The organism is Reyranella soli (assembly GCF_007992495.1).
GTDB classification, from domain to species: domain Bacteria; phylum Pseudomonadota; class Alphaproteobacteria; order Reyranellales; family Reyranellaceae; genus Reyranella; species Reyranella soli.
Genome location: NZ_BKAJ01000004.1, coordinates 220492 through 275766, shown reverse-complemented (window position 1 = coordinate 275766; position 55275 = coordinate 220492). Strand labels below are relative to the sequence as shown.

General features: G+C 66.5%; 57 protein-coding genes (2 of these 57 cut by a window edge). 31 read left to right on the top strand and 26 right to left on the bottom strand.

Going from position 1 to position 55275, the window contains the following annotated elements; translation table 11 throughout:
* Together RSO01_RS02010 and RSO01_RS02005 are read left to right on the top strand one after the other, a co-directional pair.
* Positions 1–704: the 3' portion of a hypothetical protein gene (locus RSO01_RS02010; protein ID WP_147145622.1), read on the top strand. Its footprint begins 394 nt before the window's first position; 704 of the gene's 1098 nt are visible here — the last part of the coding sequence; its start codon lies off the left edge, out of view; it ends in the stop codon at positions 702–704.
* Between the two features lie 116 nt (positions 705–820).
* The gene (locus RSO01_RS02005) at positions 821–1915 is read left to right on the top strand and encodes an amidohydrolase family protein (protein ID WP_147145620.1); all 1095 of its coding nucleotides are present in this window, start codon (positions 821–823) and stop codon (positions 1913–1915) included.
* Here the strand turns inward: RSO01_RS02005 and RSO01_RS02000 are convergent.
* Positions 1905–2843, bottom strand: coding sequence for a lactate/malate family dehydrogenase (locus RSO01_RS02000; protein WP_147145618.1), 939 nt, complete (start codon positions 2841–2843; stop codon positions 1905–1907). The genes RSO01_RS02005 and RSO01_RS02000 overlap by 11 nt on opposite strands.
* A gap of 107 nt (positions 2844–2950) precedes the next feature.
* Here RSO01_RS02000 and RSO01_RS01995 point away from each other — a divergent pair, with 107 nt between their 5' ends.
* Entirely contained in the window at positions 2951–4411 is a 1461-nt protein-coding gene (locus tag RSO01_RS01995; protein ID WP_147145616.1) for a multicopper oxidase family protein, read from the top strand.
* A gap of 137 nt (positions 4412–4548) precedes the next feature.
* Here the strand turns inward: RSO01_RS01995 and RSO01_RS01990 are convergent, their stop codons facing one another.
* The gene (locus RSO01_RS01990; protein WP_147145614.1) at positions 4549–5058 is read right to left on the bottom strand and encodes a hypothetical protein; all 510 of its coding nucleotides are present in this window, start codon (positions 5056–5058) and stop codon (positions 4549–4551) included.
* 81 nt (positions 5059–5139) lie between these two features.
* On the opposite strand from RSO01_RS01990, the gene RSO01_RS01985 reads away from it, so the two are divergent.
* From RSO01_RS01985 to RSO01_RS01965, 5 genes are all read left to right on the top strand, one after another.
* A complete protein-coding gene (locus RSO01_RS01985) occupies positions 5140–6276 on the top strand; it encodes an L-dopachrome tautomerase-related protein (RefSeq protein WP_147145613.1) in 1137 nt (378 codons plus the stop codon).
* A gap of 52 nt (positions 6277–6328) precedes the next feature.
* Complete coding sequence (locus RSO01_RS01980) at positions 6329–6829, top strand: hypothetical protein (protein WP_147145611.1); 501 nt, start codon at positions 6329–6331, stop codon at positions 6827–6829.
* A 67-nt stretch (positions 6830–6896) separates the two neighbouring features.
* Entirely contained in the window at positions 6897–7295 is a 399-nt protein-coding gene (grrA, locus tag RSO01_RS01975; RefSeq protein WP_147145609.1) for a GrrA/OscA1 family cyclophane-containing rSAM-modified RiPP, read from the top strand.
* Between the two features lie 6 nt (positions 7296–7301).
* Entirely contained in the window at positions 7302–8558 is a 1257-nt protein-coding gene (grrM, locus tag RSO01_RS01970) for a cyclophane-forming radical SAM/SPASM peptide maturase GrrM/OscB (RefSeq protein WP_147145607.1), read from the top strand.
* Positions 8555–9298: a hypothetical protein gene (locus RSO01_RS01965; RefSeq protein WP_147145605.1), complete on the top strand. Its 744-nt coding sequence runs from the start codon at positions 8555–8557 to the stop codon at positions 9296–9298. The genes grrM and RSO01_RS01965 overlap by 4 nt, the downstream gene beginning before the upstream one ends.
* 28 nt (positions 9299–9326) lie before the next feature.
* Here the strand turns inward: RSO01_RS01965 and RSO01_RS01960 are convergent, their stop codons facing one another.
* The gene (locus RSO01_RS01960) at positions 9327–10079 is read right to left on the bottom strand and encodes a bestrophin-like domain (RefSeq protein WP_170302789.1); all 753 of its coding nucleotides are present in this window, start codon (positions 10077–10079) and stop codon (positions 9327–9329) included.
* Positions 10080–10128: 49 nt separating this feature from the next.
* On the opposite strand from RSO01_RS01960, the gene RSO01_RS01955 reads away from it, so the two are divergent.
* A complete protein-coding gene (locus RSO01_RS01955) occupies positions 10129–11607 on the top strand; it encodes an amino acid permease (RefSeq protein WP_147145601.1) in 1479 nt (492 codons plus the stop codon).
* Here the strand turns inward: RSO01_RS01955 and RSO01_RS01950 are convergent.
* The 3 genes from RSO01_RS01950 to RSO01_RS01940 form a co-directional block, all read right to left on the bottom strand.
* Positions 11561–12775: an NAD(P)/FAD-dependent oxidoreductase gene (locus RSO01_RS01950; RefSeq protein WP_147145599.1), complete on the bottom strand. Its 1215-nt coding sequence runs from the start codon at positions 12773–12775 to the stop codon at positions 11561–11563. The genes RSO01_RS01955 and RSO01_RS01950 overlap by 47 nt on opposite strands.
* Before the next feature lie 55 nt (positions 12776–12830).
* Positions 12831–14024 (bottom strand): M23 family metallopeptidase, encoded by a 1194-nt coding sequence (locus RSO01_RS01945; RefSeq protein WP_147145597.1) that lies wholly within the window; start codon positions 14022–14024, stop codon positions 12831–12833.
* Positions 14025–14105: 81 nt separating this feature from the next.
* The gene (locus tag RSO01_RS01940) at positions 14106–14609 is read right to left on the bottom strand and encodes a tetratricopeptide repeat protein (RefSeq protein ID WP_147145595.1); all 504 of its coding nucleotides are present in this window, start codon (positions 14607–14609) and stop codon (positions 14106–14108) included.
* 86 nt (positions 14610–14695) lie between these two features.
* Between RSO01_RS01940 and RSO01_RS01935 the strand changes: the two genes are divergently transcribed.
* Entirely contained in the window at positions 14696–14917 is a 222-nt protein-coding gene (locus RSO01_RS01935) for a hypothetical protein (protein ID WP_147145593.1), read from the top strand.
* Between the two features lie 3 nt (positions 14918–14920).
* On the opposite strand, the gene RSO01_RS01930 is transcribed toward RSO01_RS01935, so the two are convergent.
* The 5 genes from RSO01_RS01930 to RSO01_RS01910 all read right to left on the bottom strand — a co-directional run bounded on the left by RSO01_RS01930 (position 14921) and on the right by RSO01_RS01910 (position 19178).
* Complete coding sequence (locus RSO01_RS01930; protein ID WP_246157943.1) at positions 14921–16114, bottom strand: ABC transporter permease; 1194 nt, start codon at positions 16112–16114, stop codon at positions 14921–14923.
* Positions 16107–17033 (bottom strand): ABC transporter ATP-binding protein, encoded by a 927-nt coding sequence (locus RSO01_RS01925; protein WP_147145591.1) that lies wholly within the window; start codon positions 17031–17033, stop codon positions 16107–16109. The genes RSO01_RS01930 and RSO01_RS01925 overlap by 8 nt, the downstream gene beginning before the upstream one ends.
* Positions 17030–18052 (bottom strand): HlyD family secretion protein, encoded by a 1023-nt coding sequence (locus tag RSO01_RS49400; protein ID WP_147145589.1) that lies wholly within the window; start codon positions 18050–18052, stop codon positions 17030–17032. The genes RSO01_RS01925 and RSO01_RS49400 overlap by 4 nt, the downstream gene beginning before the upstream one ends.
* Positions 18049–18696, bottom strand: coding sequence for a TetR/AcrR family transcriptional regulator (locus RSO01_RS01915; protein ID WP_147145588.1), 648 nt, complete (start codon positions 18694–18696; stop codon positions 18049–18051). The genes RSO01_RS49400 and RSO01_RS01915 overlap by 4 nt, the downstream gene beginning before the upstream one ends.
* Positions 18697–18815: 119 nt before the next feature.
* Positions 18816–19178: a nuclear transport factor 2 family protein gene (locus RSO01_RS01910; RefSeq protein WP_147145586.1), complete on the bottom strand. Its 363-nt coding sequence runs from the start codon at positions 19176–19178 to the stop codon at positions 18816–18818.
* A 95-nt stretch (positions 19179–19273) separates the two neighbouring features.
* Here RSO01_RS01910 and RSO01_RS01905 point away from each other — a divergent pair, with 95 nt between their 5' ends.
* Together RSO01_RS01905 and RSO01_RS01900 are read left to right on the top strand one after the other, a co-directional pair.
* Positions 19274–20245 (top strand): ABC transporter substrate-binding protein, encoded by a 972-nt coding sequence (locus tag RSO01_RS01905; protein WP_147145584.1) that lies wholly within the window; start codon positions 19274–19276, stop codon positions 20243–20245.
* Positions 20246–20447: 202 nt separating this feature from the next.
* Positions 20448–20900, top strand: a complete 453-nt coding sequence (locus RSO01_RS01900; protein WP_147145582.1) for an SgcJ/EcaC family oxidoreductase — start codon at positions 20448–20450, stop codon at positions 20898–20900.
* A gap of 5 nt (positions 20901–20905) precedes the next feature.
* Here RSO01_RS01900 and RSO01_RS01895 read toward each other — a convergent pair whose 3' ends face one another.
* From RSO01_RS01895 to RSO01_RS01875, 5 genes are all read right to left on the bottom strand, one after another.
* Positions 20906–21397 carry a hypothetical protein gene (locus RSO01_RS01895; protein WP_147145580.1) on the bottom strand — a complete coding sequence of 164 codons (492 nt, stop codon included), beginning with the start codon at positions 21395–21397 and terminating at the stop codon, positions 20906–20908.
* 9 nt (positions 21398–21406) lie between these two features.
* Positions 21407–23041, bottom strand: a complete 1635-nt coding sequence (locus tag RSO01_RS01890; RefSeq protein WP_246157941.1) for an ABC transporter permease — start codon at positions 23039–23041, stop codon at positions 21407–21409.
* Positions 23042–23162: 121 nt separating this feature from the next.
* Positions 23163–24203, bottom strand: a complete 1041-nt coding sequence (locus RSO01_RS01885; protein ID WP_246157939.1) for an ABC transporter substrate-binding protein — start codon at positions 24201–24203, stop codon at positions 23163–23165.
* Between the two features lie 2 nt (positions 24204–24205).
* The gene (locus RSO01_RS01880) at positions 24206–25276 is read right to left on the bottom strand and encodes an extracellular solute-binding protein (RefSeq protein ID WP_246157938.1); all 1071 of its coding nucleotides are present in this window, start codon (positions 25274–25276) and stop codon (positions 24206–24208) included.
* A gap of 1 nt (position 25277) precedes the next feature.
* Positions 25278–26342: an ABC transporter ATP-binding protein gene (locus tag RSO01_RS01875; RefSeq protein WP_147145574.1), complete on the bottom strand. Its 1065-nt coding sequence runs from the start codon at positions 26340–26342 to the stop codon at positions 25278–25280.
* Positions 26343–26420: 78 nt separating this feature from the next.
* On the opposite strand from RSO01_RS01875, the gene RSO01_RS01870 reads away from it, so the two are divergent.
* From RSO01_RS01870 to RSO01_RS01860, 3 genes are all read left to right on the top strand, one after another.
* On the top strand, positions 26421–27209 hold the full coding sequence (locus RSO01_RS01870; protein WP_147145572.1) for an enoyl-CoA hydratase: 789 nt from the start codon (positions 26421–26423) through the stop codon (positions 27207–27209).
* Between the two features lie 76 nt (positions 27210–27285).
* A complete protein-coding gene (locus RSO01_RS01865; protein ID WP_147145570.1) occupies positions 27286–28467 on the top strand; it encodes a CaiB/BaiF CoA transferase family protein in 1182 nt (393 codons plus the stop codon).
* Complete coding sequence (locus RSO01_RS01860; protein WP_147145569.1) at positions 28467–29213, top strand: SDR family NAD(P)-dependent oxidoreductase; 747 nt, start codon at positions 28467–28469, stop codon at positions 29211–29213. Before RSO01_RS01865 ends, RSO01_RS01860 begins: the two co-directional genes overlap by 1 nt.
* A 12-nt stretch (positions 29214–29225) precedes the next feature.
* Here the strand turns inward: RSO01_RS01860 and RSO01_RS01855 are convergent, their stop codons facing one another.
* The 4 genes from RSO01_RS01855 to RSO01_RS01840 form a co-directional block, all read right to left on the bottom strand.
* Complete coding sequence (locus RSO01_RS01855) at positions 29226–30209, bottom strand: Bug family tripartite tricarboxylate transporter substrate binding protein (RefSeq protein WP_147145567.1); 984 nt, start codon at positions 30207–30209, stop codon at positions 29226–29228.
* Positions 30210–30212: 3 nt separating this feature from the next.
* Entirely contained in the window at positions 30213–31136 is a 924-nt protein-coding gene (locus RSO01_RS01850) for a Bug family tripartite tricarboxylate transporter substrate binding protein (RefSeq protein WP_170302788.1), read from the bottom strand.
* Positions 31137–31322: 186 nt separating this feature from the next.
* Entirely contained in the window at positions 31323–31889 is a 567-nt protein-coding gene (locus RSO01_RS01845) for a hypothetical protein (RefSeq protein ID WP_147145563.1), read from the bottom strand.
* A 14-nt stretch (positions 31890–31903) separates the two neighbouring features.
* On the bottom strand, positions 31904–33724 hold the full coding sequence (locus RSO01_RS01840; protein WP_147145561.1) for a CocE/NonD family hydrolase: 1821 nt from the start codon (positions 33722–33724) through the stop codon (positions 31904–31906).
* A gap of 74 nt (positions 33725–33798) precedes the next feature.
* Between RSO01_RS01840 and RSO01_RS01835 the strand changes: the two genes are divergently transcribed.
* Together RSO01_RS01835 and RSO01_RS01830 are read left to right on the top strand one after the other, a co-directional pair.
* Entirely contained in the window at positions 33799–34794 is a 996-nt protein-coding gene (locus tag RSO01_RS01835) for a Bug family tripartite tricarboxylate transporter substrate binding protein (protein ID WP_147145559.1), read from the top strand.
* A gap of 147 nt (positions 34795–34941) precedes the next feature.
* Complete coding sequence (locus RSO01_RS01830) at positions 34942–35472, top strand: hypothetical protein (RefSeq protein WP_147145557.1); 531 nt, start codon at positions 34942–34944, stop codon at positions 35470–35472.
* A gap of 97 nt (positions 35473–35569) precedes the next feature.
* On the opposite strand, the gene RSO01_RS01825 is transcribed toward RSO01_RS01830, so the two are convergent.
* Together RSO01_RS01825 and uraD are read right to left on the bottom strand one after the other, a co-directional pair.
* Complete coding sequence (locus tag RSO01_RS01825; protein ID WP_147145555.1) at positions 35570–37006, bottom strand: NAD-dependent succinate-semialdehyde dehydrogenase; 1437 nt, start codon at positions 37004–37006, stop codon at positions 35570–35572.
* Positions 37007–37016: 10 nt separating this feature from the next.
* On the bottom strand, positions 37017–37898 hold the full coding sequence (gene uraD, locus RSO01_RS01820) for a 2-oxo-4-hydroxy-4-carboxy-5-ureidoimidazoline decarboxylase (protein WP_147145552.1): 882 nt from the start codon (positions 37896–37898) through the stop codon (positions 37017–37019).
* A 63-nt stretch (positions 37899–37961) separates the two neighbouring features.
* On the opposite strand from uraD, the gene RSO01_RS01815 reads away from it, so the two are divergent.
* The 9 genes from RSO01_RS01815 (at position 37962) to acdA (ending at position 48320) form a co-directional block, all read left to right on the top strand.
* The gene (locus tag RSO01_RS01815) at positions 37962–39212 is read left to right on the top strand and encodes an ABC transporter substrate-binding protein (protein ID WP_147145550.1); all 1251 of its coding nucleotides are present in this window, start codon (positions 37962–37964) and stop codon (positions 39210–39212) included.
* 231 nt (positions 39213–39443) lie between these two features.
* A complete protein-coding gene (locus RSO01_RS01810; protein ID WP_147145548.1) occupies positions 39444–40325 on the top strand; it encodes a branched-chain amino acid ABC transporter permease in 882 nt (293 codons plus the stop codon).
* Positions 40322–41320: a branched-chain amino acid ABC transporter permease gene (locus RSO01_RS01805; protein ID WP_218037210.1), complete on the top strand. Its 999-nt coding sequence runs from the start codon at positions 40322–40324 to the stop codon at positions 41318–41320. Before RSO01_RS01810 ends, RSO01_RS01805 begins: the two co-directional genes overlap by 4 nt.
* Positions 41317–42048 carry an ABC transporter ATP-binding protein gene (locus RSO01_RS01800; protein WP_147145546.1) on the top strand — a complete coding sequence of 244 codons (732 nt, stop codon included), beginning with the start codon at positions 41317–41319 and terminating at the stop codon, positions 42046–42048. The genes RSO01_RS01805 and RSO01_RS01800 overlap by 4 nt, the downstream gene beginning before the upstream one ends.
* The gene (locus tag RSO01_RS01795) at positions 42045–42758 is read left to right on the top strand and encodes an ABC transporter ATP-binding protein (RefSeq protein ID WP_147145544.1); all 714 of its coding nucleotides are present in this window, start codon (positions 42045–42047) and stop codon (positions 42756–42758) included. The genes RSO01_RS01800 and RSO01_RS01795 overlap by 4 nt, the downstream gene beginning before the upstream one ends.
* Positions 42759–42964: 206 nt before the next feature.
* Positions 42965–44053 (top strand): transglutaminase-like domain-containing protein, encoded by a 1089-nt coding sequence (locus RSO01_RS01790; RefSeq protein WP_147145542.1) that lies wholly within the window; start codon positions 42965–42967, stop codon positions 44051–44053.
* A 79-nt stretch (positions 44054–44132) separates the two neighbouring features.
* Positions 44133–45620, top strand: coding sequence for an adenylate/guanylate cyclase domain-containing protein (locus RSO01_RS01785; RefSeq protein WP_147145541.1), 1488 nt, complete (start codon positions 44133–44135; stop codon positions 45618–45620).
* Positions 45617–47122, top strand: coding sequence for an adenylate/guanylate cyclase domain-containing protein (locus RSO01_RS01780; protein WP_147145539.1), 1506 nt, complete (start codon positions 45617–45619; stop codon positions 47120–47122). Before RSO01_RS01785 ends, RSO01_RS01780 begins: the two co-directional genes overlap by 4 nt.
* A 4-nt stretch (positions 47123–47126) precedes the next feature.
* Positions 47127–48320: a 3-sulfinopropanoyl-CoA desulfinase gene (gene acdA, locus RSO01_RS01775; RefSeq protein WP_147145536.1), complete on the top strand. Its 1194-nt coding sequence runs from the start codon at positions 47127–47129 to the stop codon at positions 48318–48320.
* Between the two features lie 150 nt (positions 48321–48470).
* Here acdA and RSO01_RS01770 read toward each other — a convergent pair whose 3' ends face one another.
* Genes RSO01_RS01770 through RSO01_RS01760 form a run of 3 tightly spaced genes read right to left on the bottom strand, consistent with a single transcriptional unit; the run spans position 48471 to position 49944 of the window.
* Positions 48471–49133, bottom strand: coding sequence for a hypothetical protein (locus RSO01_RS01770; RefSeq protein WP_147145534.1), 663 nt, complete (start codon positions 49131–49133; stop codon positions 48471–48473).
* Positions 49133–49528 (bottom strand): Rrf2 family transcriptional regulator, encoded by a 396-nt coding sequence (locus RSO01_RS01765; RefSeq protein ID WP_147145532.1) that lies wholly within the window; start codon positions 49526–49528, stop codon positions 49133–49135. The genes RSO01_RS01770 and RSO01_RS01765 overlap by 1 nt, the downstream gene beginning before the upstream one ends.
* The gene (locus RSO01_RS01760; protein WP_147145530.1) at positions 49525–49944 is read right to left on the bottom strand and encodes a GNAT family N-acetyltransferase; all 420 of its coding nucleotides are present in this window, start codon (positions 49942–49944) and stop codon (positions 49525–49527) included. The genes RSO01_RS01765 and RSO01_RS01760 overlap by 4 nt, the downstream gene beginning before the upstream one ends.
* A gap of 82 nt (positions 49945–50026) precedes the next feature.
* Between RSO01_RS01760 and boxC the strand changes: the two genes are divergently transcribed.
* From boxC to RSO01_RS01735, 5 genes are all read left to right on the top strand, one after another.
* Positions 50027–51700, top strand: coding sequence for a 2,3-epoxybenzoyl-CoA dihydrolase (boxC, locus tag RSO01_RS01755; protein WP_147145528.1), 1674 nt, complete (start codon positions 50027–50029; stop codon positions 51698–51700).
* 11 nt (positions 51701–51711) lie between these two features.
* Entirely contained in the window at positions 51712–53130 is a 1419-nt protein-coding gene (boxB, locus tag RSO01_RS01750) for a benzoyl-CoA 2,3-epoxidase subunit BoxB (RefSeq protein ID WP_147145527.1), read from the top strand.
* A 13-nt stretch (positions 53131–53143) separates the two neighbouring features.
* On the top strand, positions 53144–53479 hold the full coding sequence (locus tag RSO01_RS01745) for a hydroxyisourate hydrolase (RefSeq protein ID WP_147145525.1): 336 nt from the start codon (positions 53144–53146) through the stop codon (positions 53477–53479).
* A gap of 52 nt (positions 53480–53531) precedes the next feature.
* The gene (locus RSO01_RS01740; RefSeq protein WP_147145523.1) at positions 53532–54500 is read left to right on the top strand and encodes a Bug family tripartite tricarboxylate transporter substrate binding protein; all 969 of its coding nucleotides are present in this window, start codon (positions 53532–53534) and stop codon (positions 54498–54500) included.
* Between the two features lie 143 nt (positions 54501–54643).
* Positions 54644–55102, top strand: coding sequence for a hypothetical protein (locus RSO01_RS01735; RefSeq protein WP_147145522.1), 459 nt, complete (start codon positions 54644–54646; stop codon positions 55100–55102).
* A gap of 61 nt (positions 55103–55163) precedes the next feature.
* Here the strand turns inward: RSO01_RS01735 and RSO01_RS01730 are convergent, their stop codons facing one another.
* A protein-coding gene (locus tag RSO01_RS01730; RefSeq protein WP_170302787.1) for a cupin domain-containing protein crosses the window boundary here: on the bottom strand, positions 55164–55275 show its end. 272 nt of this gene lie beyond the right edge of the window; 112 of the gene's 384 nt are visible here — the last part of the coding sequence; its start codon lies beyond the right edge, outside the window; the stop codon is at positions 55164–55166.

Genomic DNA, 55275 nt, shown 5'->3' with positions numbered 1-55275 from the left:
CCATCACCTGCCTGGAACGGGCGCGCGACTGCCGGCCAGAGAACAACCCGCGCGGCGTCGCCTTCATGGGCGTGGGCTTCGACCGCACCGGCGCGCAGGGCACTGAGCCAGGCGTGCCGCGCAATCCCTTCGTCAGCCTGGTCTCGCTGGCCTCGGGCGCGCCGCTGTCATCGGTGCGGCCGGGCTACCTCGTGACGCGCGACGGCATCCATCTCGGCATGTCGGCCGAACGCACGCGCGGCTTCGCCTTCATCAAGCTCGCCGCCAATCCGGCGTCGCGGCCCGGCGTGCCCGAATGGAGCGCCGCACCCATGGCGGTCTCGGTCAACGGCGTCACAGGCAACGGCACGGTCCTGGTCGATACCGGCATCAACTACATGTTCCTGTCGCCGCCCGAAGGCACCGGGCTGGAGCGCGGCCGGCGCGCGCCGGAGGGCAGCCGCATCACCCTCTTCATGCCCGACCAGCGCAATCCGCAGCCGGCCTATTTCGGCTTCACCGTCGGCGCGCGCGGCAACCCCATGCATCCGGAACGGGTCGAGGTCGTGCACGACCGCGGTGTGTTCGTGAACACCGGCCGCATGTTCCTCGAAGGCTTCGACTACCTCTACGACGCCGCCGGCGGCTATGTCGGTTTCGGCTGGAACGGCCGGCTGAGCAGCGGCTATGGCGGTGCCACACCGGGCCTGTCGTACGCGCCCTGACAGATTTGCATATCACAAAGTGACCTCTGCGCCGCGCGTTCCATGGGTAGCGCGGCGGGACTAGAGTCGGCGGCGTACCGGCGAGAAACGCCGGCCAGTCCTTGGAGGGACGCCCCATGACCACACGCCGAAACTTCCTCAAGGGCGGCACGGCCGCCGCGACCGGAATCGTCTTCTGCAGCTGCGGCCTGCTCGAGAGCGCGCATGCGCAGGGCACGTCGCGCACCCTGCCCGTCGCCGTCAACGGACGGAAGGTCAAGACCATCGACGTGCACGCACATTGTCACTTCCGCGAAGCCGGCGCATTGCTGGGCGCCGACGCCGCCGCGGTGCAGCTGCCGCCGGTCAACGGCGCGGCCGAGGCCTTCATCGAAGTCGACAAGCGCCTGAAGGCGATGGACGCCCAGGCCGTCGACATGGAGGTGCTGTCGATCAATCCCTTCTGGTACGGCCGCGACCGCGAGCTCGCCGGCCAGATCGTGAAGCTGCAGAACGAGAAGCTGGCAGAGCTCTGCGCCTCCCAGCCTGATCGCTTCGCCGCCTTTGCCTCGCTCACGCTGCAGGCGCCCGACCTCGCCGTGCAGGAGCTCGAGACCGCGGTGAAGAAGCAAGGACTGAAGGGCGCGGCAATCGGCGGTGTCGTGGCGGGCACCGAATTCTCCGATCCCAAGTTCCATCCGGTGTGGGCCAAGGCCGAGGAGCTGGGCGTGCCGTTGTTCATCCATCCGCAGGGCGTGCCGGAGATCAGCAAGCGACTGGCCGGCAACGGCTGGCTCGGCAACACCATCGGCAATCCGCTGGAGACCACGATCGCCCTGTCGCACCTGATCTTCGAGGGCACGCTCGACAAGTTCCCCGGCCTCAAGGTCATCGCCGCCCACGGCGGCGGTTACCTGCCCTCCTACGCCGATCGCTCCGACCATGCCTGCATGGTGGGTCCGGCCGGCTGCAAGACCGATGTCGCCCTGAAGAAGAAGCCGACGGAGTACCTGAAGCAGCTCTACTTCGATTCGCTGATCTTCTCGCCCGAAGCCATCCGCCATCTCGCGGCCCAGGTCGGCGCCAGCCAGATCGTGCTGGGCAGCGACTATCCCTATCCCTGGCAGCTGAAGCCGGTCGACCACATTTTCGCCTGCGATTCGCTCAGCGACGACCAGAAGGTCGCGGTGCTGGGCGGCACGGCAGCGAAGCTTCTAAACATCAACGGCTGAGGTACTTGCCCACCGTCTCCCTGAGGCGAGCGGCGCCGCGTTCGAGGCCTTGCCGCTCGTCGTCCGACATCTCGGGCTCCAGAACCTCGATCACGCCCTGACGGCCGACGATGCTCGGCAGCGACACCGTCGTGCCGAAGCGCGGATTGTAGGAGCCGACCGGGAAGACTGCGCGCTCGTCGCCCAGGATCACCTCGGCGATGCGGGCGCAGACCATGCCGATGCCGTACTGGCTGGCGCCGATGCCTTCGATGATGGTGATGTTGGCGAAGCGCACGTCCTGCTCGACGTCCTTGCGGAAGGTGGCGAACTCGATCTTGCGGCGGCCCAGCAGCTCGCGCACCGGCATGCCGCCGATACGGGCGGACGACCACAGGAACACGCTCGACGTGCCGTGCTCACCCACAACATTGGCCTCGACACTGTCCGGCCCAACGCCCAGCCGCTCGGCGATGTGGAGGCGAAAGCGCAGGCTGTCGAGATAGGTGCCGGCATCGACGATGCGATCGTGGCCGGCAAGGTGGCGCGCCACGTCGGCCAGCGGCTCCGGCGGATCGGTAGCGACGACGATCACCGCCTGGGGTGCTGCCTTCACGAGCCTCGGCACGATGTCCCGGAACACAGCCACGTTGGCGTCGAGCAGGCGCAGGCGGCCGGCCGGATCGCTGCGGTCGGTGGCGCCACCCGCTTTTTCGTTGATGCCGGCGGTGATGACGGCGAGGCCGGCATCGGCCAGGTCGACATAGTCGCCGTCGCGGATGGTGACGAGCGGCGACAGCGCTTCGCCGTAGTGCATGTCGGTTGCCACCGCCTTGGCGCGGGCACGGTTGCGGTCGACCAGCACGACCTCGCGCACGCGCGCCCGGGACGCCGCTGCCATGGCGATCGCCGACCCGACGGAGCCGACGCCGATGATGCCCATTTTCATGGCCTTGCCCTCCATCGCCAGCATGTCTGCGGGCCTGCCGATGTGCAACAAAGCCGGCCCGGCCTGGGGTATATTAGGTGTCCGACGGGCGCTCCCGGAGACTTCTCATGCATCTGTCGCGTCGTACGCTGCTCGCTGCAACCGCGGGCCTCGCCGCCGGCCTGCCTTCGACGCAAGGTCTTGCCCAGGCGAGCGGCCGCAAGACTCTGCGGCTGATCAACCGGGTGATCGAGGTCAACGGCAAGCCTGCGACGCGCTACGGCGCCTTCCAGCCTTCCGGCGTGTGGGGCATCACCCTGAATGAAGGGGAGACCTTCGACGTGCGCCTGGAGAACGGGCTCGACGTGCTGTCGGGTCTGCACTGGCATGGGCTCAACCCGCCGTGGCGGCAGGACGGCGTGCCTTACATCTCCGGCCCGCCGATCGCGCCCGGCAAGTTCGCCGACTACAGCTTCCCGGCCCAGCCTGCGGGCACGCGCTGGATGCATTCGCACTTCGGGCTGCAGGAGCAGAACCTGCTGGCCGCACCACTGATCGTGCGCGAGCAGAGCGCCATCCGCAGCGGCCTGCAGGAAGTCGTGATGCTGCTCGAGGATTTCTCCTGGACCAAGCCCAGCCTGATCTTCGAGGAACTGCGCAAGCCCAAGCCGATGGCGGCCATGGGTATGACGGGGGGCAACATGACGGGGAGCATGTCGAACATGTCGCGCGGGGGCATGAACATGCCGGGGATGAACATGCCGTCCGGTGGCGGCATGGATCTGAACGACGTGACCTACGACGCTTTCCTGGCCAACGACCGCACGCTGGCCGATCCGCAGGTGTTCGACGTCGAGAAAGGCGCGGAGGTGCGGCTGCGCATCATCAACGCGGCGGCCTCGACCAACTTCATGATCGAGCTCGGCAACATCGAAGGCACGGTGTTGACCGTCGACGGCAATCCGGTTGTGCCGATGAAGGTCCGCCAGTTCCCGCTCGCCATCGCCCAACGCGTCGACATCGTGGTGCGCCTGCCGGCCGATGGCTCGGCGCTGCCGGTGCTGGCGCGCGGCGAAGGGCTCACCAAGCAGACGGGGGTGATCCTGCGCCCGCGCGGTGCGGCGGTCGCGAAGATTCCGGAGATGGCGGAGACAGCCGCGTCGGCGCTCGGCCTGATGGACGAGATGAAGCTGCGCGCGGCCCAGCCGCTACCCTCGCGCCCGATCGATCGCTCCGTGCCGGTCGATCTCACCGGAAACATGTCGGGCTATGTCTGGGGCATGGCCGTGCACGGCATGGAAGGCGTGCCGGTCACCGTGGAAAAGGGCGAACGGGTCGAGCTGGTGATGCGCAACACCACCATGATGGCGCATCCCATGCACATGCACGGCCCGTCCTTCCAGGTCACGGAGATCAATGGCCAAGCCTTCGCCGGTGCGGTGCGCGACGTCGTCCTGGTGCCGCCACGCACGACAGTGAGGGTCGTGTTCGATGCCGACAATCCCGGCATATGGGCCTTCCACTGCCACAACCTCTATCACATGGCCGCCGGCATGTTCGCGACCGTGGTCTATCGCGGGTTCAATTGATGGGAGCGCGGGCCTCCGGCCCGCTCGTGATCATGTTCTTCCGGACCGCGCGCATCTTGCGCGCTCATGACTCATGAGCGAGCCGGAGGCTCGCGGTCCGGAAGAGCATGAGCGGGCCAGAGGCCCGCGCTCCCGTATTACTTCCACAGCTCCATCAGCGGTCCCGACTTGCCGTGCACGGGATCCATCTCGGGCAGCGGAACCTTCGCCACGTTGTCGAGCGCCTTGGCGTGCTCGATCTCGCCCGGCCGTTTCTGGTCGAGCGAGCCGTTCAGCGGATAGGCGCCGACCACCAGAAGATCGCCGCTGGCTTCGATCCGTCGGTGACCCGTGCCCGCGGGCAGGACGACAACATCGCCCGCCTCGACGCCAAGCCTGCGACCCTTGGCCCCGCCGAATTCGACGGTCGCCCGGCCGCGCGCGATGCCCAGCACCTCGTGCGTCCCGGTATGGAAGTGCAGGAAGGGATAGATGCCGTTGCGCCAGCCATCGCCCCAGCCGTGCGCGGCGAAAGCGCGCTCGAACGGCACGGCGGGATCCTTCTCGCGCTCCAGCGCGAAGGTCGCGCGATAGACGATCAGCGGCAGGCGCGGATTGTTGGGCGTCTCGCCGTCATCCTCGAAGCGAAAGGTGTGCACTTCGGTCATCGGCCTTCTCCCGGCTGACAAGGTCGGCAACCGGCTGGCCCAGCCGGCGTTGGGTTCCCAGTGTCCTCCCAAGGAAGACCGATGGTCCACCGTCGATTCATCCTGGCTGGCGGCTTGGCGGTCCTGTCGGCCGGCTTGGCCCGCGCCCAGACGCCGGCGCCGCGTCAAGAAGCGCTGGCGCCGGCCGGCAAGCGGCCCAGCTTCCGCCTCGAGCAGGTTGCGCGCTTCGACCACCAGGCGACGGGCGTCGCGGTGTCGGCGGACGGTCGTGTTTTCGTCAACTTCCCGCGCTGGACCGAGGACAGTCCGATCTCGGTCGCCGAGGTGGCGCCTGACGGAACGCTGAAACCCTATCCCGACGAGACCTGGAATTCCTGGCGCAATGCCGGCGGCCCCGCCCCCTCGCCGCGTGACCACTTCGTGTGCGTACAGTCAGTGGTGGCGGACAACCGGGGCAATCTCTGGGTTCTCGATCCGGCCTCACCCGGCATCGACAAGGTCGTTCCCGGCGGACCGAAGCTGGTACGCATCGAGCTCGCGACCAACAAGGTCGCCCAGGTCATCCATTTCGGCGAAGACGTGGCCTTGCAGGGCAGCTACTTGAACGATGTCCGCTTCCACCCCGATGGCGCGACGGCCTTCATCACCGATTCCGGCGCACGCGGCGCCCTCGTCGTCGTCGATCTGCAGTCGGGCAGCGCGCACGCCCGCCTCGACGGCCATCCCAGCACGCAGCCCGAAAAGGGCGTCGAGGTCGCCGTCAAGGGCGAGAAGATCAAGCGACCGGACGGCCGCCCGTTCCAAGCGGCGGCCGACGGTATTGCGCTGTCGATGGACGGCCTCACGCTCTACTGGCAGGCGCTCACCGGCCGCACGCTCTATCGTATCGATACGGCCGCGTTGACCTCGGACAATCCGGAAGATGCCGCGCGCAAGATCGAGAAGGTCGGCGTCACCCATGTTGCCGACGGCCTGCTGATGAGTCGCGACGGCCTCCTTTACCTCACCGCACCCGAAGACAACGAAGTGCGGACGTGGACCGGCGAGCGGTCGGAGACCGTCATTGCCGACGACAGGCTGAGCTGGCCTGACAGCTTGGCGGAAGGGCCGGACGGATCGATCTATGTCACTGCCTCTCACTTGCACGAGATGCCGTGGTTCAGGCAGGGCGCCCCCAACGTTCTGCCCACGCATTTGTTCCGTCTCGTCCGTAGCTAGAAAACCACCAACCTCGGGGAACATTCGACCGGCAACAACGGTTGTAGGACTCATGCGCTACCAAATTCAGCTCGCCACTTCCGTGGACGTCGCCTTTCTTGCCGCCGTGATCGACGAGGATCGCGAGCAGTGGAACAGCGATAACGGTGCCGTGCCGATCGATCGGTTGTTGCAGACATGCGCCTGCAGTGCCCAAGTATGGGCGGCGCGCGACAGCCACGGCACGCCGACCGCCCTGTGGGGCGTCACGCCGGTCTCGGACGATCCCGAGGTCGGCCATCTCTGGATGCTGGCGTGCGAGACCTTCGACAACAATCCGGCCGAGCTCGAATCGCTGTCGCGACTGGTGTTCGGCGAGATGCTGAGCCAGTTCCCGCGGCTTGAGAACTACGTGGATTCGCGCAAGGTCCGGGCTATCGAGCTGTTGCGCTCGATCGGGTTTGCCGTCGAGCCGGCCATTCCGCGGCCGGCGGACGATGCGGATTTCCACCGCGTCTGGATCGATTCGGATCGTCTCATGATACGCGGTGCGGCCTGCAACTTACCGAACTGACTTCCTCTTTTCATTTGCGAGCGTATCGCATGTCCCGGTAACGTGCGCCTTCGGCATAGGAGGTTGCATGGCCCAGGATCGTCGTTCCGTCCGCGCGCTGGCGGCATTGTTGCCCGCGGGCGCTTTCGGCTTTTCGGTCAGTCTCGCCTCCGCCGATGCGGCCGCGACGGCATCGCCCGACAGCGGTGCCCAGCCGAAGAAGCCCGGCGAGATTGCCGAGCGCCTGCAATCGATCCGGCTGTCGGTCTCCGATGCACTGCAGCAATACGCCAAGGACGGCGAGCCGTTCGTGGCGGTCGACCCCGAGAAGCAGCTCGCCTGGTGGGGCAACGGTTGGCACAACGGCGGCTGGGGCTGGCACAACGGCGGCTGGCACAATGGCGGTTGGGGCAACGGCTGGCACAACGGCGGCTGGGGCAATGGCTGGCACAATGGCGGCTGGGGCAACGGCTGGCATAACTGGTAGCCACTGATGACGGGTGAGCCTCTCAGCGCTCAGCCGCCGACCTGTGGGGCCCCGCGCCCCGAGATCGGCATGGTGGTGCTGCAGCCGACGGCCTTCTGCAACATCAATTGCAGCTACTGTTACCTGCCCGACCGCAGCAACAAGCATGTCATGGCGCAGTCGACGGTGACGCGCCTGTTCAGCGAGGTCTTCGCTTCGGGCTGGTGTGCGCACGAGATCATCGTGCTGTGGCACGCCGGCGAGCCGATGGCAGCCCCCATCTCCTTCTATCGCGAGGCTTTCGCCACCATCGAGCGGCTGCGGCCCTCGTCGGTCAGCGTCAAGCACTCGTTTCAGACCAACGGCACCCTGGTGAACGACGACTGGTGCCGCCTGTTCCAGGAATCGAATGTCGGTATCGGCGTCAGCATCGACGGCCCGCGCGAGATCCACGACCGCAATCGCAAGACGCGCAGCGGCAAGGGCACCTTCGACAAGACGCTGGCCGGCATGCGCTGCCTGCAGAAGAACGGCGTGCCGTTCCATGTCCTGTCGGTGCTGTCGAACGACAGCCTGGCCGACCCCGACGGCATGCTGGCGTTCTATATCGGCGAGAACATCGACAAGGTCTGCTTCAACGTCGAGGAATCGGAAGGCACCTACGTCTCCGAGCTGTTCGACACGCCGCGCGCCGAGCTGCGGACAAGGTTTGCCGCCTTCCTGCGGCGCTTCTGGCATCAGGCGCGGGCCAGCGGCAAGGTGACGTTCGTGCGCGAGATCGACCAGGCGGTGCCGCGCATGTTCCGCCCCGAAGGCATGCCGGCGCGCAACATCCAGTGCGATCCGCTGGCCATGCTGAACGTCGACAGCCGCGGCAACGTCTCGAGCTTCTCGCCCGAGCTTCTCGGCATGAAGAACAAGGACTACGGCGACTTCCTGCTGGGCAACATCACCATCAACTCGCTGGCCGAGATCTACGCGAACTGCCTCGAGTCGGCTCTGTGGCGCGACATCCGCGCCGGTACGCGGGCCTGCCAGGGGGCTTGCGAATACTATTCGATCTGCGGCGGCGGTTCGCCGGTCAACAAGCTGTTCGAGAACGGATCGTTCACCGGCACCACGACGTCGTTCTGCACGCTCACCCAAATGGTGCCGACCGACCTTATCCTCGAGGCCTACGACCGCCTCGAGAAAACCTGGATCGACAACGATCCGGCCACCATCGTCCCAGCCAGTTCTCCAACAACGGCCGAGGCGGCCGCGCTGTCACCGAGGATGCCATGACCCAATCAAAATTCGTCGCGCTCGCTTCACTGATCGCCGCCGGCCTGCTCGGCTCGGCGGCGCAGGCCCAACAGCAACCGCCGGCAGCCGGCGGACCGCCTCAGGGCCAGCAGCAAGGCCAGCAACCGGGCTATGCCGGCGGTCCCGGCCCTGGCCAGCCGCCGGGCACGGTGGGTGGGCCGCCGGCGCCTGTCGTCTTCGTCACCAGCGTCGAGGTGCTGCGCTCCGACCGCAACGGCGGCCTCGACGTCGTGCGGGTGCGTGGGCTCGTGACGGGGTCGGACTGGAGCCAGCCGCACCTGATCCCGATCACCCAGGGCCAGCCGCGCGACGGCATGCTCGACCTGATCTTCCAGGCGAGCGCCCCCGCAGGCGCGGCCGGGCTTGGACCGTTCATGCCGGTCGAGGCGATCCTGCCGGTCGAGACAGGCCATCCCTACAAGGGCGTGCGCGTGCGCGGCGGCAACAATGCCATCTCGCTCAAGGCCATCCCGGGCTACGCCGAAGCGGCGGCGCCGAAGGAGGACTGCGCCAAGTGCATCGGCAAGTTCTTCGTCGCCAAGGGCGCCAACCCGCCGGCCGGCGCGGCCGCCGACAACGTCGTGCGTGAGGCCGACCTGCCCTACACGCTACGCATCATCAAGCCGACCGACGGCATTCCGAGCTATGCCCTCGATCCCAACCGCCTGACCTTGCTGCTGTCGGAAGACGGCCGCATCGTCGACGGCGCGTGGGACTGATCAGCGCGACGGATCAAGACGCGACGGATCAAGACAGGGGCGGCAGCGCGTGACGCAGCGCGCTGTTTGACAGCTGCAGCAGCCCGTCGAAGGGCTGGCCGAGCTCCAGGATGAGGTAGATCGCGGTCGCGGCTGTGAAGCCGCAGACCAGCAACACGACCACCAGGGTCGGGTTGGCCTTGGACGACATGCTGAAGCTCGCGAAGATGAAGCAGAGCCACAGCACCAGCACGGTTATGAAGGGCTTCGACAGGGTGTCCTGCGGCTGCGACAGCAAGGTGAGCCTTGTCTGCTCGATGTCGTTGCTGACAGCCAGCGCGCGCGACTTTATGGCGCCCTGCACCGGCGTCTTGGGGTCGAGCTGGCGCAGCTTGTAGAGCACCGTGTCTTCCTGCATTACCGGGCGCAGCAATTCGCCGGTCACAGGCGCGTCGTCGCGCCAGATCGCCGCGACCATCGAGGCGGCGTCGGTGCGCAAGGCGCGGCGCAGCGCGATGCTTTCCGGGCCGCCATATTCCTTCAGGAGCTGATCGAGCTCGACGACGCCGGCGGTCAGGCGGGCGACGTGGCTGTTGGTCGCCTCGTAGCTGCTGCGTGTCGAGGCAAAGAGCAGCGCCACCACCACGGCTGCCATGGTGCCGATCAGGGCGGTCGCCAGCCGGATCACGTCCTTGGAATCGCCGCTGAGATGGGAGTCCGGCAGCTTGTAGCGCAGGAAGAGGCCGCCGGCGATGCTGACCAGGATCAGCGCAAACGACGACAAGGCGATGATGACGGCCAACTTCTGCCCCCTCGAAATCGACAAAGCACTATAGACTAGCCGCCGCGTCATGGCCGCCGAACAACAATCCTATGACAGTGTGTCCGCAGATTACTTCGCCAGGCGCGGCCTGCGCCGCTACGCCGGCGTCGCCTCGCTGTGGGCGCTGGGCGTCGGCGCCGTCATCTCGGGCCACTATTCGGGATGGAATCTCGGACTGCTGGCCGGCGGCTGGGGCGGCCTCGCGCTCGCCACCCTCGTCATCGCCGCCATGTATCTCGGCCTTGTCTTCTGCATCGCTGAAATGGGCGCGGCGCTGCCGCATACCGGCGGTGCCTACTCGTTCGCCCGCGCCTCGATGGGACCGTGGGGCGGCTTCATCACCGGCCTTTGCGAAAACGTCGAGTACGTGCTGACGCCCGCCGTCGTCGTGTCCTTTCTCGCAACCTATCTCGCCGCCGTGTTCGACACGCCGGCTGCCTGGCTGCCGGCCTACTGGGTCGGCGGTTATGTCGTGTTCGTCGCGTTGAATGTCTTCGGCGTGGAACTTTCCTTTCGCGTCACGGTAATCGTCACCCTGGCCGCCCTGGCCTGCCTCGCGGTGTTCTGGATCTCGGCGCTGCCGGTCGCCGAATTCAGCCGCTATGCGCTCAACATCGGCGTCGGGCCAGACGGCGCGGCCGTCGAGCTGCCGCAGGGCAACGGCCCCTTGCTGCCGTTCGGGCTCGAGGGCGTGTTCAGGGCCTTGCCCTTCGCCGTCTGGCTGTTCCTCGCCATCGAGCAGCTGCCGCTGGCCGCCGAGGAATCGACCGATCCCAGCCGCGACATGCCGCGCGGCATCATCGCGGGGCTACTGACGCTGTTCGTCTCGGCCGGGCTCATCCTTTGGCTCAACCCGTCGGTGGCGCCGGGCGCCTTCAAGCTCGCGGTCTCGGGCGAGCCGTTGCTCGACGGCTTCCGCGCCACCTTCGGCGAGGGCTTGGCCAAGCTTCTGGCACTGGTGGCCTGCGTCGGGCTGATCGCCTCCTTCCACACCATCCTGTTCGCCAAGGGGCGGCAGATCTATTCGCTGTCGCGCGCCGGCTACTTCCCGCGCTTCCTGTCGATCACCCATGCTCGGCACAAGACGCCCTACGTCGCGCTGATCGCAGGCTCGGCATTGGCGCTCGTCATCATGTTCGTGCTGTGGTTCGGCATGGGCGCCGAGAAGGGCGCCGCCGCCATCCAGGGCATGCTGCTCAACATGGCCGTGGCGGGCGCCATGCTATCCTATCTCCTGCAGGCTATAAGCTTCATCGTGCTGCGCCGCCGCCTGCCCGGCCTCAAGCGTCCTTATCGCTCGCCGCTCGGCGTCGCCGGCGCCGTGGTCACGCTGGTGATCGCGATCGTCACGCTGGTGTTCCAGCTCCTCGATCCGATCTTCGCCGCCGGCGTCTTCTGGGTCGGCGTGTGGTTCGTGCTGGGCGTCATCTGGTTCGCCCTGGTCGGCCAGAACCGCCTGGTCAAGGCGCCGGAAGAGGCTTTCGCAATCGAGGCTTCCCGCCGGTGAGCTGCATGATGGTCCTGGCGTTGAACAGGTTTTTAGACGGCTCGCTGCCCGCCAGCACGTTCATCAGCTGCTGGATCAGCTCGGGCCGCCGCCCTATCTCGGCATAAAGCGGCGCCAACGGCGCCGGATCCTTGAGCGACGCTGACTGCACCGTGTAATCGAACACCGGGCCGGTCGTCTCCCACAGCGCCTGCTGGTAGCCGGCGAGTGCTGCGTCCATGCCGCCGTCCAAGCCGGTATCGATCGCTTCGGCCAGAAGATCGGCGCCGAGAAAGGCGTCACCGATTCCCATGCCTGTCAGCGGATCGCGGTGATAGGCGGCATCGCCGACCAGCGCCCAGCCCTCGCCCCAGCAGCGATGATAGCGATTGGGCAGGCGATGCGTGCCTTTGAACGGCGTCGCCCGCCGGCCCGCGCGCACGCGATCGAGCAGCGACGCATCGAGGCCCGCAAGATAGACCGCCTCGGTGTCGGCCTTGTAAGCGGGCCATTCGCCGTTGCTCCGGCCGACCCAGATGCAGGTGAGACCGTCGTGCGTGGGAAAGACCAGCACGTCGCGGCCGTGGCGCAGATAGAATTCCACGCCGTCGGTCGGCACGCCTTCCCAGTAGGCATAGAAGCCGCAGGTCAACGACGGATGCGAGCGTTCGAGGCCGGCCATCACCGCATCGGCAACGCCGGAGGTCAGGCCGTCGGCGCCGACGACCAGCGCCGCGCGCTCCTCGCGCATCCCGTCAGGCCCCGCCAACCGCACGCCGACGACGCGATCGCCCTCGCGCGCGACCTCGCGCATCAGGGTACGCTCGCGTATCTCCGCGCCGGCACGGCGGGCAGCGTCGACCAGCAGCGCATCGAGCACGGTACGGCGCGGACAGTACATGACCGCCGTGCCGTCGACGGGCTCGGGCCGGCCCTGTAATCGAGCGTCGCCGAAGTAGATGTGCACCTTCTCGATCGCCGGGCAGCCGGTCGCCGCCAGCGCCTCGAGCAGGTCCCACTTGGCGAGGAACGCCGTGGTCCGGGGCCACATGAAATGGGTCGACACAGTGTCGCTGGGAAACTGGGCGCGATCGACGGCGAGCACGCGCCGGCCCTTGCGCGCCAGCAGCATCGCCAGCGGCGCGCCGGCGCAGCGCGCGCCAATGACGATGACGTCGTAGCTGGGCATCGATGGATCATGCCTGCTGGGGGCGCGCCACTCCAGTGGCGCGTCCCAGGGAAGATTAGAGGCCGGTTGAAGCGACCTTGCTTTCCCGCGTGCGCTCCTCGAGGGAGCGCGCGACCTGCTTCTTGAAGCGATCCATGTCGAGGCCGCGCAATTGCATGGCCTTGAGCTCAGGGTGATTGATCGGATTGACGGGCTTGCCGTTGTCCAAAACTTCGAAGTGCAGATGCGCGCCGGTCGAGCGGCCCGTGCTGCCGACGAAGCCGATCAATTCGCCGCGCACCACGGATTCGCCAGGTTCGATGCCCGGCGCGAAGGCCATGAGATGGCCGTAGACAGTCGCGAGCTTGCCGCCATGCTCGATACGGATCCAGTTGCCGTAGCGACCGTTGGGTGCCGCTCCCACGACGACGCCGTCGGCTGCGGCATAGACCGGCGTGCCGGCCGGCGCCACGAGGTCGACGCCTTCATGCATGAACAGGGCGCCGCGTGGGGTAACCTTGGGCGTCGCCGATCCGAAGCCTCCGTAGGGAGCAAGACCGAACGACGCGCCGAGTGGCGTCGCCATGTTGAACGACCCGCCATTGCCGCTCGTGCCGCCGGTCGGCAGGCCCGGCGGCAGCGGCTTGCTGCGCATGGGGCCGCCCATCGGCGCAGACTTGCCGGTCGCGGCGAGCGGCGGCGGCTGGTCGAAGGGATCGGCGCGCAATCCGAAGCCCGATGAGACGGAGATGGTGTCGAGCGGCATACGCATTGACGGCGGTGTCGCCGACAGGCCGTTGGTGAACCACAGACGCTCGACCTTGTCATGTGTGCGGAAGCGATGGACGGCGACGGGGCCGCGTGAAGCGAGCGTGAGTTCGGCCCACAGGACGCGGCCGACGCCGATCGCCGCGCCTTCCGCCGTGAACGCCTGCTCGTAGCGCACATGAAGCCGATCACCGGCCTTGACGTCGCGCTGCAAGTTCACGGTCGCCGTGAACGCGCGCAGCGCCTCCAGCATGGTGGCAGCCGGCACCCCCAGATCGAGCAGAGCCTGATCAAGCGATGTCTTGACGACGGCGCTGGTCGCGATCTCCCGCGTGAAGACCTGATAGGCGAAGAGGCGCGCCTCCTCGTCCGTCGAGCCGAGAAGCTGCTCCTCGGCAACGCGCGCCTCATCGGCCGGCGCACCATCGGCGGCCAGACTGAGGGACACGGAACCGAGGAAGAACGAAGCGGCGAACGCCGCGACGTGCGAGGCCTTCTTCATAGCTTCTCTGTCTGAAGCGAAATCACTCAGGATGCCAGTGGAGTTTCGTGACCACGTCGTCTCTGCGCGACTCTGGCACACTCAGGGGGTCGGCTTGAAGGCCTTTACGCGCCGTTCTGCCTCGCTGATTTGCGCAGGGCTCATGCGCTTGGCGAGGGTGGCAAGGTCCTTGTGGGCCTGGTCCAGCCGGTCCTGGTTCTTGGCGGTGTAACCCTTGATGCCGAGCGTCAGCCACTTGTAGGCCTCCACGTCGTCCCGTGGCGGAATGCCTTCGCCGAAGCCCAGCATGAAGCCGATATCGTTCTGCGCCCGGGCATAGCCCTGGTTCGCCGCCAGCGTATAAAGTCTGGCTGCCTCCTTGTGATCGCGCGGCACGCCCTCGCCGCTCCAGTACATGGCGCCGAGCAGCGTGCGCGCTTCGGCATTGCCCTTGCCGGCCCACACCTTCCAGATCCGCGCGGCCGTCGCCATGTCCTTCTGCTCGTAGGCGCCGGCCGCCTTCTTCATGTCGGCTTCGAGGGTTTGGGCAGCGACAGGAGCCGACGCGAGGAGAAGCGCCGCCAGGGCCGAGACGATCAATTTCATCCGGTCAGATATTGCCCGGCCGCGCCGCCAGTGCAACCGGCGCCGCTGTCCGGCGTTCTGCTGCAAAATCCATGGAGGAAAACGACATGGCCGACATCGTACAGGATCCGCGGCTTACCGACCGGGATCTGAGCGCCCACCAGCAGACCTTCCACGGCTTCAGCAAGCTCATCCTGTTCGCCATCCTTCACATCGGCCTGGTGCTGGGCTGCCTGGCGCTGGCCTTCCTCGGCAACGCGCCGGTCATCGCCACGCTGTTAGGCGTCGGCGGCACGCTGGCCCTCCTCGCCGTATTCGCCATCACCTGACGTTCAGTCGAGCGTGACGCGATAGCGGCTGATCGCGAGCGTCGACACGACCAGCAGGATCGCCACCAACGCCGCCAGCTCGGTCGAGATACTGGGGAAGCCCGCGCCCTTCAGCATCAGGCCACGCACGATGCGCATGAAATGCGTCGCCGGCAGTATCTCGCCGATCCATTGCGCCCACACCGGCATGCCGCGGAACGGGAACATGAAGCCCGACAGCAGGATCGAGGGCAGCAGCAGGAACACCGATGCCTGCATGGCCTGCAGCTGGTTCTGGGTCACCGTCGAGATGGTGAAGCCGATCGCGAGGTTGGCAGTGATGAACAGCGCCGTCCCCAGGCAGAACAGCATGAAACTGCCCTGCACGCCGACGCCGAACAGCAGCCACGACACCAGCAGGATCACCGTCACCTGGACCGCGCCGATGGCGATATACGGCGCAATCTTGCCGACCATGACCTCGAGCGGCCGTACCGGCATGGCCAAGAGGTTCTCCATCGTGCCGCGTTCGCGCTCGCGGGTGACGGCGAGCGCCGTCATCATCACCATGGTCTGGGTCAGGATCACGGCCAGCAGGCCCGGCACCACGTTCAGGTTCGACTTGCCTTCGGGGTTGTAGCGGCGCTGGAGCACGACATCGACGGAATCGGCGGCATTGCGCAGGGGACTGAGCGGGCCGACCAGGTCGCGCGCCAGCGCCTGCTCGATGGCGGGCTTGGCGGCGGCCAGTGGATTGGCCGCCGCCATCGGATCGGTGGCATCGGCATCGATCAGCACCTGGGCGCGCTCGCCGCGCACCAGCCGGCGCGTGAAGTCGGACGGGATGGTGACGACGAACTGCACCTGGCCGCTCTGCAGCAGCTCATTGGCCTCGGCCTCGCTCCTGGGCTGGTGGGTGAAGCGCATGTAGCCGGTGTTGGCCAGCGCCGACAGGATGGTGCGTGTGATCTGGCTCTGGTCGGCCGCAACCACGGCAGTCGGCAGGCGATGCGGATCGGTGTCGATGGCGTAGCCGAACAGCAGCAACTGCATGATCGGCAGGCCGAACATCATGGCAAAGGTCAGCCGGTCGCGCCCGAGCTGACGCACTTCCTTGGTGATGATGGCGCCGAGGCGGCGAAGGAAGCCTCGGGAGCGCGGCGCTCTGGCCCGCTCATGATGCGGGCCGGAGGCCCGCGCTCCCATGACGTCAGGCATCGATGGCATTGTCGCGTGCCTTTCCCATGAGATGGATGAAGATGTCTTCGAGCGTGGGTTCGGCTTCTTCCCATTTGATCGCAGAATCGGCGCGATAGGGCTCGATGGCCTTGAGCAACGCCTCGCGCTCGGGACCGCAGACGTGCAGCGTCGTGCCGAAGGCCGCTGCGGCGGTGACGCCCGGCGCATCGCGCAGCCTCACCGCCAGCCGGTCGGCGCCCGGGCCGGAGGCGACGAAGGCGATCAGGCCCGATGCCTTGATGATCTCCTGGGCGGTGCCACGCGCCATCAGCTCGCCGTAGGCGATATACGCGATCTCGTGACAGCGTTCGGCCTCATCCATGTAGTGCGTCGACACCAGCACGGTGATGCCCTGCGCGGCATAGGCGTGGATCTCGTCCCAGAAGGCGCGCCGCGCCTTGGGATCGACCCCGGCCGTCGGCTCGTCGAGCAGCAGCAGGCGCGGCTCGTGCAGCACGCAGGCGGCCAGGGCCAGGCGCTGCTTCCAGCCGCCCGACAAGGAACCGGCCAGCTGGTGCTGCCGCGTCGTCAGCTCCAGCCGCTCCAGCGAGCCATCGATCCTCTGCTTCAGCCGGTCGAGCCCATAGACGCGGCCGACGAACTCGAGGTTCTCGCGGATGGTGAGATCCTCGTAGAGACCGAATCGCTGGGTCATGTAGCCGGTCTGGCGCTTGATGGCTTCGCGCTCGCGCACCAGGTCGTAGCCCAGACACGTGCCGCCGCCACCGTCGGGCGTCAGCAGGCCGCAGATCATGCGCAAGGTCGTGGTCTTGCCCGAGCCGTTGGGTCCCAGGAAGCCGCAGATGCGGCCCTGCTCGACCGCCAGGTTGACATGGTCGACGACGGTGCGCGCGCCGTAGCGCTTCACCAGGTCGTGCACATCGATCGCGAGAGTCATGCGCCGCCCTCCGCGAAGGGCGCGACGCTGACCGGCAGGCCGGGCGCCAACGCTATGTTGTCCGGCACCTTGTCGGGCCGCGCCTCGATCAGGAACACCAGCTTGGTCCGGGCGCTCTGCGAGTAGATCACCGGTGGCGTGTATTCCGCGCGAGGCGAGACGTAGATGATGCTGGCCTTCATGTCCGGCGGACAGCCGTCGCAGGTGAAGCTCACCTTGCGACCGATGCGCGCCTTGGCGATATCCTCCTCGGGCACGAAGAAGCGCAGCTTCACGCGCGAGGCCGGCAACAGAGACACGACGGGCGTGCCCGCCGGCACCCATTCGCCGACATTGAAGAAGGTGTTCTCGACCAGCGCATCCTCGGGCGCCACCGGCATCAGGTCGGCCAGCTTCTTCCTCGCCTGCGCGAGATTGGCTTCGTTCTGGACGATCAGCGCAGCCGCAGCCGCGATCTCGGCCTGACGCGCGGACAGGTCGCCGACGCGCTCCTGCGCTGCCAGCGAGGCGAGCCGCGCACGCAACTGATTGACCTGCGATTCGGCCTGGTCGTAGGCTTGGCGCGTCGTGAAGCCCTTCGGCAGCAGCTCCGTCTGGCGCTTCAGCTCTAGCTCGGCCATCGCCAGGCTGGCCTCGGCCTCGCGGCGCTGGGCGCGGACCACGTCCTGCTCCTCCGGGCGCTTGCCGGTCAGCATGTTCTCATGCCGCGCCTTGGTCTCGGCCAGAGCCGCCTCGGCACGCGCCACTTCCGAGCGCGCCACCGTCGGATCGATGACGAACAGCCGGTCGCCCTTCTTGACGTGACCGCCGCGATCGACCGGCCGCTCGAGCAGCTGGCCCGCGACCGGCGGCGCGATCAGGCTGGTCTCGCCCTCGACATAGCCGAGATAGCGGCCGTCATCCTCCTGGATGCCCAGCAGGCCGAACAACGGCGGCTGCCAGTAGCCGCGCGTCACCAGGCCGACGGCAAGCAGCACGACGAGGACGATGAAGATCGCGCGTTTGGGCGGGGCTTTCATGATGCACCGGCTTTCTCCTGGCCCGGCTCGGGCCTCAACGCGTGCAACATGAGATCGGCGTGGTGGCGGGCGAGCGCCTTGATATCGAGCTTCTCGGCGCCGATCGGCTCGAACACCGTGCGCCAGACGCCGGCCAGCAGCATGGCGCCCATGATCGAGCGCACCGTCAGGCCGGGATCGACGCGGCGGAACTCGCCCTGGTCGATGCCGCGCACGATCAGGCCTTCGAGCAACGGGATGCCGCGGCCGATCACCTCCTTCAGATAGAAGCGGCCGATCTCGGGAAAGGCGCGCGATTCGGCGATCACCAGCTTGGCGACCGAGGCCATCGGCGTCTCCTCGATGCGGCTCGCCATGAATTCGAGGATGCGCGGCAGCAACGGCGCGACCGGACCGTGATGCGCGCTCACCATCGCCGCCACCGTGCCGAGATTGACCGCCACTGCCTGGCGCACCACGCCCTGGAACAGAGCGGTCTTGTCCTCGAAGTACAGATAGATCGCCGCCTTCGACAGGCCGGCGCGTTCAGCGACGTCGTCCAGCCGCGTCGCCGCGAAGCCCTTCTCGACGAAGAGGGCCAGCGCAGCATCGATGATCTCGCCCGGACGCTCGGTCGGGGCGCGGCGTTGCTTGGCGGCCTTCATACAACTAACTTACTGGTCAGTTAGTTGTGAATCAAGAGTTCGAAGCCTTATTTTTCGGGGCTTTTCCCGAAGGCGCGGAGACACAATCCATGGTGTCTCCGCTGCCGCCGGACGGCCGGTCAGCCCGGCATCTTGTCGATGAAGCCTACGATCGAGGCGAGTTTGCCGTCGGTCGCCAGGGTGGCGAAGTCGACACCCTCGACCACAGACGGCCCCGCCACCGGCCCGAGCGACCAGGCGAAGCGCACGGCGTTGTTGTGGCTGTCGACCTTGGAGATGCGCTTCAGCACGAAGCCCGGGAACTTGGCCTGCACGCCGGCGAGCATGGCGTCGAGACCGGCATGGCCGTCGCTCACCATCACCGGATCGCGATAGCTGGCATTGGCGGCGCACGATGCCGCCAAGGCGGACTTGCGCCGGCCGGGATCGGTCTCGTTCCAGCTCGCGATGTAGCTTTCGACGACGGATTCGATGTTGGACATGACTGTCTCCTTCAAGCGTTGCGACGGCCGAAGAAGAGCGCGAAAGCGACGGGCTGGCGATTTCGTCGGAGGTAATCACCGGCCATAATGCCGGCATGCCCTTTCATCGCCGATCCATCATTGCCGCCGCATTGGCCGCGTCCGCCCTTCTCCCGTTCGCGGCCCACGCCCAATCCGAGGACATGCTCGAGAAGGTCGAGATCCTGCTCGACTGGAGAGCGCTGCCGACCTACGCCGGCTTCTATCTCGCGCGCGCGATGGGCGCCTTCGAGCGCCGCGGCCTTGAGGTGGCGTTCGCCGAAACTCAGGGCGCGATGAGCTCGGCGGCGATGATCGGCGAGGGCAAGCCGTACTGGATCGGCTCGTCGAGCGGCATCGCCACCGCGATCGGCCGCGCCAAGGGCCAGCCCATCAAGAGCCTCGCCGTCTACTATCCCAAGTCGCCGACGGTGATCTTCACCCGCACCGAGGACCGCATCGCCCATCCGCGCGACCTCTACGGCAAGACGCTGGGCCTGGTGCCGGGCAGCATCACCAACGAGGAGCTGCGCGCGCTCATCGCCGCCAACAAGCTCGATCGCAGCAAGATCAAGGAAACCACCGTCGAGTGGAACGCCTATGCCCTGGTCGACAAGAAGGTCGATGCCCTGATCGACTATGACGAGATGGCGCCGTCCGAGCTGATAGCCGAGGGCCGCCGCATCACCATGATCCGGCTGAGCGACTTCGGCGTGCGCGCCTACAGCCTGAACCTGATCGTCAATGACGCGGCCTGGGCCGATCCGGCGAGGCGCGCCATTGCCGAGAAGATCGTCGATGCCGTGCAGGAAGGCTACAACATGGTGAGGGAGCGGCCGGGCGACGCCGCCACCCACTTCTCCAACCTCTTCCCCAGGCTGGCGCCGCGCTTCGTCGACCGCAGCATGGTGACGGTGTCCCAGCAGCTCTCCGGACCGCCGACCGGCATCCAGACGCACGCCGGCTGGGAGGCGACGATCAAGACGCTCGAATCGCTGAGCCTGCTCGCCAAGCCCATCACGGTCGACGAGGTCGCGATCTTCAACTAGGTCGTGTTCATAGGCCACGGGTGCTTGACACAGTTTTGAACGCTTGAAAGATTCGTAGACCTCGCGTTGGTTGAGCGACTTGGCGTTCCCCGCGTCGCGCCTATCCTTTCAATAGGTTCATCCCGGCTTTTGAAGAGTTGAGGAAAGCGAAATACCGGCACTACGTCACGCAAGAGCTGCTGCCACCCCAAGGAGCAAGCAAATGAGGAAACTCCAACTCCTTCTTGCTTTGATGCTCACCGTTTCGATGGCCATGGCCGCGGTTGCTGGTCCGACCGAGGAGGCAAACGCCGTGGTCGACCGCTGGGCGACGACTTTCAGCACCAATGATCCTGACGAGCTGTCCAAGATCTATTGGTCCGATGGCACTCTTCTTGGAACGACAAGTCCAGTCATGTCGGAAGGGACTGAGGCCATCCTGAAGTACTTTTCGCCCTTGAAGGGCAGTGGCTTCAAGAACGTGATCGGCGAAAGGCGCACCACCGTCCTGAGTGACGGCGCGGTGGTGGTCGCAGGCTTTTACGAGTTCAGCCGCCTGCAGGATGGAAAGACAGTGGCTACTCCGGCGCGCTTCACCATGGTGCTCGTCAAGCGGGACGGTACATGGCGAATCGCTCATCATCATTCATCGCCACATGTTCAGCCCAAAAACTGAGCAAGCTACTGAGAGGGAGCGATCTCCAACCACCGGCCGAGGGCCAGGGCGGCGCCGATAATGGCGACGATGCGCAAGCCGATGTGAACGGCGAGGATGGGGCGCAGGTCGCCAGCGCCCGACCAGGCCATGGCGTTGAAGCCGATGCTCACGATTTCATAGGCGATCAGGACGCCAAGCGCGGGCCTTGAACGGCTGACGCAACCCCACGCGACGATGGCGAGGACGATCGCAGTCTCCAAGCCGACCTCGATCAAGGTCTGGGCGCCGCCTCCGGCCGCCAGAGCCATGACCGTGCCGATGAAGAACCAGATCCCGTGGCCTCCAGCGACGGCAAGCGGCAGGACAAGACGGGGATGCAGGCCGAGCCTGGTGAAGATCCACCAGCAGGCCGCTACGGACAGCGCCGGTATGAGGACGAGCAGGCCGACATAGCGCAGGCCGGCGATGCCGATGATAGCGCCGACGACAAGGACCACGATCTGTTTTCCGGTCATCACCGCGCCCTATCCTGCCGCCCGTGCAGGCAGACGGCTGGCTTCGCGGCCGCCGCCGAAGCGGTTGGCGACCGCCACGACCACGGTGGTGATGGCCACCATCGTGAGGCTGAGCACGGCGATAGCGCCGACGTCGCCGCTTTCCTTGAGGTCGAAGATCAGGACCGACAGCACCTTGGTCTCCGAGGTGAACAGGATCACCGCAGCAGACAGCTCGCGGATCACGGCGACGAAGACGAAGCACCAGGTGGCAATCACCGCCGAACGCAGCAACGGCGCGGTGATATCGGCCAGGGTGCGCAGGCGCGAGGCGCCCAGCATGCGGCCGGCCTCCTCGAGCTCGGGATGGACGGCGTGGAAGGCCGAGGAGAGCTGCTGGTAGGCCGCCGGCAATTCGATGGTGATGAAGGCAATCAGCAGGATCCACAGGGTGCCGTAGAGCGTGAGCGGCGGACGCGTATAGGCGAGGAACAGGCCGACACCCAGGACGATGCCCGGGATCGCAAGCGGCGCCGTGGCCAGGAAGGCAAGCACTCGATGACCGGTCACGGCGCGGCGGGAGACGATATAGGCGATCAGAAGCGCCAGGAGCGCGCCCAGGGTCGCCGACAGGGTCGCGAGCAGGAAGGTGTTCTTGAGCGCCGGCATGGTCGAGCTGAGCTCGAGGAAAGTGAAGCGCACATTGTGCAGCGTGATGGTATCGAGCGTGACCAGCCGCGAGGCGACGCGCGAGAAGGCAGAATTGAACAACGCCGCATAGGGCAGGAACAGCGGCATGGCCAGTATCAGCAACGCCAGCGCCGCCGCCGGCCAGCGCCAGGCGCCCAGCCGCACCAGGCGCGGCTCGCCGTACTTGCCGCCCAGCACGGCATAGCCGCGCCGGCCGAGCGCCAGCGCCTGGCCGCGCAGCAGCAGGATCGTCAGCAGCAGCAGCGGCAGCGAGGCCGCGGCAGCGAGCTCGGGCTTGGGCGGGAACTGGAACAGGCTCCAGATGCGGGTGGTGAGCGTGTGGAAGCCCGCCGGGATGGCAAGGATGGCGGGCGAGCCGAACAGGTTCAGCGCCTGCAGGAAGGCGACCAGGGCGCCGGCCAGCAGGGTCGGCAGCGCCAGCGGCACGGTGATGCGCCGCGCCGTCTGCCAGGTCTTCGCTCCCAGCATCGACGAGGCGTCCTCGAGCTCGCCCGGCATGCGATCGAGCGCATTGGCCAACAGGATGAAGACGTAGGGAAAGGTGTAGCAGGCGATGACGAAGATCAGGCCGGTGAGGCTGTAGATGTCGAGAAGCGCCTCGTCGGCAGGCATGCCGGTCATGCTGCGCCAGAGCTGGTTCAGCAGGCCCGAGTTGGGCGCCGCCAGCATCTCCCAGGCGATGGCGCCAACGAAGGGCGGCGTGACCAGGCTCGCCATGACCAGCGTGCGCACAATGCGGCGGATCGGCATGTCGGTGCGCGCCACCAGCCAGCCCAAGGGCGCCGCGACGAGGCAGCAGATCGTGCTCACCGAGACGGCGATGATCAGGGTGGTGATCAGCGGATCGACGAAGCTCGGATCGGTGAACAGGGTGACGAAGTTGCCGAGCGTCACCGCGCCCTGCTTGTCCGACAGGCTGTAGGCGATCAGCCAGCCCATCGGCAGCACGATCATCACCGCGAGCAGCGCGGTGACGGCGAGCAGGACGGGACGCGAAAGATCGAACCGGAGCGCGGACCTCCAGGTCCGCTCTTCCGGAATCGATGAGCGGACCTGGAGGTCCGCGCTCCCGGCCTCAGACCTTGAAGATCCGGGCATACTTCGCCTTGATTTCGTCGGCCGTCTTCTCGACTTCGACCGGGTCCTCGCGCAGGGTCTTGATCGAGGAAAGCGGCGGGCGGCCAGCCTTGGCCTTGACCTTCAGGTTGGCCGGATACTGGCCGCTCAGGTTGACGATGAACTCCTGGCCCTCGCCCGACATGATCCAGGCGAACAGCAGCCGCGCGGCGTTGGGGTTGGGCGCCGCCTTGAACACCGCCATCGGGTTGGAGATCAGCGGCGTGCCCTCGACGGGATACACCACCTCGATCGGCACGCCGCGCTCGCGCGCCATCCAGAACAGGTAGTCGCTGCCATCGACGGCGACGGCGCGCTCGCCCGCCTCGAGCTTCTTGGGCGGCTCGGTGGCCGACTGGACCTGCATCACCTTCTGCTTGGCGAGCTTCTCGAAATAGCCCCAGCCCAGCTCGCGTGCGACCTGCTGGGTGGCCGTCATGATGGTGCCGGAGTAGCCGGGATGGCCCTTCACCAGCTTGCCGGCATATTTCGGATCGAGCAGGTCGTTAAATGCCTTGGGCGCATCTTCTGGCTTCACCAAGCCGATATTGTAGGCCATGGGTGACAGGTGGGTGCGCTGGTTGGCGAAGGCGCCGTCGGGATCGCGCATCTCGGGCGCCACGTTCTCGGCGATGTCCACCGTCACGTACGGCTGCAGCCAACCCTCGCGCTTCCAGGTGATGAAGTGCGCCGCATCGGAGCTGTTCACCACGTCGCAGCGCTTGATGTTGCTCGCCGTCTCCTGGGCGAGGCGGTTGAACAGGCGCTCGGCGCCGGTTCGCTCGACGGCGACCTTGATACCGGGGAATTTGGCCTCGAAGGCCTTGGCCATCGGCTCGGCGACGGAAAGGTCCATCGCCGTGTAATAGGAGACCTTGCCCTCCTTCTTGGCGGCCTCGATCAGCGCCGGCGTGATCGTCTCGGCCGGCGGCGCGGCGGACACGATACGCGCGCCGAAAGGCAGAAGGGCGGCGGCTCCAAGCAGCGTACGACGGCGCATGATCATACCTTGAACAGCTTGAGATAGCGGGCCTTGATGTCGTCGGCCTGATCGGCGACGGCGGCGGCGTCCTCGCGCAGCGTCTTGATGTCTGAAAGCTTCTTGCGCTCGGGCCGGTCCCTGACGAGCGGATGCACCGAACGCAAGGCGCCGACCTCGACATTGAGCTGCTGCGCTTCGGCCGTCATCGACCAGGCGTAGAACAAACGCGCGGCGTTGGGGTTGGCTGCACGCGCCAGCACGGCCGACGGGCCGGTGATCAACGGCGTACCCTCGACGGCATAGACCTCCTCGATGGGCTCGCCGCGAGACTGCAGCAGGTTGACCATGTACTCGGTGCCGTCGGCCATCACGGCGCGCTCGCCGGCCGTAACCTTCTTCGGCGGATCGGCGGCCGACTGGACCTGCATGACCTTCTGCTTGGCCAGTTTCTCGAAATAGGACCAGCCGAGATCGCGGCTGAGCTGCTGGGTCGCCGTCATGATGGTGCCCGAGTAGCCCGGATGCGCCTTGACGATCTTGCCCACCCATTTGGGGTCGAGGAGATCGTTGAACCCCTTGGGCGCGTCCTCGGCCTTCACCTGGCTGGTGTTGTAGGCGATGGGTGACAGCGTCACCCGCCACGAGGCGTACATGCCGTCGGGATCCCAATGTTCCTTGGGAAAATACTTGGCGACATCCTCGGGCAGGAAGGAGGCCAGCATCGAAGCGCGTTTCCAGATGATGAGGTGCGCGGCGTCGGAGCTGTTCACCACGTCGCAATTGTAGATCTTGCTCTGATATTCCTGGCCGATGCGCTGGAAGATGCGTTCGGCGCCCGAGCGCTCGACCTTCATGCTGACGCCGGGATAGGCCGCCTCGAAGGCTTTCGCGATCTTCTCCGCCACCGGCAGGTCGACCGAGGTGTACCAGGAAAGCTTGCCCTCTTTCTTGGCAGCCTCGATCAGCGCCGGCGTGATCTTCTGCGCCTGGGGAGCGGCACGAACCTGGACGCTGAACGAACCAGTGGCGATCGCAGCCGAACCCGCCAGCACGCTCCGTCGCGTGGGCCGCCCCCTGAGCGTGCTCGTCATGTCATTCCTCCGCCAATGCCCGGCATTGTTCCGCCGGAAGGTGCAACCACACCGCTTGGCCCGGCGCGATGTTACGGCCGGGCGGCGCCGTCACGCGCAGTTCGGTCTTGTCGTCGAGCGCCACGGTGAAATCGCGCACCGAGCCGAGGAAGACCTGCCGCGTCACGACGGCGGGAAGATGATTGTCGGCCGATTGCGGCTTCTCGTTGGCGATGGTGATCTCGTGCTGGCGCACCGACAGCGCCACCGGCCGGCCCACCTGCAGGGACCGCCCCGTGATGCGCAACGGCGCACCCGCGACCGACACCCGCGCATTGTCGATCGCCGAGCCGCGCAGGATGTTGGAACCGCCGATGAAGCGGGCGACGAACTCCGAGCGCGGCCGGCCGTAGATCTCCTCCGGCGGGCCGAGCTGCTCGACCTTGCCGTGGTTCATGACGGCGATCAGGTCGGCCGTGGTCATGGCCTCGGCCTGGTCGTGCGTCACGTAGACTGTGGTGTAGCGGTACTGATCGTGCAGACGGCGGATCTCGAAACGCATCTCTTCGCGCAGGTTGGCATCGAGGTTCGAAAGTGGCTCATCGAGCAGCAATGTCTCGGGCTCGACCACCAGCGCTCGCGCCAGCGAGACGCGTTGCTGCTGGCCGCCCGACAATTCGCCGGGATAGCGATCCGCCAGCGCCTCGAGGTGGGCCGTCGACAGGATGGCCTTGAGCTTGGCGTCGATGACGGCCCTGTCGAGCTTCCGGATCTTCAGGCCATAGGCCACGTTCTCGGCCACCGTCATGTGCGGCCACAGCGCATAGCTCTGGAAGATCATCGACATGTTGCGACCTTCCGGTGGCACCGTGCGCTGGGGCGAGGACAGGACCTTGCCGCCCACCACGATTTCGCCTGCCGAGGGCTCGATGAAGCCCGCGATCAGGCGCAGCGTCGTGGTCTTGCCGCAGCCCGACGGCCCCAGAAGGCAGACGAGCTGGCCATGCTCGATGCGCAGCGAAACATCCACCACCGCGGTCGTTTGGCCATAGCGTTTGGTGAGGCCTTTCAGCTCAACTGCGGCCACGTTTCCTCCCTGTCGCACACCTTATTCAAATCGCCGGACGCGCGCTATATTGCCGGCCACATCTGAAGGATCGGTCAAATGCAGGAACAGAAAATCTACGGACGGCGCGAGGGCGCTGTCGGCCATGTCGTGTTCAACAATCCGGCCAAGTTGAATGCCGTGTCGCTCGACATGTGGGACGGCTTCGTCGGCCTCCTGAAGGACTACGCCAAGGACCCCGAGGTACGCTGCGTCGTGGTGAGCGGCGCCGGTGGCAAGGCCTTCGTATCCGGCGCCGATATCTCCAAGTTCGAGACCGAGCGCGCCAACGCCGAGGCGCAGGTCCGCTACGACGCGATCTCCAAGGAAGGCTACGAGGCGCTCTACGATTTTCCCAAGCCGACCATCGCCAAGATCACCGGCTATTGCATCGGCGGCGGCATGAATCTCGCCGCCTGCTGCGACCTGCGCTACTGCAACGAAGGCGCGCGCTTCGGCGTGCCCGCGGCCAAGCTCGGCCTGGGCTACGGCTTCCTGCGCATCGAGCGGCTGTCGCGCATCATCGGCCTGTCGCGCTCGATGGAGTTCCTGTTCACCGCCAAGCAATATTCGGCGGAAGAAGCCTACGAGATGGGCCTGGTGAACGGCGTGGCGCCCGATGCCGAACTCGACTCGATGATCAACAACATCACCGGCGCCATCGCCCAGAACGCGCCGCTCACCATTGCCCTCGCCAAGGCCGCCGCACGCGAGATCGCCAAGCCGGAATCCCAGCAGGACCACAAGAAGCTCGACGTCATGGCCAAGGCCTGCTTCGACAGCGAGGATTTCAAGGAAGGCCGCCGCGCCTTCATGGAGAAGCGGAAGCCGGCTTTCAAAGGACGTTAGTCTTCCGGACCGCGGGCCTCCGGCCCGCTTATTCTCATAATGCGGGCCGGAGGCCCGCGCTCCCAGAGGAAACACCATGACCACCCTGCCTTTGTCCCATATCTCCGTCCTTGACCTGACGGCGCACCGCGCCGGTCCGACCGCGGTGCGCCAGCTCGCCGACTGGGGCGCGCATGTCATCAAGATCGAGGCCCCGGCCAGCGAGGGCACCGACGCCACGGGTGGTTCGCGCCACGGCTTCGACTTTCAGAACCTGCATCGCAACAAGAAGGCGATGACGCTGAACCTCAAGACTCCAGAGGGCCATGCGATCTTCATGAAGCTCGCCGAGAAGGCCGACGTCATCGTCGAGAACTACCGCTCCGACGTGAAGCATCGGCTCAAGGTCGACTACGACACGGTGGCCAAGATCAACCCGCGCATCGTCTACGGCTCGATCGCGGGCTTCGGCCAGAGCGGCCCCGACGCGGCGCGTCCCGGCGTCGACCAGATCGCGCAGGGCATGGGCGGCCTGATGTCGATCACCGGCGAGCCCGGCCGCGGACCGATGCGCGTCGGCATTCCCATCGCCGACCTCACCTCGGGCCTGCTGCTGGCCCAGGGCATCATCCTCGCCCTCTACAATCGCGAGCGCACCGGCAAGGGCCAATGGGTCCATACCTCGCTGATCGAAGCGCAGATCTTCATGCTCGACTTCCAGGCTTCGCGCTGGCTGATCAAGGGTGAGGTGCCCAAGCAGGCCGGCAACGATCATCCCACGGGCATCCCGACCGGTGTGTTCCCGACGGCCGACGGTCACATCAACATCGCCGCCTCCGGCCAGAACCTGTGGCAGCGCTGCGCCAAGGCCCTGGGCGCGCCGGAGCTCATAGACCATCCCGAGCATCTGACGGGACCATTGCGCTCACAGAACCGCAAGGCCGTGAACGAACGCATCGCCGCGATCACCCGGACCAAGCCTTCGGCCCACTGGCTGGAAGCCATGAACAAGGCCGGCGTGCCGTGCGGGCCGATCAACACCATCGACCAGACCTTCGCCGAGCCGCAGGTGAAGCACCTCGGCATCGCCCGAGCGGTCAAGCATCCCAAGCTCGGCGACATCAAGGTGGTCGGCCAGCCGATCAACCTGTCGGACGCGCCGCAGCCCAAGGAGCTGAAGCCCACGCCCGATCTCGGCGAGCACACCGAGGAGGTGCTGACGGGCCTGGGCTATGACGGCAAGGCGATCGCTGCCCTCAAGACGGCCGGCGTCATCTGATGGCTCATGCGAGGAAGGCCGCGCTGATCACCGGCGCGGGCCGCAACATCGGTCGCGCCTGCGTGCTGGGCTTGGCCGAGGACGGCTTCAACATCGTGCTCAACGGCTCGAGCGACCGCGCCGCCTGCGAGAGCGTCGCCAAGGAGGCCGAGAAGCTCGGCGCTGAGACGCTGGTGGTCATGGGCGATGTCGGCAAGGCCGAGGATTGCCAGCGCATCGCGGGCGAGGCGATCAAGCGCTTCGGCGCGGTCGACGCGCTGCTGAACAATGCGGCGCTGCGACCCAACAAGCCGTTCCTCGAAATGACCGAGGCCGAATGGCGACGGGTTATTTCGGTCGACCTCGACGCCGCGGTGTGGCTCGCGCGCGCCTGCCTGCCCGGCATGGTGCAGAAAGGCTGGGGCCGCATCGTCAATTTCGCGGGCATGAACGCCATCCACGGCCATGCCGGCCGCACGCCGGTGTCGGTCGCCAAGCACGGCGTGTGGGGCCTGACCAAGGCTCTGGCCATGGAGTTCGGGCCGAAGAACATCACGGTCAACACCATCTCCCCCGGCCCCATAGCACCGGATACCGAGGAGAAGAACGCGTCGGCCCAGGCCCGCGCGCAGTCGATCAGCCGCGTGCCGCTCGGCCGCATGGGCAAGCCGGCCGAGGTCGCCGCTGCGGCTCGGCTGCTGGTGTCGGAGGCGGGCGGCTACATCAACGGCCAGATGATCCAGGTGAACGGCGGCGGAGCGACCTGACGCGCCCCGGCATCATTCCATGGGCAGCCCGACCGTCTTCGCGATCCGGGTCCAGCGCTCGACCTCGTGGTTCACGAAGTCGGTGAAAGCGGCGCGGCTCTGCAGATCGGGCTCGGCGCCCTGCTCGGCCCAGATGTGCTTCACACTGGGATCGGCGAGCGCCGCCTGCACAGCGCCATGCAGCGTGTCGAGGATCGCAGCCGGCGTCGCCTCGGGCGCGAACAGGCCGTACCAAGTGCTGACATTGAAATCGGCCACGCCTGCCTGGGCGAAAGTCGGCACGTCGGGCAGCACAGGCTCGCGCTTGGGCGCCGCGACGGCCAGCGCGCGCAGGCGGCCGGACTGCACGTAGGACGCGACGGTGCTGAGCGGCGCGAAAGTCGCGTCGATCTGTCCGGCCATCATGTCCTGCAGCGCCGGTCCGCCGCCGCGATAGGGCACGTGCGTGAGCTGGATGCCTGTCCGCTGTTGCAGAAGCACGATGGCGAGATGCGGGATCGTGCCGAGGCCGGACGAGCCGATGTTGATCGCTCCCGGAGACTTGCGCGCCAGCGCGAGAAAGCTTGCCAGATCCTTGGCGTCGATCTTCGAAGGGTTGACGACCAGCGCCACCGGCACCTGGGCCAAGCCCGACACCGGCGCGAAGTCGCGCATCAGGTCGAAGCCCGATTCGGCATAGACGATCGAGGCGAAGGTCAGGCTGGGATTGACCACCAGCAGCGTGCAGCCGTCGGGCTTCGAGCGCGCCGCCGTCATGCCGCCGATCGTGCCGCCGGCGCCGCCGCGGTTCTCGACCACGACCGGCTGGCCCAGGCGTTCGCCGACGAAGGCCGCGACCGGCCGGGTGAAGATGTCGTTGGAACCGCCGGGCGGGAACGGCACGATCCAGTTCATCTGACGCGACGGGAAGTCGGCGGCACGAGCGGGGGCGGTCATGAGGCCCGTCACGCCGCCGGCAAAAACACCGGCCAGCGCGGTTCGACGAAGAAGGATCACGCGTTACTCCATCTTGATGTTGGCGGCCTTGGCGATGCGGCTCCAGCGCTCGCTGTCAGCGGCGACGAAGCGGGCGAAGTCGGCACGGCTTTCCGGTTCGACCCGGGCGCCCTGCTCGATCCACATCGCCTTGATCTTCTCCCCCTCGAGCGCGGCCTGCGTCGCGGCGTGCAGGCGATCGAGGATGGCGTCGGGTGTCTTCCTCGGTGCGAACAGGCCGAACCAGATGGTGGCGCGGAAATCCGGCAGACCCGCCTCGTCCATGGTCGGCACGTCGGGGAGCAAGGGTTCGCGGCGACGGCTGGCGACGCCGAGCGCGCGCAACTTGCCCGCCTTCACGTGCGGGGCGATGGCGCCCGCCACGACGAACGCGGCGGCGACCTGGCCGGCCAGCAGGTCCTGCAGCATCGGCGCGCCGCCGCGATAGGGCGCGTCGTTCAGCCTGGTGCCCGTCTTCTCCTCGAACAGGCCGATTGCCAGATGCGTGACAGAGCCGAGACCCGCCGAGCCGACGTCGATGCCGCTGGGCGCCTTCTTCGCCGCCGCGATGAAGTCTGCGAGTGTGGCGACGTTCAGCTTGGCCGGATTGACGACCAGCACATAGGGCACGCGAGCAACCGCGCTGATCGGCACGAAGTCGCGATCGAAATCGAAGCCGGTCTTGGCATAAACCTCCGATGCGTAGGTGAGCCCGGTGTCGCCCAACAGCAAGGTGTAGCCGTCGGCAGGCGCGCGGGCGGCCACAGCCGTGCCGACGGTCCCTCCGGCGCCGCTCTTGTTGTCGATCACGATCGACTGCTTCAAGAGATCGGCCATCGCCGCGGCGACCGGGCGGGCGAAGGTGTCCGAGCCGCCGCCCGCCGGATAGGGCACGATCATGGCGATGGTCTTGTCGGGCCAGCCGGCTGCGCGCGCAGCATCGGTCACACCAGCTGCCGTCAATCCCATGATCGTGGCGCGTCGCGAAAGAACGATCACATGCCCCCAATTTCGCCCAGCTTAGCGGCGCGCTTTGATTGTGGCCACCGCTCGCGTGTCCGTGCAGGTTGCCGTAATGTTGCAGTCAACGGCCGCCAAAAAGGTCGGGAGAACGACAAAGGTGTCGGGAGGAAATCAGGAGGCACGCGGTGCCACAGCTTTCGAGCGCCGCCACAGGACCACCAGCACAAGGGCGCCGGCGACGCCGAAGCCGGCAAAGGCAATGGCTATGGCGCCGACGATCAGGCTGAACATCCCGCCGAGCATGCCCTGCTCGATGGCCAGCACCGCCTTGGGTTCGTTGCGGCCACCGGCCAGGTCGGCCGCCAGCCGATATCGACCCGGACGGTCGATCGTGAAGGCATAGATCGAAGTGCCGCTCCTGTTACCGATCTTGTAACTGGACTGCATGGCTGGCCCGGTAAGCGTGACCGGCTCGCGTGTCGCCTCGTCGGTGAGGCCGAGCCGCAGCCCGCTCACTGTCCCGGATGCGTAGTAGCGGCCATCCACCATGCTCCTTGTCTCATGATAGATCGTGTAGCGGCCGGCCTTGTCGAGCGTCAGCACGGCGTTGCCCGGCACGACGACGCGGATCATCGCCGAGTCGGCGGCGCTGAGCCGCGGCATCACGTAGAACAGCGCACCGGCGAAGCCCGCCAGCGCGATCAAGCCGGCGACCACGAACCATAACGGGCTGCGCATCGCTAGCCTCTCTCTTATGCGTCGGTTGGAAGGTCGAGACGGGTCGCCTGCTCAGCCCCGCTCATGACGGTCAGCAGCGGCGGCCGGCCGTGTGGCGTCTGAACGAAATGGTCGCCATCGCCGCCCGCGACCGACAACCGGATACGGCTGCCGGGGGCGAAGCGCCAAGCCGTCGGCAGCAGGGCGAAGCGCAGGAGCTGCGGGACACCTACCGGCATCGGCTTGGCATCCTTGCGCGCGAAAGTGCGCCACGGCCAGGTCGTCTTGTAGTTCCTGGGCGCGGACGCTTCGACACGATGGATGGCGCGCAGCAGCCCTTCGGTGACGTAGCGCGCCGTGCCGTCGGTCTCGACTTCGGAGAGATAGACGAACACCGCGGCATCGGGCTCGCTGGACGCAAGCCACAGCGACACCACCGGATGGCCCGCGATCTCGAGAGGCGCCGCCAGCGGCTCGCTGGTGAAGGACAGCAGCTTGCTCTCGCGCTCAGTCCAGTCGGCGTAGTAGGCGGTGGCGTCGATGCCGGCGATGCGCTCGTAACGCGTCTGCGCACCGCTGCCGACAGAGAAGTCAGACTGGTACGCCGTCGGCGTGGCTTTCTCCGACGGCGACTTGGCCAGCCGCTGGTCGGGCGCGGTGAAGAACTGCCGGCTTCCCTTGACCGGCGGCCAGCTCTCGGCCGCCCGCCACTCCTCGGCATGCATGGCGAAGTAATGGATGGGCGCCTCGTCCAGAAGGCCGGTCTCGCGGCCGGCAAGATGCTGGTCGAAGAAGCGCAGCACCTCGCCAAGCACCGGCAGTTCCGGCTCGACCCTGGTCCGCCACGGCGAGACGTTGACGCGCGCGCCATGGTCCCACGGCCCCAGCATGATGCGCCGGTGGGCGTTGGGCAGCGTGAGGTAACGCGACAGCGTGCCGTTGGCGTAGCCCGCGCCGTCCATCCAGCCGGAAATGGCGTAGACCGCGACGTCCTTCGGGATCTGGTCGAGATAGTTGTAGGGACTGAACGAAGCGCTGCTGAAGGACGGATCGTAGGCCAGCGTATCGTCGCGGAATTTGAACTCGTTCATGAAGTCGGGCATGCGGAAGTTCGCGAGATGCTCCTTCACCGCCTGGCGCGCCAGCGAGCCGTCCTTGTCGTCGTCGACCGGCATCGGCCCCTGCAGCGCAGGATCGGCGAAGTAGCTGAACTTCGCCCTGAGATCGCGCCGATCGTGATCGAGCGCCAGCATCAGCTCGTCATAGACCAGCGCCAGCCGCTTGATCAGCATGCCGCCGGGATAATAGTTGTCGGCCCAGGTGTCCCATACCGCGAACAGCGGCGCGATCGCCTTCACCGCCTTGTGGCCGGTGCTGGCCAGGAAATCGCAGGCCGCGCCGAGATAGGAGATGCCGGTGGCGCCGATGCATCCGTCGCTCCACGACTGGGCGACGATCCAATCGGCGATTTCCTTGTAATCGGCGCGCTCGCGCGGGCTCCTGAAGGAATCGCGTGTGCCGAAGCTCGCTCCCGTGCCGCGCGCATCGACCACCACCACCGCATAGCCACGCGGCACGAACATGTCGCGGTACTTGTAGCTGTTGGGGGACGGCTCGACATTACTGCCGGCGGTGAGCTGGAAGCGGCGCACGTAGGGCGTGAGGATCAGCACCGTCGGCCAGCGTTTGGAGGCATCGCCATCGGGCAGCATGACGTCGACGGCGAGCCGGCAGCCATCGGCCATGGTCACGTAGACCGAGCTTGGCGCGCCGACGCGGTGCTCAGCCGGACGATCGGCGAGGTAGCGGCTCGGCGGCACCTTCCAGGCCGAGCCTAGGTCGTCACGATCCGGCATCGTCGTTCCTTTCATTCAGGGGCATTTGCAGTATAGGATAGCGCCAATCAAAAAATATCCAGGGAGGTGTTGGTATGGTCCGCGTACTCTTGCCTCGTCGTCGCGTACTCGCCGCCGCAGGCGGCGTTCTTGCGTCCCCGATGCTCGCCTCGGGTATTGCCCGGGCGAATGCCGACTGGCCCACCAAGTCAGTGCGCTACGTCAACCTTTTCCCGGCCGGCGCCACCACCGACGTGCTGTCGCGCATCGTCTGCCAGGAACTGAGCGAGCTCACCGGCCAGCAGTTCATCGTCGAGAATCGCAGCGGCTCAGGCGGCAATGTCGGCGCCGACGTCATCGCCAAGTCGGCGCCCGACGGCTACACGGTCGGCCTCTACAGCATCGCCAGTCACGCGATCTCGCCGACGCTCTACGCCAAGCTGCCGTTCGATGCCGAGAAGGATTTTACGCCCATCAGCATGCTGTGGGGGGTGCCCAACATCTTCGTCACCAAGCTTTCCCTGCCGCCGAACTCGGTGCCCGAGCTGGTCGCGATGGTGAAGGCCAGTCCCGGCAAATACTTCTTCGGTTCTGGCGGATCGGGCACCAGCCCGCATCTCTGCGGCGAGATGCTGAAAAATCGCGCCGGTCTCGACATGCAGCATGTGCCTTATCGCGGCGGTGCGCCGGCGATGCAGGACATGCTCTCGGGCCAGCTCGATATGATGTACGACAACATCTCCACGCCGCTCGCCCAGTACAAGGCGGGCAAGGTGAAAGCGCTCGCCGTCACGTCGGCTGAACGCCATCCTGCCGCGCCAGAACTGCCGACCATGTCGGAGTTCTATCCCGGCTTCAACATCACCTCGTGGGGCGGCCTGTGCGGCCCGGCCGGCCTGCCGCCGGCTATGGTTGAGAAGGCCGCGGCGCTGACCAAGAAGGCCCTGGAGAGCGAGAACCTGAAGAAGACGTTCATCCAGCAAGCCGCGACGACGAGTTGGATGAGCCCGGCGGACACCGCCGCGTTCCGCCGCAAGCAGGAGCAGGATCTCGCGCCGATCATCAAGGCATCGGGCGCCAAGGTGGATTGATCGCACGAAGTGCGATCAATCCATCCCGAGCGAAGCGAGGGATCTCCTCACGTGGCAGGCGCTGCATGAAGAGGTCCCTCGACTACGCTCGGGATGACGGTTGCGGGGTATTCGCGGTAGGCTGAGCCAAACCTCGACGGAGCCGCCATGCGCTGCCTTCCGCTTGCCCTGTTGCTTGTCGTCCTCGGCAGTTTCGCGCCGGCGAGCGCGCAGAAATGGGTCGAATACAAACCGCAGGGCGCGGGCTTCCGCCTGGAGTTCCCCCAGGCCCCCAATATCGTGCGCTACGATGCAAAGACCGATACCGGTGTGCGCCCAACGGAGCTCGCCACCTTCGAAAGCCGGCGCGAGGGCGTTTCCCTCACTTTCATGACCGCCCTTCCCGAACGCCCGACCGGTTTTACCGGCGGCGATCCTCAGGCGCTGCTCGACCGGGTCCGTGATGACACCGTGTCGTGGGTAAATGGAAAATTGCGCGAAGAGAAGCGGATCACCATCGACGGCCAGCCGGCGCGGCGCTCCGTGATCGACATCCCCGAGGACCACAAGGTGTGTGTCCTGCTACAGGTGCTGCGCGGCGACCAGCTGTACAAGGCGATCGCGGTCGTGTCGGCCGGGCAGGAGAATGGCGCCGAGACGCAGCGCTTCATCAACTCCCTTGCGCTGCTGCCGCTCTGAGCAATCCCCCAACGTAATCGAGGGCCCTTTCGGGCCCTCGACGCTTTGAAAAAAGATCCTTCGTTGCGCTCAGGATGACGAACGGCTGCGCCGTTCGTCACATCCCCAACTGGCTGACGAACTTGGTGTTGAGGTACGCCTCGAGCGCCTCGAGGCCGCCTTCCGACCCGTAGCCCGAATCCTTGACGCCACCGAACGGCACTTCGGGCAGCGCCAGGCCATGGTGGTTGATCGACACCATGCCGCTCTCGAACGCGGCACCGATCGCCGCCGCGGTCTTGGTGTTCTTGGTGTAGGCGTAGGCCGCCAGGCCCCACGGCAGGCGGTTGGCTTCCTTTACCAAGCCGTCGAAATCCTTGAACGGCGTGATCGGCGCCAGGGGGCCGAACGGTTCGTCGTTCATGATCTTGGCATTGAGCGGCACGTCGGTCATGACCGTGGGCTCGTAGAAGTAGCCCTTGTTGCCCTTGCGCTGGCCACCGGTCTGGATCTTGGCACCCTTGGCGATGGCGTCGCTGACGAAGCTGTCCATCGCATGCAGGCGGCGCTCGGCGACCAGCGGACCCATCTTGGTGTCGGCCTCGAGCCCGTTGCCCACCTTCATGTTCTTGGCGTAGGCGGTGAAACGCTCGACGAACTCGGGGTACACCTTCTCGTGCACCAGGAAGCGCGTCGGCGCGACGCAGACCTGGCCAGCGTTGCGGAACTTGTTGGCGCCCAGGACATTCACCGCCTGCTCGAGATCGGCATCCTCGAACACCACGGCTGGCGCGTGACCGCCCAGTTCCATGGTGACGCGCTTCATGTGCGCGCCGGCGAGTGCGGCAAGCTGCTTGCCGACGGGAGTCGAGCCCGTGAAGGTCACCTTCTTGATGACCGGGTGCGGGATCAAATATTCGCTGATCTCCGACGGCACGCCGTAGACGAGCTGGATGACGCCCGCCGGCACGCCGGCATCGACGAAGGCCTTGATGAGCTGCGCGCACGAGCCGGGCGTGTCCTCCGGTCCCTTGATGATGATCGAGCAGCCGGTGGCGAGCGCCGCCGAGGCCTTGCGCACCACCTGGTTGATCGGGAAGTTCCACGGCGTGAAGGCCGCGACGGGACCGACCGGCTCCTTCATGACCAGCTGGTAAACGTTCTCGGCGCGCGCCGGCACGATACGGCCGTAGGTGCGGCGGCCTTCCTCGGCCATCCAGTCGATGATGTCGGCGGCGAGGTTGGTCTCGACCTTGGCCTCGAACAGCGGCTTGCCCTGCTCGGTGGTCATGATGGTGGCGATCTCGTCGAGGCGCTGGCGCATCAGGTCGGCCGCCTTGCGCATGATCTTGTAGCGCTCGTAGGCCGAGACCTTGCGCCACTGCTTGAAGCCCTTGTCGGCGGCGGCGAGCGCGCGATCGAGGTCGCTCTTCTCGGCATGTGCCACCTGGCCGATCACTTCTTCGGTCGCGGGATTGATCACCGGAATCGTCCGGCCGTTGGCGCCCTTGGTCCAGGCACCGTCGATCATCAGGGAGACATCGCTATAGGTCATTTGTTCCTCCTTAACTTCCGCGATAGGTCGAGTAGCTCCAGGGCGTGCAGAGCAATGGGACGTGATAATGCCCCTCCGGCTCGGCGATGGAAAAGCGCAAAGGCACGATGTCGAGAAACGGCGGATCGCCGGTCGCAATACCCCTGCTGCGAAAGTGGTCGCCGACGGCGAAGCGCAGTTCGTAGCGCCCGATCGGCAGCGGCCGGCCGCCGATCAGCGGCTGGTCGGTGCGGCCGTCGGCATTCGTTATAGCTGACTGAATATAGTGGGCTTTTTCGCCGACGAACTCGTAGAGCTCGATCGCCACGCCGACAGCCGGACGGCCGGCATCGGTATCGAGCACATGGGTGCTGAGCCGGCCATTGACGATGGGCATGCCCTCGCCCGTCACCTTGGCTGCGATCCTAAGTCGCGTGATGAAGAACACTTCATGCAGGGCCGCGGCGAACTCCGTCGCCTGGTCGTGCCCCAGCCGGCGCTCGAACTGCGCCAGAATGGAATCGCGCGTATGGCGGCGCACGCAGACGATGAAGGGAAAGCCGAACTTCGCCTTGTAGGCGTCGTTCAGCCGATGGAAGCGTGCGAATTCCTCCTCGCTCAGACTGTCCAGGCCAACGCTCGCCTGCTCGCGCTTGGAATCGTCGGTCATGGCGCCGGCCCGGGCGGCCTTGCCGGCAAGATCGGGATGGCCGCTCAGGAACTCGACCTGATGCTCGCGCGGTGCCGCCCGCACCGTGCCGATCATGGCGTTGTGCAGGCTGGTTACCGTCGGGAAAGGTCGTCGCGTCGCCGCGCTTTCGGCCACCCAGGACGCCAGCTCAAAAGTGTCGCCGATGGCGGCTGCAAAATCCGCCGGGTTCATCCGGTTGAGCGCGTCGAGCGTAAGCGTCATGCCGCCACCTAGCATGACCCGGCGGCCGTCTCTATAGTCCGGCCATGAATTAGGGAGGGCTTCATGACAAGCCGCAACAACTTCACCCGCCGCCGTCTCGGTCAGGCCGCATTGGCCGGCGCCACCCTGATGGGCGCGCCCCTGCCGCTTCGCTACGCCGCCGCGCAGGCGCCCGCCAACCTCAAGGTCGCCCTGCTGCTGCCGACCTCTGGCATCCAGGCGCAGATCGGCCAGGCCTGCCGGCGCGGCGCCGACATCGCCAACGACGTCTTCGCCGACGTGAAGCTGCCGGTGAAGCTCGAAATCGTGAACTACGACACCGAATCCAAGCCCGACGTGGCACGCACCCAGGCCGAGAAGGCGATCGACGCCGGCTGCCAGATGCTGGTCGGCGCCTTCGATTCTGGCCAGACCATCGCCATCGCCGGGGTCGCCGAGCAGCGCAGTATCCCGCTGGTGGTGAACATCGCGGCGGCGCCGCAGATCACCGAGCAGGGCTACAAGTTCGTCGTGCGCAACTTCCCGACGGCGCCGATGCTGATCACCGGCGCGCTCGCGCTGCACAAGGAGATCTTCAAGGTCTCCGGCAAGACGCCCAAGACCGCGGTGATGATGGGCGTCAACGACACGTTCGGCACCTCGATGGTGAACGGCATCAAGGCGCTCTTCCCCAAGCTCGACATGCCCTACGAGATCGTCGACACCATCACCTACGATCCCGCCGCCAAGGATCTTTCCGTCGAGGTCGGCCGCGCCAAGGCGACCAAGGCCGAGCTGCTATTGCCGGTCAACCGCCTCAACGACGCCAAGCTGATGATCCAGGAAATGGTGAAGCAGCGCTGGGAGCCGATGGGCGTGATGAACCCCGGCGCGCCCGGCCTGTACGAGCAGGACTTCTTCAAGACCATGGGCAAGTACAGCGACTTCTTGATCTCCAACGTGCCGTGGCTCGATCCGAAGTCGGCGATGACCCAGTCGCTGGAGAAGCGCCATGCCGCGAAGTTCCCCAACGACCAGCTCGACATCAATGCCGGCTTCACCTTCGAAGGGCTGCTGGTTGCCGCGCAAGCCTGGCTCAGCGCCAAGTCGACCAAGGCCGACGCCCTGATGGACGCGCTGCGCAAGACCAAGATCGACCAGCACGTCATCATCGGCGGGCCGATCCAGTTCGACGCCAAGGGCCAGAACGTCAACATCAAGGCCGCCGCCGTCGAGAACCTCAAGCGCAAGCCGACCGTGGTGATGCCGGTCGAATCGGCGGCCGCCCCGCTGGTCTTCCCGATGCCGGGCTGGAACGACAAGCGGCGTACTTGAGTTCAGGGGCAGCCACCCGCACTCAAGCCCCTCTCCGCCGCGCAGCGGGGGAGAGGGAGGGGCCCATCGCGAAGCGATGGGAGGGTGAGGTGGTGCTTCCCAAATACGAGATGTTCCGGTTGCCAACACCGCGGCCCACCTCACCCTCCCCGCGCTACGCGCGGGTCCCCTCCCTCTCCCCCCGCTGCGCGGGCGGAGAGGGCGTTTGACGGTCAGTTCGCCTTTGACGCGATGACCGCCGACTTCCTCCTCACTCTCGCGCAGGCCATCGTCAATGGTCTGCTCACCGGCATGGTCTACGGGCTGATGGCGCTCGGCCTGTCGGTGATCTTCGGCGTCATGCGCATCGTCAACTTCGCGCACGGCGAGATGATGGTGGTGGGCATGTATCTCGCCTGGATGGGCTTCGAGTACCTGCAGGTCTCGCCCATGCTCAGCCTGCCCGTGATTGCGGCGATCTTCTTCGCCGCAGGCTACGTCCTGCAGCGCGGCCTGATCTCGCCTTTCATCGGCCGGCCGGAGCACCAGCAGTTCCTGTTGCTGCTGGCCGTCGCCATCCTGCTGGTCAATGCCTCGCTCGCCATCGCCGGTCCCGATTCGCGCGGCGTCCAGATGGAATCGCAGTTCGATTCCTACGAGCTCGGCCCCCTGGTGTTCGATGCCGTGCGTCTGCACGCCGCCCTGGCCGCCATCGCCATCGCCCTGCTGCTGTGGCTCTTCTTCACGCGCACGCGCACCGGCAAGTCGATCCGCGCCGCCGCCGACAACAACCTCGCGGCCCTCGTGGTCGGCCTCGACGTGCGCCGTCTCTATGCCGTCACCTTCGGCGTCGGCGCCGCCTGCGTTGGTGCGGCCGGCGCCCTTATGATCACCATCATCCCGGTGTCGCCCTTCCTCGCCGTCGAATACACCCTGCTGGCCTTCGTCATCGTGATCGTGGGCGGGCTCGGCAGCATGACCGGCGCGCTTCTGGGCGGCCTGCTGATCGGCGTCAGCGAGGCCGTGGCCGGCCTGCTGCTGCAGCCGTCACTGAAAAGTATGTTCAGCTTCGGGCTCCTGATCCTGGTCCTGCTGCTGCGCCCGCAGGGTCTTCTCGGCAAGGGCCCGCAGTGAGTTTCATCCGCCGTCTCGCCGGCAATGCGCCGCCGCGCATCCTGTGGAGCCTTGGCGTCCTGCTGGCGCTGCTGCTCTTGGCCCCGGCGTTGCTCGGCAAATACTGGCTCTCCGTCCTGATCCTGATCCTCTACTTCGCCTATGTCGGCCAGGCCTGGAACATCCTGATGGGCTTCGCGGGCCAGCTCTCGCTCGGCCACGCGCTCTATGCCGGGTTGGGCGGCTACATCGCCGCCGGTCTCTACTTCCACTACGGCATCGGCCCGTGGGCCGGCCTCTTTGCCGCTGTGGCCGTCGCGGGCGTGGCCGGCGCGATCGTCGGTTATCTCGGCTTCCGCTTCTCGCTCGCGGGCGTGTACTTCGCCCTGCTGACCATCGCCTTCGCCGAGTTCACGCGCGTCGCCTTCGATCATTGGGGGTGGGCCGGCGGCTCGGGCGGCCTGTTCCTCAAGGTCGAGCATGCGACCGACATCGTGAACCTGCGCGGCGGACCGGTTCTCTTCTACTACCTGATCCTGGCGCTGGCGGCCGGTGCCTTCATCCTCTGCCGCGCCCTGCTGCGGAGTCGTCTCGGCCAGTACTGGCTCGCCATCCGCGAAGATGCCGAGGCAGCCCAGGCGGTCGGCGTCCCCGTCCTGCGCTGCAAGATGATCGCCATCGTGATCTCGGCGGCGCTGACGTCGTTGGCCGGCGTGTGGAACGCCTTCTACTACAACAACCTCTTCCCCGAGACGGCCTTCGCCATGGGCCGCTCGATCGAGATCACTTTGGCCCCCATCATCGGCGGCCTGGGCACGCTCTTCGGCCCGATCGTCGGCGCCGTGGTGCTGACCGGCCTGGGCGAGGCCTTCACCGACCTGGGCGACGTGCTGCGCATTCCCGGCATAAAACAGATCTTCTATGGCCTGGCGCTGCTGGTGATCGTGGCGTACCGGCCGGCCGGCGTTTGGCCGTGGCTGGCCGACAAGCTCGGCCTAAAAGAGCGCCAACCATGAGCGGCGCGCGCCTCGACCTCGGGGGAGTGACCAAGCACTTCCGCGGCCTGCGCGCGGTGCACGAGGTCAGCTTCACGGTGCCCGCCGGGGCCATCCACGCCCTGATCGGTCCCAACGGCGCGGGCAAGACCACGATCTTCAACATGATCGCCGGAGTCTACGCCCCCAATGGCGGCGTCGTGCGCCTGGACGGCAAGGCCATCTCGGGGCTCAGGCCCGATCTCATCTGCGACGCCGGCGTCGGCCGCACCTTCCAGCTCGTCAAGCCGTTCAAGGGGCTGAGCGTGCTGGAGAACGTCACCGTGGGCGCCCTGCATCGCAAGCCGCGGCTTGCCGAGGCGCAAGAGAGTGCCAACGCGATCCTGGCGCGCCTCGGCCTCTACGATCGACGTCATCAGCTTGCCGAGAGCCTCACCCTGCCCGACCGTAAGCGCCTGGAAGTGGCGCGCGCGCTCGCCACCGAGCCCAAGCTGCTGCTGCTCGACGAGGTGATGGCGGGGCTCAGGCCTACCGAGGTCGACGTCATGGTGGGGTTCCTGCGCGAGCTCAATCAGCGTAGCGGTCTCACCATCCTGCTGATCGAGCATGTCATGCGTGCGGTGATGGCGCTCGCCGCCGAGGTCGTGGTGGTGAGCTACGGCGAGAAGATCGCCGAGGGCACGCCGCAGGAGATCAGCCGCCACCAGGCCGTGCTCGACGTCTATCTCGGCGAGCAGGAGGAGCTGTGAGCGCGCTCCTCGCCGTCGACAAGGTCGACCTCTTCTACGGCGACGCCCAGGCGCTCGACGGCGTGTCGCTGGAAATCGCCACGGGCGAGATCGTGGCCATCGTCGGCGCCAACGGCGCGGGCAAGAGCTCGCTGATCCGCACCATCCACGGCATCGAGAAGCCGGCGCACGGCAGCATCCGCTTCGACAGCACGGACATCGCGGGCTGGCCATCGTTCCGCGTCTGCGAGGCGGGTATCGGCCACGTCGCCGAAGGCCGCCAGGTCTTTCCCAATCTCTCGGTGCTGGAGAACCTGGAGATGGGCGCCACGCCCAAGCGGGCGCGGGCGCTCGAGAAGCAGACACTGGAGCGCGTCTTCACCCTCTTCCCGCGGCTCTCGGAGCGCCGGCGGCAGGCAGCCGGCACGCTGTCGGGCGGCGAGCAGCAGATGCTGGCGATCGGCCGCTGCCTGATGGGCCAGCCGCGCCTGATCATGTTCGACGAGCCGTCACTTGGCCTGGCGCCGACCATCGTGCAGGAGGTCTTCCGCATCGTGCGCCGGCTGAACGAGGAGGGCCTGACCATCCTGCTGGTCGAGCAGAACGTCATGGCCTCGCTCAAGATCGCCCATCGCGGCTACGTGCTGGAGAACGGCCGCATCGAGTTGTCAGGCTCCGGTCACGATCTCTTGAACGACGACCGGGTCAGGCAGGCCTATCTCGGGCTTTAGCTGGGAGCGCGGGCCTCTGGCCCGCTCATGATCTGATGCGGGCCAGAGGCCCGCATTGACGGGCGCCACGCTGCCCTGCAATCCTCGCCTCATTCGATACGGACCGCTGTCGCGTGCGATGCGGACGGTTCGGGATGGCTCGGACAGTTCCGCCGACGGAACGCCCACCCTCCCCGCCAGCTTCAGCCATTGGGGAGGGGATCCAAATGAATCGTCGTGACATCTTGAAAGCCGGCGTCGCTGCCGGCGCCATCGGCCTGGCACCGCGCCTCGCCTCTGCACAGGCGACCTACGCGCCCACGCCGAAAGGCTGGCGCACTTATGTGCTTGTCGCGCGCATCGAGCCCGCGGCCGGCGCCACCCGGGCGTGGATTCCCCTGCCGACCTTCGACGCCGCAGACTGGCAACGCGCCGGCAACGTCACCTGGACCGGCAATGCCAAGCTCGCCGAGCGCGTCAAGGATCCGAAGTACGGCGCCGAGATGCTGCGTGTCGAATGGGCAGCCGATCAGCAGTCGCCGGTGGTCGAGGTCACCGCCCAGGTCCAGGCGCAGGACCGCGCGCTGGTGCCGGGCCAGGGCAACGCGGCGCCGCTCAGCGACGTCGAGCGCAAGCTCAACCTCGCCGCCACCGAGCTGCTGCCGACCGACGGTCTCGTGAAGGAGACGGCCGAGGATATCGTCAAGGGCAAGAAGGACGACGTCGCCAAGGCACGCGCCCTCTACGAGTGGGTGGTCGAGAACACCTTCCGAAATCCCAAGACGCTGGGCTGCGGCGTCGGCGACATCACCACCATGATCAGGACGGGCAACCTCAACGGCAAGTGTGCCGACCTCAACGCGCTGTTCGTCGGCCTCGCCCGCTCGGTCGGCCTGCCGGCGCGCGACGTCTACGGCATCCGTGTCGTGCCTTCGCAGTTCGGCTTCAAGGCGTTGGGCGCGGGCTCGGAGAACGTCACCAAGGCGCAGCATTGCCGCGCCGAGGTCTGGCTGTCGGGCAGCGGCTGGACGCCGGTCGATCCGGCCGACGTGCGCAAGGTCGTGCTCGAGGAGCCGCCGGGCAATCTCGCCATGGCCGATCCCAAGGTGTTGGCCGCACGCAAGGCGCTGTTCGGCTCGTGGGAGGGCAACTGGGTCGCCTTCAACACCGCACATGACGTGAAGCTGCCGGGCTCGAAGGAGGCTGCCATCCCCTTCCTGATGTACCCACAGGCCGAGAACAAGTCCGGGTTCCTCGATTCGCTCGATCCCGACAAGTTCAAGTACCGCATCACCGCGCGTGAGCTGACGTCCTAGTATCTCCTGCCTCTCCTTCGCGGAGCCCGCGAAGGAGAGGCCGTTTCGCTCCGTCCCGATCCGATCTATACCCGCGGGCATGACCGCATCGACCGACGCGGCGCCACGCACGGCAGTCAATGCCGTCATCGGCCGCTACTACCTGGCGATGGCCGTGCCGTTCGCGATCGACGTGATCACGCTGGTCGTCTACGGCGTGATGCACGGAGAATTCGAGCTCCTGCCGCTGAATGTGGCGATGTCCGCGGCGTTCCTGGTGGTCGCCGTCAGCATCGGCGCCTATTTCCTGATCCGGCCCGTCAGCCGGTTCATCGCCGGCGAGATCTCGTTCGGCGAGATCGAACCTGCTCTGACCAGCTTGCCGCGCCGGTCCGCGATGGTCATGGCGATCTGCTACATGCCGATGGTGATGCTGCGGATGCTGCCACGGCGATACGGCATCGACATCGATGCCATGCAGGAAGATCCGAACTGGCCCGACCTGCTCGCCTCGTTCGTGGTCGGCACGGGCGGCAATGTCCTGCTGATCTTCTTCATCGTCAGCGCCTATCTCGACCAGCTCTGCGAGCACCTGTTCCGCACGCGCAACGTGAACCTCCACGTCTTCCACGGCCGTTTTCGCCGCAAGGTTTCCGTCGCCCTGCTGTACATGGCCTTCGCCGGCGTGATGCTGCTGTCGGCCGACATTGCGAGCTACAGCGGCCAGCGCCTGGTCCGCGAGGCGACGATGGATGTTGTCGCCACGATCGTCGGCGCCCTATTCATGGTGTTCTGGATCAACCACGCCCTCAGCCGCCCGGTCGCCCGCCTCGATCACGGCATGCGGCAGGTCGCCAAGGGCGACTATCAGGTCCGCCTGCCGGTGACGTCCGACGACGAGATGGGCCACGCTGCCGGCCGTTTCAACGAGATGGTGGAAGGCCTGTCGGAGCGCGAATACCTGCGCGACACGTTCGGCAAGTATGTCAGCACGAGCGTGGCCACTGCGATCCTCGACAACCGCACCGGCCGCGTCGTCGATACCACCGGGGAGGCGACGCTGATGTTCACCGACATCGAGGGCTTCACCGGCCTCTCCGAGCGCCTGGCGCCCGCCGAGGTCGCGTCCGTGCTGAACGCCTATCTCGGCGCCGTCGTGCCGGTGATCCAGCGCCATGGCGGCGTCGTCAACAGCTTCATCGGCGACGGCCTGTTCGCCACCTTCAACCTGCCGCTGCCTTGCGAGAACCATGCCGCAGCCGCGATCGCCGCGGCGATCGATATCCAGCAGGTGCTCGACGAGGGGCCATTCGCCGGCCACGTCGCCCTGCGCACGCGCATCGGCCTCAATACCGGCACGGTGATTGGCGTCACCATCGGCACCGAGAACCGGCTGAACTACACGCTGCTGGGCGATGCCGTGAACGTCGCCTCGCGAGTCGAACAGCTCAACAAGAAATTCGGCACCCGCATCCTGGCGACGGAGAGCACGGTGTGCGCTGCCGACTCGTCGGACTGTGAGCGCTTGGGCACGGTCGACGTGCGTGGCCACGAGAACGTCGTGGTCTATCGCATCGGGCCGGCATGACGCCCAACGACATCGCTGGCGACGACATCGCCGGCCTGCGTCGCCGTTATCTCCTGATGACGGTGTCGACGCTGGCTGTCGACGTCGCCTTCACCCTGGTCTTCATCGTCATGACCGGCGCCTGGAGCTTCGTGCCGCGCTCGCTCGGCGCCAGCGTCGTGCTGCTGGGGCTCGTGAACTGGTATCTGGCAAGCCGCCGGTTCGCCCCTATCGAGCGCTATCTGAGGGGCGAGGCGAGCTTCGAGGACACACAGCGGCGCATCACCCAGCTGCCGCTCCTGACCGCGCGGCATGTGGCGATCCTCGACCTGGTGCTGACCGTCTTCAGGCTCACCGCCACCTACATCTTCACCGACCCCAGCCTCACCAACGTACCACAGCCCACCATCGCGCAGGTCATCACCCTTTGCCTGGTCCTGCCGGTCTTCTTCTTCACCTACACCTACTTCGTCATCAGCGATTATCTGGCCGGGCTGTGCGCCTTCATCTTCCATCATCGCGGCCGCAATCTCGCGCTGTTCTTCGGCAGCTACACCGTCAAGCTGATCGTGGCCTTGATGGTGATCTCGATCGCACCGCTGGCGGCGACCGTCGTTGCCCTGTTCTCCTACGAGGGTGACCGGCTGAAGTTCGAGATCGCCAACGTCGTGGTCGTGGCCACGATGGGCCTGGGGATTTCCGCCTACTTCGTCGCCCGCACCTTGCTGGGGCCGATCCGCAACCTGTCGCAGGCGATGGGCAAGGTCGCCGAGGGCGATCTCAGCCAGCGCATCCCGGTGACCTCCAACGACGAGGTCGGCGAGCTGACCGGGCAATTCAACAACATGGTCGAGGGTCTGCGCGAGCGCGAGCGTTTCCGCGAAACCTTCGGCCGCTATGTCGACGAGAACGTCGCCGCCACCATCCTGCAGCGCGAGGGCGAAGGCGTGCTGGCCGGCGAGACGCGCGAGGCGACCATCCTGTTCACCGACATCGCGGGCTTCACCACCATCACCGAATACCTGGCGCCGCATGAGCTGGTCGCCGCACTCAACGAATATCTCGAGACGGTGCTGGAGCCGATCCGCGCCCATGGTGGCGTTGTCAACACCTTCATCGGCGACGGCCTGTTCGCCTCGTTCAACATGCCGCTGGCCTGCGAGGACCATGCCTACGCGGCGGTGCGCGCAGCCATCGACATTCAGCGCGCCGTTGGCAGCCGCACCTTCGGCGACATGGGCTTGGCGCTCCCCACCCGCATCGGCATCAGCACGGGCCACGTGATCGGCGGATCGATTGGCGCAAGCCGACGCCTGACTTTCACGTTGCTTGGCGACACAGTCAATCTTGCGGCACGCCTCGAACAGTTGAACAAAGACTACCGCACGCGCATTCTCGTCTCGAAGACCACGCGCGAGGCCTGTGGCGACCAGTTCGTCTTCACCGACCTCGGCAGCGTAGCCGTGCGCGGCCGCAGCGATGCCGCTTTCGTCTTCAGCGTCGACCACCTTGGCCAAGGATGAAGTGATGAATGCGTCTGGACTGTCGTCCGATCAACTGAAGCTGCAGGCGCGTGTGCGCGAGCTGGCGGCGGGGCCGGTGGCCAAGCGCGCCGCCGAGGTCGACCGCACCGAGCAGTATCCCTGGGACAATGTCGAGCTGCTGAAGGACGCCAGGCTCCTGGGCATGACCATCCCGCAGCAGTATGGCGGCCAGGGCAAGAACTGGCTCGACGCCGTGCTGGTCATCGAAGCGCTGTCCGCAGCCTGCTCGGTCACCGGCCGCATCGCCGTCGAGACCAACATGGGCGCGATCAGCGCGGTGATGGCCTACGGTTCGGAGGAGCAGAAGAAGCTCGCGGCCGACATGGTGCTATCGGGCGACAAGCCCGCCATCTGCATCACCGAGCCCGAGGCCGGGTCCGATGCCAACGGCATGACCACGCGCGCCGACAAGAAGGGCAACCGCTACGTCGTCAACGGCCGCAAGCACTGGATCACCGGCGGCGGCGTCTCGCGCCTGCACCTGATCTTCGCCAAGGTCTATGACGAGAAGGGCAACGAGGAAGGCATCGGCGGTTTTCTGGCCATTCGCGACGAGACCCAGGGCCTCAAGATCACCAAGCGCGAGCCGACCATGGGCCTGCGCGGCATCCCCGAGGCGGTGATCGACTTCGAGGACATGGAATTGCCGCCCTCGGCGCTGGTGATCCCGCCGCGCGGCCTGAAGAAGGGCTTCGCCGACCTGATGAACGCCTACAACAGCCAGCGCGTGGGCGCCGCCACGGTGGCGCTGGGCATCGCCGAGGGCGCGTATGAATTGGCGCTGGACTGGTCGGAGAAGCGCCACCAGTTTGGCCGCCCGATCAACGAGTTCCAGGGGCTGCAATGGAAGCTCGCCGACATGTCGATCAAGCTCAGGGCCGCGCAGGCGCTGGTCTACGACGCCGCCCGCTCGGGGGAAGGCGGGTTCCCGGACATGCTGCTGGCCGCGCAGGCCAAGGTCTTCACCTCGGAGAACGCCATCCAGGTCGTGAACGACGCCCTGCAGTTCTTCGGCGCCCGCGGCTACTCGCGCGAGCTTCCGCTCGAGCGCATGGCGCGCGACGTCCGAATGTTCACCATCGGCGGCGGCACGGCCGAGGTGCTGCGCAACGTCGTGGCGGGGGCGCTCTTGAAGAAGAAGTTGCCGCAGACGCGCGACGGCTGGGGCAAGGCGTAGTCTCTTGCCGGACCGCGGGCCTCCAGGCCCGCCTCAGTCATCCTGAGCGAAGCGAAGGATCTCATGCTGGTTGCAAGCGGCGATGAGGTCCTTCGCTTCGCTCAGGACGACAAAAATGAGCGGGCCTGGAGGCCCGCGGTCCGGCAAGATTCACCGACCGAACCTGTTCCAGGTGCCGTTGGTCCCGCGCATCAGCACGAATTCCTTGCCCTTCTTGCCGCCGCCGTCGCGCGGTGCACAGGTGACCGAGATCCACGACTGATGATCCCAGCGCGCCGAGCAGCTTTCGGTGTCGCACGGCAATTCGAACTCCGCTTCTTTCGTGAGCTCCGCGCCGTCCAGCGCGTGAATGACAAGCGCGTTGCGCGCCGGCTGCAGGGAGCAGCCGATGGTGAGGAACTTCGACTTCTCCGACGTCCACACCGGCGCGCCGTAGACGGTGAACAGGCGGCCGGTCGGCATCATCACCAGCGTGTACGAGAAATCGTCATGCGACGACTTGCGCACGACATAGAAGCGGCCGGCCTGGTCGTAGCGCTCGTAGAGGAAGTGGTAGCCGTCGTCACCGTAGGGGCAGTCGACCAGCTCGACCGACCTGCCGCCATCCAGCACCAGCCGCAGGCGGTCGCGCTGCCGCGACACGAGTTCGGCGTTGTTCTTGAAGCGCTGTGCTTCCTGCGGCCATTCGGCGAACGTATCGTTCTCGTAGTAGGGATCGATCGGCCGGTCGCCCGGCATGCAACTCGTCTCAGCGCCCGCTGGCACCGTCAGCAGGCTCGCCACGACCGCGACCAGGAGCACGAGGATACGCATCACCGCCTCGGCTTCAGCATGGTCTCCAGGCTGATGGACCGCAAGGTCGCTTCGGCGATCTCGTCGACTTCCAGGAGCACGCGCTGCAGGGCCGCGCCGATGTCGGTTTCCTCTCCCGGCTCCCTGGAGCGCTGCCCCGGCGCCGGTTCGAACAGGGCGACGATGTCCATGAGCGTCGTGCGCCGGCGGTTGCCGGTGAACCGATAGCCGCCCGCCGCCCCGCGGCCGCCGCGCACCAGACCGGCCGCCGCCAAGGTGCGCAGGACCTTGGCCAGGTGATGGGTCGACACGCCGAAACGCTCGGCCAGATCGGCAGCCGAGAGGGTGCGCTCGGAATCGCGCGCCAGTTCGAGCACGGCGTAGAGGCCAAGCCGCGTGCCCGTCTGCAGCTTCACGCCAAATCCATGTCGAGCTGAAGCGAGGGGCCCGCCACCATGCCCTGCGCGCGGAAGAACGACAGGATCAGATGATCCTTGCGGTCGACCAGGGTGCGCACCCGCGTCACGCCCTTTTCTCGGAAGCGCGTCACCAAAGCCTCGAACAGCGCGCTCGCCACGCCACGCTCGCGCTGCTTGGGTTCGATCTGGATGGCGAACACCCAGCCGGCCGCCGGCTGGCCGAACTCCCAGGCGCGGACCTCGCCCGCGATGAAGCCCAAAAGCTTGCCGGCCTCGCTCTCGGCAACCAGGAGATTGCGCTCGGGCGCCAGCATGTCGCGCCAGTAATCCGGCTTGTCGAGGCCGGTCAGCCGCGCGTCCAGCGCTGAAATCGCAGGCAGATCAGAGGCTTGAGCGGGGCGGATCGCAACCATATGTCAGAGAATAGAATGCGCTTGCCGTGGAGAAAGTAAATAGGTATTTCAGTACCGAATTACGCAAATAGGGAACGCGCCCATGGAAAACGGTAAGCCCGATACGCCCATCGACTTCCGCACCGCGCCCGACCGCTACCGGCATTGGAAGATCAGCACCGAAAACGGTGTGGCCTACCTCACCATGGACGTGAACGAGGATGGCGGGTTGAAACCCGGCTACAAGCTGAAGCTCAATTCCTACGATCTCGGCGTCGACATCGAGCTGGCGGACGCCGTTCAGCGCCTGCGCTTCGAGCACCCCGAGGTCGCCGCCGTGGTCATCCGCTCCCTCCGCGACCGCATCTTCTGCTCGGGCGCCAACATCAACATGCTTGGCCTGTCGACCCACGATCACAAGGTGAACTTCTGCAAGTTCACCAACGAGACGCGGCTTGCCATCGAGGATGCCAGCGAGCACTCGGGGCAGACCTACATCTGCTCGATCAACGGCATCGCCGCCGGCGGCGGCTACGAGCTCGCACTGGCCTGCGAGCAGATCCTTCTGGCCGACGACGGCTCGAGCGCGGTGTCTCTGCCCGAGCTGCCGTTGCTCGCCGTGCTCCCGGGCACCGGCGGCCTCACCCGCCTCGTCGACAAGCGGATGGTGCGGCGCGACCACGCCGACTTCTTCTGCACCACCGCCGAGGGCGTGCGCGGCAAGCGGGCGCGCGACTGGCGCCTGGTCGACAAGCTGATCCCGCCCAGCAAGCTGTCGGACGAAACCAGGAAGATCGCCGAGGAGGTTGCTGCGCGATCGAGCCGCCCCAAGGCCGCCAAAGGCATCGCCCTGCCCGCGGTCGAGCGTGCGATCGAGGGTGACACGATCCGCTACGGCCATCTCACCATCGAGATCGACCGCGAGCGCCGCGCCGCGAAGTTCCGGGTGAAAGGTCCGGCCGCCGCGCCGCCGGCCGATGCGACCGCCGTGCATGCCCAGGGCGCCGCCTTCTGGCCGCTGGCGCTGGCGCGCGATCTCGACGACGCCATGATGCATCTGCGGCTCAACGAAACCGAGATCGGCACCTGGGTGCTTCTGAGCCAGGGCGATGCCGACCTCGTGGAGGCCTACGACGCGCTGCTGGCCAAGGAGGCGTCGAACTGGCTGGTGCGCGAGATCGTGCTCTACTGGAAGCGCACCTTGAAGCGGCTCGACGTCAGCTCGCGCAGCCTGATCGCCCTGGTCGAGCCGGGCTCGTGCTTCACCGGCACGCTGTTCGAGATCGTGTTGGCGGCCGACCGCTCCTACATGCTGGACGGTGCCTTCGAGGGCTCCAACCAGGAAGCCGCGACGGTGCGGCTGACCGCCATGAACTTCGGCCCCTACCCCATGGGCAACGGACTCACACGGCTCGGCACGCGCTTCCTCGCCGAGCCGAGCCGCGTCAACGAGCTCAGGGACGAGATCGGCGAGGCGCTCGATGCCGAGACGGCCGACGAGCTCGGCCTGGTCACCTTCACCCCCGACGACATCGACTGGGAGGACGAGGTGCGGCTCGCCATCGAGGAGCGCGCCGGCTTCTCGCCCGACGGGCTCATCGGCATGGAAGCCAACCTGCGCTTCGCCGGCCCCGAGACCATGGAGACCAAGATCTTCGCCCGCCTGTCGGCCTGGCAGAACTGGATCTTCCAGCGGCCCAACGCGACCGGACCCGACGGCGCGCTGAAACTCTACGGCACGGGCAAGCAATCCAAATACGACCGCAAGCGCGCCTGAGGGAGCACACCATGTCCATCGACTATACCCAGCGCATCCCCAACAACGTCGACCTCTCGAGCGACCGCCGCCTGCAGCGGGCGCTGGAGAACTGGCAGCCCCGCTTCCTCGAGTGGTGGAAAGACATGGGGCCGGACGGGACGCTGAACTTCGACGTCTACCTGCGCACCGCCATCTCGGCCGAGGCCAATGGCTGGGCCAATTTCGGCTACGTGAAGATGCCGGACTATCGCTGGGGCATCTTCCTCGCCGGCCAGGATCCCAACCGCGTGATCGCCTATGGCGACAACAAGGGCAAGCCGGTGTGGCAGGAGGTTCCGGGCGAGCTGCGCTCGACCCTGCGCCGCCTGATCGTCACCCAGGGCGATACCGAGCCCGCGTCGGTCGAGCAGCAGCGTCTTCTGGGCAAGACCGCGCCCTCGCTCTACGACCTGCGCAACGTCTTCCAGATCAACTGCGAGGAAGGCCGGCACCTGTGGGCCATGGTCTACCTGCTGCACGCCTATTTCGGCCGCGATGGCCGCGAGGAGGCGGAGATGCTGCTGGAGCGCCATTCCGGCGACCCCGACAAGCCGCGTATCCTCGGCGCCTTCAACGAGAAGACGCCGGACTGGCTCAGCTTCTTCATGTTCACCTACTTCACCGACCGCGACGGCAAGTACCAGCTGGCGTCGCTGGCCGAATCGGGCTTCGATCCGCTGGCGCGTTCCTGCCGCTTCATGCTGATCGAGGAAGCCCATCACATGTTCGTGGGCGAATCGGGCGTGCAGCGCATCGTCCAGCGCACCTGCGACCTCATGAAGGAGCACAAGACCGACGACGTGCGCAGCCTGGGTGCGATCGACCTGCCGACCATCCAGAAGTACCTCAACTTCCACTTCTCGGTGTCGCTCGACCTGTTCGGCCAGGAGGCGTCCACTAACGCGGCCAACTACTACACGATGGGCGTCAAGGGCCGTTACCTCGAGACGCGCATCGAAGACGACCACGTGCTGACCGATTCGAGCTTCGACATGGACACGGCCGACGCCGGCCGCATCGTGCGCAAGACCGTGCCGGCGCTGTCGGCACTGAACGAGCGCCTGCGCAACGACTACATCGAGGATTGCGCCCGCGGCCTGATCCGCTGGAACCGCGTGATCGAGCAGGCCGGCATCGCCTTCGAGCTCAGGCTGCCACACCGCGCCTTCAACCGCCGCATCGGCGCCTTCAACGAGCTCAATGTCTCGCCCGAGGGCAAGGTTATGAGCGAGGCCGAATGGAAGGCCAATGAGCACAAGTGGCTGCCGACCGACGAGGACCGCGCCTACGTCACCTCGCTGATGGGACCGGCGGTGGTCGAGCCCGGCAAGTTCGCCAACTGGATCGCCCCGCCGCAGCGCGGCATCAACAACCAGCCAGCCAACTTCGAGTACGTCAGGTTCAATTAGGGCGCTTCAACTGATGGCCGGCGGAATCTCGATCCACGTCTACGACGTCTCCCGCGGCGTGCCCGCTGCGGGCCTGCGGGTCGAAGTACGTGGTCCCGACGGCAAGCTCCTGGTCGATGGCCAAACCGCGAAGCCCGGCACGCTCGACGCGCCGACGCCGGCCACCGGCACTTACGAGGCGGTCTTCCATATCGGTGACTGGTACCGCGCCCAGGGCGTCGCCGTGCCCTCACCCGCCTTCCTCGAGATGGTACCCTACCGCTTTGGCGTTGCAGATCTTGCGCAGCACTATCACCTGCCGCTCAAGATGACGCCCTGGGGCTTCTCACTTTTCCGTGGCGGGGCCTGACGCGCGGCACGCTCGTTGCTACTCAGGCGCAAGACACTGCTTGGGGGAAACGATGATCGCACGCAGACAGCTTCTTGGCATGACCGCCAGCCTCGCCTTCGCCGGCACGGCCGCCGCGCAGGCGCCGTGGCCCAATCGTGCGCTAAAGCTGATCGTCACTTTCCCGCCGGGCGGGGCGTCCGACGCCGCAGCGCGCGTCGTCGCGGGGCCGTTGTCGGACAAGCTTGGCCAGACGGTGATCGTCGACAACAAGCCGGGCGGCGGCACGACCATCGGCGCCAACTTCGTGCTGGCGGCCAAGGACGACTATCACACGCTGATGCTGTCGAACTCCGCGCCGCTCTCGATCGCGCCCTATCTGTTCGACAAGCCGCCGTACGATCCGATCAAGGACTTTGCCCACGTCGTCTACATCGGCTCGGTCGCCAACGCCTTCGTCGTGCGGCCCGCCGTGCCGGCCAAGACCATGCCGGAGCTGATCGCCTGGATCAAAGGACAAGGCAAACCGGTGCCGTTCGGCTCGGGCGGCCAGGGCTCGATCGGCCATATCATCGGCGAGATGTTCAAGGCCGAGCTCGGCTTGAACATGGAGCACATCGGCTATCGCGGCGCCGCACCCATGTTCCAGGACATGATGGCCGACCAGCTCGACTTCGCCGTGGTCACGCTCACCGAAGTGCTGCCGCTCGCCAAGGACGGCAAGCTGCGCATGATCGCGCTCACGTCGACGCAGAAGGCGCCGAGCGCACCCGACGTGCCGCTGGTCACCGAGCTCGGCTACCCCAAGCTGGTCGCCGAGAACTTCGTCGGCATTTCCGCCCCTGCCGGCATGCCGGCCGACGCACAGGCCAAGCTGCACAAGGCTGCCGCCGAGGTGCTGGCCGATCCCAAGATCGTCGAGCGCCTGGGCGATCTCGGCTTCGTCACCAAGCCGATGAGCCCGGCCGAGTTCACCGCCTTCGTCGCCAACCAGGTGCAGAGCTTCCAGGCGCCGGTGAAGGCGTCGGGCGCCAAGCTGTGACCTTCTGAAGGTCTGTCCAGGCCCTGTCGCAGGACCGACGCATAAGTTTAACGGGCGCGCCAACAATCCCCCAAGCCAGGGTTGCTACGCCATGAGGGCGGCCAGCGGATGTCGCACGGGCCGCCTCAGCGAAGGGTAGCAAAATGGAGCACAGAGCAGTCACCGATGTCGCGACCGGCAGCTTCCGGCTGCGCAAGAGCGACCAGCACGCCGCCAGCAGCACGATCGTCGACATGGACAATGACGAGCTGATCACGCTCACGACCGTCGAAGTTTCCGACGGCGTCGTCCTGCTGCATTGCCTCGATTCCTCGATGACCGCTCTGGAGGAGGCCGAGGACGAAGCCGACGACGAGGCCGAGACCGAGGAGGAGTCGGAGGAAGCGTCCGAGGAAGCGTCGGAAGACGAAGAGACGGACGAGGACGAAGACGAGGAAGAAGAGGACGGTGAAGAGGCCGAGCACTCCGCCAAGGGCCGGACCTACACCGTCGCCAGCGGCAACAGCGTGACCGTTCGCGCCGCCGTCATTCGGCTGGAACCGATCGGCAAGCAGACGGCCGAGGGTACCTACCGGATTCACGTCCTCCAGGTCGCGGGCTGAGCGCTAGCACGCAACCCGTTCCCGGGCCGGTCTGCACAGGATCGGCCCGGGCGCGCAGCCGTCAGGTCACGGCCGGCGGCGCGCCTTCGAGATAGGTGCTCTTGCCCGGCGCGAACGGCTCGGGCGAGTTCCAGACGAACAGCACGCGCAGGACCTCCGGCCCCTCGTTGCCC

Bases quoted from the DNA above. Each gene is read 5' to 3' on its own strand.
- RSO01_RS01915 (WP_147145588.1), bottom strand. From the start codon at position 18,696: ATGAAGGCCGCCAAGCAACGCCGCGCCCCGACCGAGCGTCCGGGCGAG.
- RSO01_RS01845 (WP_147145563.1), bottom strand. From the start codon at position 31,889: ATGCGCAGCCCGTTATGGTTCGTGGTCGCCGGCTTGATCGCGCTGGCG.
- RSO01_RS01950 (WP_147145599.1), bottom strand. From the start codon at position 12,775: ATGCCCAGCTACGACGTCATCGTCATTGGCGCGCGCTGCGCCGGCGCG.
- RSO01_RS01790 (WP_147145542.1), top strand. From the start codon at position 42,965: ATGAATCGTCGTGACATCTTGAAAGCCGGCGTCGCTGCCGGCGCCATC.
- RSO01_RS01995 (WP_147145616.1), top strand. From the start codon at position 2,951: ATGCATCTGTCGCGTCGTACGCTGCTCGCTGCAACCGCGGGCCTCGCC.
- RSO01_RS01815 (WP_147145550.1), top strand. From the start codon at position 37,962: ATGACAAGCCGCAACAACTTCACCCGCCGCCGTCTCGGTCAGGCCGCA.
- RSO01_RS01880 (WP_246157938.1), bottom strand. From the start codon at position 25,276: ATGACGAGCACGCTCAGGGGGCGGCCCACGCGACGGAGCGTGCTGGCG.
- RSO01_RS01770 (WP_147145534.1), bottom strand. From the start codon at position 49,133: ATGCGTATCCTCGTGCTCCTGGTCGCGGTCGTGGCGAGCCTGCTGACG.
- RSO01_RS02000 (WP_147145618.1), bottom strand. From the start codon at position 2,843: ATGAAAATGGGCATCATCGGCGTCGGCTCCGTCGGGTCGGCGATCGCC.
- RSO01_RS01810 (WP_147145548.1), top strand. From the start codon at position 39,444: ATGACCGCCGACTTCCTCCTCACTCTCGCGCAGGCCATCGTCAATGGT.
- RSO01_RS01985 (WP_147145613.1), top strand. From the start codon at position 5,140: ATGGTCCACCGTCGATTCATCCTGGCTGGCGGCTTGGCGGTCCTGTCG.
- RSO01_RS01735 (WP_147145522.1), top strand. From the start codon at position 54,644: ATGGAGCACAGAGCAGTCACCGATGTCGCGACCGGCAGCTTCCGGCTG.
- RSO01_RS01980 (WP_147145611.1), top strand. From the start codon at position 6,329: ATGCGCTACCAAATTCAGCTCGCCACTTCCGTGGACGTCGCCTTTCTT.
- RSO01_RS01900 (WP_147145582.1), top strand. From the start codon at position 20,448: ATGAGGAAACTCCAACTCCTTCTTGCTTTGATGCTCACCGTTTCGATG.
- RSO01_RS01830 (WP_147145557.1), top strand. From the start codon at position 34,942: ATGCGCTGCCTTCCGCTTGCCCTGTTGCTTGTCGTCCTCGGCAGTTTC.
- RSO01_RS01885 (WP_246157939.1), bottom strand. From the start codon at position 24,203: ATGCGCCGTCGTACGCTGCTTGGAGCCGCCGCCCTTCTGCCTTTCGGC.
- RSO01_RS01955 (WP_147145601.1), top strand. From the start codon at position 10,129: ATGGCCGCCGAACAACAATCCTATGACAGTGTGTCCGCAGATTACTTC.
- uraD (WP_147145552.1), bottom strand. From the start codon at position 37,898: ATGACGCTTACGCTCGACGCGCTCAACCGGATGAACCCGGCGGATTTT.
- acdA (WP_147145536.1), top strand. From the start codon at position 47,127: ATGAATGCGTCTGGACTGTCGTCCGATCAACTGAAGCTGCAGGCGCGT.
- RSO01_RS01965 (WP_147145605.1), top strand. From the start codon at position 8,555: ATGACCCAATCAAAATTCGTCGCGCTCGCTTCACTGATCGCCGCCGGC.
- RSO01_RS01910 (WP_147145586.1), bottom strand. From the start codon at position 19,178: ATGTCCAACATCGAATCCGTCGTCGAAAGCTACATCGCGAGCTGGAAC.
- RSO01_RS01740 (WP_147145523.1), top strand. From the start codon at position 53,532: ATGATCGCACGCAGACAGCTTCTTGGCATGACCGCCAGCCTCGCCTTC.
- boxB (WP_147145527.1), top strand. From the start codon at position 51,712: ATGTCCATCGACTATACCCAGCGCATCCCCAACAACGTCGACCTCTCG.
- RSO01_RS01925 (WP_147145591.1), bottom strand. From the start codon at position 17,033: ATGACTCTCGCGATCGATGTGCACGACCTGGTGAAGCGCTACGGCGCG.
- RSO01_RS01940 (WP_147145595.1), bottom strand. From the start codon at position 14,609: ATGAAATTGATCGTCTCGGCCCTGGCGGCGCTTCTCCTCGCGTCGGCT.
- RSO01_RS01825 (WP_147145555.1), bottom strand. From the start codon at position 37,006: ATGACCTATAGCGATGTCTCCCTGATGATCGACGGTGCCTGGACCAAG.
- RSO01_RS01905 (WP_147145584.1), top strand. From the start codon at position 19,274: ATGCCCTTTCATCGCCGATCCATCATTGCCGCCGCATTGGCCGCGTCC.
- RSO01_RS01935 (WP_147145593.1), top strand. From the start codon at position 14,696: ATGGCCGACATCGTACAGGATCCGCGGCTTACCGACCGGGATCTGAGC.
- RSO01_RS49400 (WP_147145589.1), bottom strand. From the start codon at position 18,052: ATGAAAGCCCCGCCCAAACGCGCGATCTTCATCGTCCTCGTCGTGCTG.
- RSO01_RS01930 (WP_246157943.1), bottom strand. From the start codon at position 16,114: ATGCCTGACGTCATGGGAGCGCGGGCCTCCGGCCCGCATCATGAGCGG.
- RSO01_RS01835 (WP_147145559.1), top strand. From the start codon at position 33,799: ATGGTCCGCGTACTCTTGCCTCGTCGTCGCGTACTCGCCGCCGCAGGC.
- RSO01_RS01895 (WP_147145580.1), bottom strand. From the start codon at position 21,397: ATGACCGGAAAACAGATCGTGGTCCTTGTCGTCGGCGCTATCATCGGC.
- grrM (WP_147145607.1), top strand. From the start codon at position 7,302: ATGACGGGTGAGCCTCTCAGCGCTCAGCCGCCGACCTGTGGGGCCCCG.
- RSO01_RS01760 (WP_147145530.1), bottom strand. From the start codon at position 49,944: ATGGTTGCGATCCGCCCCGCTCAAGCCTCTGATCTGCCTGCGATTTCA.
- RSO01_RS01860 (WP_147145569.1), top strand. From the start codon at position 28,467: ATGGCTCATGCGAGGAAGGCCGCGCTGATCACCGGCGCGGGCCGCAAC.
- RSO01_RS01990 (WP_147145614.1), bottom strand. From the start codon at position 5,058: ATGACCGAAGTGCACACCTTTCGCTTCGAGGATGACGGCGAGACGCCC.
- RSO01_RS01840 (WP_147145561.1), bottom strand. From the start codon at position 33,724: ATGCCGGATCGTGACGACCTAGGCTCGGCCTGGAAGGTGCCGCCGAGC.
- RSO01_RS01800 (WP_147145546.1), top strand. From the start codon at position 41,317: ATGAGCGGCGCGCGCCTCGACCTCGGGGGAGTGACCAAGCACTTCCGC.
- grrA (WP_147145609.1), top strand. From the start codon at position 6,897: ATGGCCCAGGATCGTCGTTCCGTCCGCGCGCTGGCGGCATTGTTGCCC.
- RSO01_RS01780 (WP_147145539.1), top strand. From the start codon at position 45,617: ATGACGCCCAACGACATCGCTGGCGACGACATCGCCGGCCTGCGTCGC.
- boxC (WP_147145528.1), top strand. From the start codon at position 50,027: ATGGAAAACGGTAAGCCCGATACGCCCATCGACTTCCGCACCGCGCCC.
- RSO01_RS02005 (WP_147145620.1), top strand. From the start codon at position 821: ATGACCACACGCCGAAACTTCCTCAAGGGCGGCACGGCCGCCGCGACC.
- RSO01_RS01890 (WP_246157941.1), bottom strand. From the start codon at position 23,041: ATGATCGTGCTGCCGATGGGCTGGCTGATCGCCTACAGCCTGTCGGAC.
- RSO01_RS01785 (WP_147145541.1), top strand. From the start codon at position 44,133: ATGACCGCATCGACCGACGCGGCGCCACGCACGGCAGTCAATGCCGTC.
- RSO01_RS01865 (WP_147145570.1), top strand. From the start codon at position 27,286: ATGACCACCCTGCCTTTGTCCCATATCTCCGTCCTTGACCTGACGGCG.
- RSO01_RS01870 (WP_147145572.1), top strand. From the start codon at position 26,421: ATGCAGGAACAGAAAATCTACGGACGGCGCGAGGGCGCTGTCGGCCAT.
- RSO01_RS01945 (WP_147145597.1), bottom strand. From the start codon at position 14,024: ATGAAGAAGGCCTCGCACGTCGCGGCGTTCGCCGCTTCGTTCTTCCTC.
- RSO01_RS01745 (WP_147145525.1), top strand. From the start codon at position 53,144: ATGGCCGGCGGAATCTCGATCCACGTCTACGACGTCTCCCGCGGCGTG.